Origin of the sequence: Paenarthrobacter sp. DKR-5 (assembly GCF_018531425.1) — a bacterium.
In the GTDB taxonomy this organism is placed as follows: domain Bacteria; phylum Actinomycetota; class Actinomycetes; order Actinomycetales; family Micrococcaceae; genus DKR-5.
Genome location: NZ_JAHBOI010000011.1, coordinates 1 through 53,930, shown reverse-complemented (window position 1 = coordinate 53,930; position 53,930 = coordinate 1). Strand labels below are relative to the sequence as shown.

58 protein-coding genes and 1 pseudogene (1 of these 59 running past the window's edge) are annotated in these 53,930 nt (G+C 69.2%); 31 read left to right on the top strand and 28 right to left on the bottom strand.

Annotation, left to right across the window (positions count from 1 at the left end; translation table 11 throughout):
• Positions 1–660, top strand: the final stretch of a protein-coding gene (locus KIH31_RS17820; RefSeq protein WP_307857699.1) for a GAF domain-containing serine/threonine-protein kinase. The gene continues 720 nt to the left of window position 1, outside the view; 660 of the gene's 1,380 nt are visible here — the last part of the coding sequence; its start codon lies off the left edge, out of view; it ends in the stop codon at positions 658–660.
• 24 nt (positions 661–684) lie between these two features.
• Here KIH31_RS17820 and KIH31_RS17815 read toward each other — a convergent pair whose 3' ends face one another.
• Positions 685–1,482 carry an IclR family transcriptional regulator gene (locus KIH31_RS17815; RefSeq protein WP_214428490.1) on the bottom strand — a complete coding sequence of 266 codons (798 nt, stop codon included), beginning with the start codon at positions 1,480–1,482 and terminating at the stop codon, positions 685–687.
• Between the two features lie 252 nt (positions 1,483–1,734).
• On the opposite strand from KIH31_RS17815, the gene KIH31_RS17810 reads away from it, so the two are divergent.
• The 3 genes from KIH31_RS17810 to KIH31_RS17800 all read left to right on the top strand — a co-directional run bounded on the left by KIH31_RS17810 (position 1,735) and on the right by KIH31_RS17800 (position 4,150).
• On the top strand, positions 1,735–3,084 hold the full coding sequence (locus tag KIH31_RS17810) for an MATE family efflux transporter (protein ID WP_307857698.1): 1,350 nt from the start codon (positions 1,735–1,737) through the stop codon (positions 3,082–3,084).
• Between the two features lie 51 nt (positions 3,085–3,135).
• Positions 3,136–3,720: a hypothetical protein gene (locus KIH31_RS17805; protein ID WP_214428489.1), complete on the top strand. Its 585-nt coding sequence runs from the start codon at positions 3,136–3,138 to the stop codon at positions 3,718–3,720.
• An 85-nt stretch (positions 3,721–3,805) separates the two neighbouring features.
• On the top strand, positions 3,806–4,150 hold the full coding sequence (locus KIH31_RS17800; protein WP_214428488.1) for a hypothetical protein: 345 nt from the start codon (positions 3,806–3,808) through the stop codon (positions 4,148–4,150).
• Here the strand turns inward: KIH31_RS17800 and KIH31_RS17795 are convergent.
• Positions 4,147–4,698 carry a CGNR zinc finger domain-containing protein gene (locus KIH31_RS17795; RefSeq protein WP_214428505.1) on the bottom strand — a complete coding sequence of 184 codons (552 nt, stop codon included), beginning with the start codon at positions 4,696–4,698 and terminating at the stop codon, positions 4,147–4,149. The two genes, KIH31_RS17800 and KIH31_RS17795, sit on opposite strands and share 4 nt — an antisense overlap.
• A 70-nt stretch (positions 4,699–4,768) precedes the next feature.
• Here KIH31_RS17795 and KIH31_RS17790 point away from each other — a divergent pair, with 70 nt between their 5' ends.
• Together KIH31_RS17790 and KIH31_RS17785 are read left to right on the top strand one after the other, a co-directional pair.
• Complete coding sequence (locus KIH31_RS17790) at positions 4,769–5,737, top strand: DMT family transporter (RefSeq protein ID WP_214428487.1); 969 nt, start codon at positions 4,769–4,771, stop codon at positions 5,735–5,737.
• 47 nt (positions 5,738–5,784) lie between these two features.
• On the top strand, positions 5,785–6,132 hold the full coding sequence (locus KIH31_RS17785) for a hypothetical protein (RefSeq protein ID WP_214428486.1): 348 nt from the start codon (positions 5,785–5,787) through the stop codon (positions 6,130–6,132).
• Between the two features lie 23 nt (positions 6,133–6,155).
• Here the strand turns inward: KIH31_RS17785 and KIH31_RS17780 are convergent, their stop codons facing one another.
• Complete coding sequence (locus tag KIH31_RS17780; RefSeq protein ID WP_214428485.1) at positions 6,156–6,365, bottom strand: dodecin; 210 nt, start codon at positions 6,363–6,365, stop codon at positions 6,156–6,158.
• A 196-nt stretch (positions 6,366–6,561) separates the two neighbouring features.
• Between KIH31_RS17780 and KIH31_RS17775 the strand changes: the two genes are divergently transcribed.
• The 5 genes from KIH31_RS17775 (at position 6,562) to KIH31_RS17755 (ending at position 11,027) form a co-directional block, all read left to right on the top strand.
• Positions 6,562–8,592, top strand: a complete 2,031-nt coding sequence (locus KIH31_RS17775) for a glycosyltransferase family 2 protein (RefSeq protein ID WP_214428484.1) — start codon at positions 6,562–6,564, stop codon at positions 8,590–8,592.
• Positions 8,589–8,918, top strand: a complete 330-nt coding sequence (locus KIH31_RS17770) for an STAS domain-containing protein (RefSeq protein ID WP_214428483.1) — start codon at positions 8,589–8,591, stop codon at positions 8,916–8,918. Before KIH31_RS17775 ends, KIH31_RS17770 begins: the two co-directional genes overlap by 4 nt.
• Entirely contained in the window at positions 8,918–9,346 is a 429-nt protein-coding gene (locus KIH31_RS17765; RefSeq protein ID WP_214428482.1) for an ATP-binding protein, read from the top strand. Before KIH31_RS17770 ends, KIH31_RS17765 begins: the two co-directional genes overlap by 1 nt.
• Entirely contained in the window at positions 9,343–10,536 is a 1,194-nt protein-coding gene (locus tag KIH31_RS17760; RefSeq protein ID WP_214428481.1) for a glycoside hydrolase family 26 protein, read from the top strand. Before KIH31_RS17765 ends, KIH31_RS17760 begins: the two co-directional genes overlap by 4 nt.
• A gap of 116 nt (positions 10,537–10,652) precedes the next feature.
• Positions 10,653–11,027, top strand: coding sequence for a VOC family protein (locus KIH31_RS17755; RefSeq protein WP_214428480.1), 375 nt, complete (start codon positions 10,653–10,655; stop codon positions 11,025–11,027).
• Positions 11,028–11,057: 30 nt separating this feature from the next.
• Here the strand turns inward: KIH31_RS17755 and purB are convergent, their stop codons facing one another.
• A complete protein-coding gene (purB, locus tag KIH31_RS17750; RefSeq protein ID WP_374224902.1) occupies positions 11,058–12,497 on the bottom strand; it encodes an adenylosuccinate lyase in 1,440 nt (479 codons plus the stop codon).
• A 149-nt stretch (positions 12,498–12,646) separates the two neighbouring features.
• On the opposite strand from purB, the gene KIH31_RS17745 reads away from it, so the two are divergent.
• Positions 12,647–12,964: a hypothetical protein gene (locus tag KIH31_RS17745; RefSeq protein WP_214428478.1), complete on the top strand. Its 318-nt coding sequence runs from the start codon at positions 12,647–12,649 to the stop codon at positions 12,962–12,964.
• Complete coding sequence (locus tag KIH31_RS17740) at positions 12,954–14,606, top strand: hypothetical protein (RefSeq protein WP_214428477.1); 1,653 nt, start codon at positions 12,954–12,956, stop codon at positions 14,604–14,606. The genes KIH31_RS17745 and KIH31_RS17740 overlap by 11 nt, the downstream gene beginning before the upstream one ends.
• Here KIH31_RS17740 and KIH31_RS17735 read toward each other — a convergent pair.
• The 4 genes from KIH31_RS17735 to KIH31_RS17720 all read right to left on the bottom strand — a co-directional run bounded on the left by KIH31_RS17735 (position 14,545) and on the right by KIH31_RS17720 (position 20,293).
• Positions 14,545–16,209, bottom strand: coding sequence for an FAD-dependent oxidoreductase (locus tag KIH31_RS17735; RefSeq protein WP_307857697.1), 1,665 nt, complete (start codon positions 16,207–16,209; stop codon positions 14,545–14,547). The two genes, KIH31_RS17740 and KIH31_RS17735, sit on opposite strands and share 62 nt — an antisense overlap.
• Positions 16,206–18,305, bottom strand: a complete 2,100-nt coding sequence (locus tag KIH31_RS17730; protein ID WP_214428476.1) for a molybdopterin oxidoreductase family protein — start codon at positions 18,303–18,305, stop codon at positions 16,206–16,208. The genes KIH31_RS17735 and KIH31_RS17730 overlap by 4 nt, the downstream gene beginning before the upstream one ends.
• 7 nt (positions 18,306–18,312) lie before the next feature.
• Complete coding sequence (locus KIH31_RS17725; RefSeq protein WP_214428475.1) at positions 18,313–19,749, bottom strand: MFS transporter; 1,437 nt, start codon at positions 19,747–19,749, stop codon at positions 18,313–18,315.
• A 133-nt stretch (positions 19,750–19,882) separates the two neighbouring features.
• Positions 19,883–20,293, bottom strand: coding sequence for a phage holin family protein (locus tag KIH31_RS17720; RefSeq protein WP_214428474.1), 411 nt, complete (start codon positions 20,291–20,293; stop codon positions 19,883–19,885).
• Positions 20,294–20,384: 91 nt separating this feature from the next.
• Here KIH31_RS17720 and KIH31_RS17715 point away from each other — a divergent pair, with 91 nt between their 5' ends.
• From KIH31_RS17715 to KIH31_RS17700, 4 genes are all read left to right on the top strand, one after another.
• Complete coding sequence (locus KIH31_RS17715; protein ID WP_214428473.1) at positions 20,385–21,509, top strand: histidinol-phosphate transaminase; 1,125 nt, start codon at positions 20,385–20,387, stop codon at positions 21,507–21,509.
• A 150-nt stretch (positions 21,510–21,659) separates the two neighbouring features.
• Positions 21,660–22,856: a pyruvate dehydrogenase (acetyl-transferring) E1 component subunit alpha gene (pdhA, locus tag KIH31_RS17710; RefSeq protein WP_214428472.1), complete on the top strand. Its 1,197-nt coding sequence runs from the start codon at positions 21,660–21,662 to the stop codon at positions 22,854–22,856.
• Positions 22,856–23,830: an alpha-ketoacid dehydrogenase subunit beta gene (locus KIH31_RS17705; RefSeq protein WP_214428471.1), complete on the top strand. Its 975-nt coding sequence runs from the start codon at positions 22,856–22,858 to the stop codon at positions 23,828–23,830. The genes pdhA and KIH31_RS17705 overlap by 1 nt, the downstream gene beginning before the upstream one ends.
• Positions 23,831–23,844: 14 nt before the next feature.
• Positions 23,845–25,308 carry a dihydrolipoamide acetyltransferase family protein gene (locus tag KIH31_RS17700; RefSeq protein ID WP_307857696.1) on the top strand — a complete coding sequence of 488 codons (1,464 nt, stop codon included), beginning with the start codon at positions 23,845–23,847 and terminating at the stop codon, positions 25,306–25,308.
• Positions 25,309–25,336: 28 nt separating this feature from the next.
• Here the strand turns inward: KIH31_RS17700 and KIH31_RS17695 are convergent, their stop codons facing one another.
• Genes KIH31_RS17695 through KIH31_RS17680 form a run of 4 tightly spaced genes read right to left on the bottom strand, consistent with a single transcriptional unit; the run spans position 25,337 to position 27,619 of the window.
• A complete protein-coding gene (locus tag KIH31_RS17695) occupies positions 25,337–25,996 on the bottom strand; it encodes an alpha-ketoglutarate-dependent dioxygenase AlkB (RefSeq protein WP_214428470.1) in 660 nt (219 codons plus the stop codon).
• Positions 25,993–26,637 (bottom strand): methylated-DNA--[protein]-cysteine S-methyltransferase, encoded by a 645-nt coding sequence (locus KIH31_RS17690; protein ID WP_214428469.1) that lies wholly within the window; start codon positions 26,635–26,637, stop codon positions 25,993–25,995. Before KIH31_RS17690 ends, KIH31_RS17695 begins: the two co-directional genes overlap by 4 nt.
• Entirely contained in the window at positions 26,634–27,110 is a 477-nt protein-coding gene (locus KIH31_RS17685; RefSeq protein ID WP_214428468.1) for an RNA polymerase sigma factor, read from the bottom strand. Before KIH31_RS17685 ends, KIH31_RS17690 begins: the two co-directional genes overlap by 4 nt.
• A 14-nt stretch (positions 27,111–27,124) precedes the next feature.
• On the bottom strand, positions 27,125–27,619 hold the full coding sequence (locus KIH31_RS17680; RefSeq protein ID WP_214428467.1) for a methylated-DNA--[protein]-cysteine S-methyltransferase: 495 nt from the start codon (positions 27,617–27,619) through the stop codon (positions 27,125–27,127).
• A 224-nt stretch (positions 27,620–27,843) separates the two neighbouring features.
• Between KIH31_RS17680 and KIH31_RS17675 the strand changes: the two genes are divergently transcribed.
• Positions 27,844–28,617: a GAF and ANTAR domain-containing protein gene (locus KIH31_RS17675; RefSeq protein ID WP_250546199.1), complete on the top strand. Its 774-nt coding sequence runs from the start codon at positions 27,844–27,846 to the stop codon at positions 28,615–28,617.
• Between the two features lie 48 nt (positions 28,618–28,665).
• On the opposite strand, the gene KIH31_RS17670 is transcribed toward KIH31_RS17675, so the two are convergent.
• A complete protein-coding gene (locus KIH31_RS17670; RefSeq protein WP_214428466.1) occupies positions 28,666–29,958 on the bottom strand; it encodes a PLP-dependent aminotransferase family protein in 1,293 nt (430 codons plus the stop codon).
• Positions 29,959–30,134: 176 nt separating this feature from the next.
• A complete protein-coding gene (locus KIH31_RS17665; RefSeq protein WP_214428465.1) occupies positions 30,135–30,701 on the bottom strand; it encodes an NAD(P)H-dependent oxidoreductase in 567 nt (188 codons plus the stop codon).
• Between the two features lie 103 nt (positions 30,702–30,804).
• Between KIH31_RS17665 and KIH31_RS17660 the strand changes: the two genes are divergently transcribed.
• Positions 30,805–31,413 (top strand): TetR/AcrR family transcriptional regulator, encoded by a 609-nt coding sequence (locus KIH31_RS17660; RefSeq protein WP_214428464.1) that lies wholly within the window; start codon positions 30,805–30,807, stop codon positions 31,411–31,413.
• Positions 31,414–31,506: 93 nt separating this feature from the next.
• Here KIH31_RS17660 and ald read toward each other — a convergent pair whose 3' ends face one another.
• Positions 31,507–32,625: an alanine dehydrogenase gene (ald, locus tag KIH31_RS17655; protein WP_214428463.1), complete on the bottom strand. Its 1,119-nt coding sequence runs from the start codon at positions 32,623–32,625 to the stop codon at positions 31,507–31,509.
• Between the two features lie 316 nt (positions 32,626–32,941).
• Between ald and KIH31_RS17650 the strand changes: the two genes are divergently transcribed.
• The 6 genes from KIH31_RS17650 to KIH31_RS17625 all read left to right on the top strand — a co-directional run bounded on the left by KIH31_RS17650 (position 32,942) and on the right by KIH31_RS17625 (position 37,063).
• The gene (locus KIH31_RS17650; protein WP_214428462.1) at positions 32,942–34,177 is read left to right on the top strand and encodes a CdaR family transcriptional regulator; all 1,236 of its coding nucleotides are present in this window, start codon (positions 32,942–32,944) and stop codon (positions 34,175–34,177) included.
• Positions 34,178–34,325: 148 nt separating this feature from the next.
• A complete protein-coding gene (locus tag KIH31_RS17645; protein ID WP_250546198.1) occupies positions 34,326–34,925 on the top strand; it encodes a TasA family protein in 600 nt (199 codons plus the stop codon).
• 106 nt (positions 34,926–35,031) lie between these two features.
• Positions 35,032–35,673: a signal peptidase I gene (locus KIH31_RS17640; protein ID WP_214428460.1), complete on the top strand. Its 642-nt coding sequence runs from the start codon at positions 35,032–35,034 to the stop codon at positions 35,671–35,673.
• Positions 35,670–36,125: a hypothetical protein gene (locus KIH31_RS17635; RefSeq protein WP_214428459.1), complete on the top strand. Its 456-nt coding sequence runs from the start codon at positions 35,670–35,672 to the stop codon at positions 36,123–36,125. The genes KIH31_RS17640 and KIH31_RS17635 overlap by 4 nt, the downstream gene beginning before the upstream one ends.
• Positions 36,126–36,239: 114 nt before the next feature.
• Complete coding sequence (locus tag KIH31_RS17630; protein WP_214428458.1) at positions 36,240–36,650, top strand: Hsp20/alpha crystallin family protein; 411 nt, start codon at positions 36,240–36,242, stop codon at positions 36,648–36,650.
• A gap of 110 nt (positions 36,651–36,760) precedes the next feature.
• Complete coding sequence (locus KIH31_RS17625) at positions 36,761–37,063, top strand: hypothetical protein (protein WP_214428457.1); 303 nt, start codon at positions 36,761–36,763, stop codon at positions 37,061–37,063.
• A gap of 13 nt (positions 37,064–37,076) precedes the next feature.
• Here KIH31_RS17625 and KIH31_RS17620 read toward each other — a convergent pair whose 3' ends face one another.
• The 5 genes from KIH31_RS17620 to KIH31_RS17600 all read right to left on the bottom strand — a co-directional run bounded on the left by KIH31_RS17620 (position 37,077) and on the right by KIH31_RS17600 (position 41,750).
• A complete protein-coding gene (locus KIH31_RS17620; RefSeq protein ID WP_214428456.1) occupies positions 37,077–37,862 on the bottom strand; it encodes an integrase core domain-containing protein in 786 nt (261 codons plus the stop codon).
• Positions 37,863–37,968: 106 nt separating this feature from the next.
• On the bottom strand, positions 37,969–39,456 hold the full coding sequence (locus KIH31_RS17615) for a DUF4389 domain-containing protein (protein ID WP_250546197.1): 1,488 nt from the start codon (positions 39,454–39,456) through the stop codon (positions 37,969–37,971).
• Between the two features lie 122 nt (positions 39,457–39,578).
• A complete protein-coding gene (locus tag KIH31_RS17610) occupies positions 39,579–40,751 on the bottom strand; it encodes a globin domain-containing protein (RefSeq protein WP_214428455.1) in 1,173 nt (390 codons plus the stop codon).
• Positions 40,752–40,860: 109 nt separating this feature from the next.
• Positions 40,861–41,310, bottom strand: coding sequence for an Rrf2 family transcriptional regulator (locus KIH31_RS17605; protein ID WP_214428454.1), 450 nt, complete (start codon positions 41,308–41,310; stop codon positions 40,861–40,863).
• A gap of 23 nt (positions 41,311–41,333) precedes the next feature.
• On the bottom strand, positions 41,334–41,750 hold the full coding sequence (locus tag KIH31_RS17600) for a DUF302 domain-containing protein (RefSeq protein WP_214428453.1): 417 nt from the start codon (positions 41,748–41,750) through the stop codon (positions 41,334–41,336).
• 189 nt (positions 41,751–41,939) lie between these two features.
• Here KIH31_RS17600 and KIH31_RS17595 point away from each other — a divergent pair, with 189 nt between their 5' ends.
• Both KIH31_RS17595 and KIH31_RS17590 read left to right on the top strand, forming a co-directional pair.
• Positions 41,940–43,310, top strand: a complete 1,371-nt coding sequence (locus KIH31_RS17595) for a rhodanese-like domain-containing protein (protein WP_214428452.1) — start codon at positions 41,940–41,942, stop codon at positions 43,308–43,310.
• 89 nt (positions 43,311–43,399) lie between these two features.
• On the top strand, positions 43,400–44,461 hold the full coding sequence (locus tag KIH31_RS17590; protein WP_214428451.1) for a HoxN/HupN/NixA family nickel/cobalt transporter: 1,062 nt from the start codon (positions 43,400–43,402) through the stop codon (positions 44,459–44,461).
• 9 nt (positions 44,462–44,470) lie between these two features.
• Here KIH31_RS17590 and KIH31_RS17585 read toward each other — a convergent pair whose 3' ends face one another.
• The gene (locus tag KIH31_RS17585) at positions 44,471–44,731 is read right to left on the bottom strand and encodes a metal-sensitive transcriptional regulator (protein WP_250546196.1); all 261 of its coding nucleotides are present in this window, start codon (positions 44,729–44,731) and stop codon (positions 44,471–44,473) included.
• A 232-nt stretch (positions 44,732–44,963) separates the two neighbouring features.
• Between KIH31_RS17585 and KIH31_RS17580 the strand changes: the two genes are divergently transcribed.
• Together KIH31_RS17580 and KIH31_RS17575 are read left to right on the top strand one after the other, a co-directional pair.
• A complete protein-coding gene (locus tag KIH31_RS17580; protein WP_214428450.1) occupies positions 44,964–45,557 on the top strand; it encodes a rhodanese-like domain-containing protein in 594 nt (197 codons plus the stop codon).
• Positions 45,554–46,318, top strand: a complete 765-nt coding sequence (locus tag KIH31_RS17575) for a sulfite exporter TauE/SafE family protein (RefSeq protein WP_214428449.1) — start codon at positions 45,554–45,556, stop codon at positions 46,316–46,318. Before KIH31_RS17580 ends, KIH31_RS17575 begins: the two co-directional genes overlap by 4 nt.
• A gap of 113 nt (positions 46,319–46,431) precedes the next feature.
• On the opposite strand, the gene KIH31_RS17570 is transcribed toward KIH31_RS17575, so the two are convergent.
• The 5 genes from KIH31_RS17570 to KIH31_RS17550 all read right to left on the bottom strand — a co-directional run bounded on the left by KIH31_RS17570 (position 46,432) and on the right by KIH31_RS17550 (position 51,771).
• Complete coding sequence (locus KIH31_RS17570) at positions 46,432–46,926, bottom strand: hypothetical protein (RefSeq protein ID WP_214428448.1); 495 nt, start codon at positions 46,924–46,926, stop codon at positions 46,432–46,434.
• Positions 46,923–47,792: a cytochrome c biogenesis CcdA family protein gene (locus KIH31_RS17565; protein WP_214428447.1), complete on the bottom strand. Its 870-nt coding sequence runs from the start codon at positions 47,790–47,792 to the stop codon at positions 46,923–46,925. Before KIH31_RS17565 ends, KIH31_RS17570 begins: the two co-directional genes overlap by 4 nt.
• Positions 47,792–48,445 (bottom strand): DsbA family protein, encoded by a 654-nt coding sequence (locus KIH31_RS17560; protein ID WP_250546195.1) that lies wholly within the window; start codon positions 48,443–48,445, stop codon positions 47,792–47,794. Before KIH31_RS17560 ends, KIH31_RS17565 begins: the two co-directional genes overlap by 1 nt.
• A 430-nt stretch (positions 48,446–48,875) precedes the next feature.
• A complete protein-coding gene (locus KIH31_RS17555) occupies positions 48,876–51,197 on the bottom strand; it encodes an HAD-IC family P-type ATPase (RefSeq protein ID WP_214428445.1) in 2,322 nt (773 codons plus the stop codon).
• Positions 51,198–51,231: 34 nt separating this feature from the next.
• Positions 51,232–51,771 carry a hypothetical protein gene (locus tag KIH31_RS17550; RefSeq protein ID WP_214428444.1) on the bottom strand — a complete coding sequence of 180 codons (540 nt, stop codon included), beginning with the start codon at positions 51,769–51,771 and terminating at the stop codon, positions 51,232–51,234.
• Between the two features lie 252 nt (positions 51,772–52,023).
• Here KIH31_RS17550 and KIH31_RS18525 point away from each other — a divergent pair.
• Positions 52,024–52,083 (top strand): annotated as a pseudogene (locus KIH31_RS18525) (hypothetical protein); the annotation flags it as partial.
• Positions 52,084–52,296: 213 nt separating this feature from the next.
• Positions 52,297–52,836 (top strand): hypothetical protein, encoded by a 540-nt coding sequence (locus KIH31_RS17545; RefSeq protein ID WP_250546194.1) that lies wholly within the window; start codon positions 52,297–52,299, stop codon positions 52,834–52,836.
• Positions 52,837–52,860: 24 nt separating this feature from the next.
• Here the strand turns inward: KIH31_RS17545 and KIH31_RS17540 are convergent, their stop codons facing one another.
• Both KIH31_RS17540 and KIH31_RS17535 read right to left on the bottom strand, forming a co-directional pair.
• Positions 52,861–53,202 (bottom strand): DsrE family protein, encoded by a 342-nt coding sequence (locus KIH31_RS17540; RefSeq protein ID WP_214428443.1) that lies wholly within the window; start codon positions 53,200–53,202, stop codon positions 52,861–52,863.
• A gap of 70 nt (positions 53,203–53,272) precedes the next feature.
• Positions 53,273–53,806, bottom strand: a complete 534-nt coding sequence (locus KIH31_RS17535) for a hypothetical protein (protein WP_214428442.1) — start codon at positions 53,804–53,806, stop codon at positions 53,273–53,275.
• Between the last annotated feature and the right edge of the window lie 124 nt (positions 53,807–53,930).

Here is a 53,930-nt window from a genome sequence, read left to right as displayed (position 1 = left end):
CCCGACATCCCCGAAAGCCTGGGCCCGGACTGGTGCCGGCTGCTGACGGCCATGACCGCCACGGACCCGGCGGAACGTCCGCTCGCGCAGGAGATTGTGTCGGTGCTGTACGCGCTGGCGATGGAACCGGGTTCCGACCCGCGCACCGGCGCGGCAGTCATGCCGGCCGATGAGGAGGGCAGGCTGGAAGCGGTTCGGCGTTACGGGATCCTCGACACCCCGCCGGACGGCGCCTTCGACCGGATCACGGCACTCGCCGCACGGCTGTTCGATGTGCCGGTCGCGATTGTCAGCGTGGTGGACCACGACCGGATCTGGTTCAAGTCCCACCACGGGCTGGACATCCAGCAGATCGACCGGGACCCGGGTCTGTGTGCCTCGGCGATCCTGTCGGATGGGGCCTGGGTGGTGGGCAACGCCCCTGAAGACCCGCGCACGCTCACCAATCCGCTGGTGGCGGGGGAATTCGGGCTCAAGTTCTACGCGGGCGTGCCGCTGCGCACCCACGACGGCTTCAACCTCGGGACGCTGTGTGTGCTGGACTTCGCCCCGCGCGACGTCGACGCGGGACAGGTGGAGATCCTGGAGGACCTGGCGGCCGTCGTGATGGACCACCTGGAGCTCATGCTGGAGAGCCGGCAGTCCGCCGCGATGGCTTAGGTCCGCGTGCTGGCGTAGCGGGCACTAGCCGCCGGCGGCCGGGCGCGTCTGCAGCTTCACGGTGATCTTGTGGGCTTCCTCGAGCAGCAGCTTGCCTAACAGCTGCCCCCGTTCGCCCCGGAACCGCGGCTCGATGCCCGTCAGGGACAGCGCCCACAGCGGCCTGCCCGCGGAGTCGAACACGGCCGCCCCCATGCCCCAGCTGCCCTCGACGATCAGGCCGGGGTTGACCGCATAACCCGTCTCCCGGGTGAGCCGGATCCGCTCCCGGATGCCCTCGGCCGAGTGACCGGGGCCCCAGCCGGCGAGGTCCCCGGCGCTCTCGGCGAGGTAGGCCTCGATCTCCTCGTCGGAGTGGTAGGCGAGGATTGCCAGTCCCGCGGACGCGACGCCGAGCGGGAACCGGACGCCCTCATGCAGCACAAAGGACCGGATAGGGAAGCTGCCTTCCTCACGGAGCAGGCACACGGTCCCGTTTCCGCGCAGCACCGAGAGGAAGGCGCTTTCCTCGGTTTCGTCGGCGAGGCGGCGGACGTTGTCCCTGGCCAGATCCTCGATGTCGTAGCGGCGGGCGGAGAGCGAACCGAGGATGTACGCTTCCGGGCCGAGGTACCAGCGGCCCGAGCCGCCGTCGTGCTCAAGCAGGCCTTCGGCGGCGAGCGAGGCAAGCAGCCGGTATGCGGTGGGGCGGGTCAGACCCGACTCCTTGACGACGTCGGCAGTCGTGCGGCCCGTGCGCGGGCCGTGGCCGACGATGCGCAGCAGCTGGGCGACGCGGCCGACCACCTGTGCGCCCTGGACCGGGGTGCTGCCCACTTCCATCGCTTCCGTTCTTTTGTCCACAATATGACCGCCGGAAAGCGGTGAGTCCACTATAAAACGGCGCCCGGCGCCGCGGGGAACCGTTGTCAGGATGCGCTCGCCGCCGCACGGGCTGGTTAGCGTCAGGGGGCTGACGGCGCGCCTTCCCGGGCCGAACGGCCAGTTGCGGCGGCCTCCGCGCGCCGGAAGCCGCCACGACTGGCCTCTCGCGCCCACCTCACCTGACCGGAGGCGACTGGCTATGCTCGGAGGGTGCCATCCCCGCAGCCCGCCACCGCCAGAGGCTCGGAGGCGCGCGACATCCTGAGGCTGGCCGTGCCGGCCTTCGGCGCACTCGTGGCCGAACCGCTCTTCCTGCTGGCGGATTCGGCGATCGTGGGCCATCTCGGCGTCGACCAGCTCGCCGGCATGGGTCTGGCCACTACCCTGCTGCAGACGGCCGTGGGTTTGATGGTCTTCCTGGCCTACGCCACCACGCCGGCCGTGGCCCGGCTGCTGGGCGCGGGACGCCTTGAGGACGCCCTGCGGGCGGGCATCGACGGGCTGTGGCTGGCGCTGCTGCTCGGTGCAGCACTCGCGGCCGCCGGGCTTTGGCTGGTCGATCCGCTGCTGGGGGCGGCAGCAGCGGATCCTGCCGTGCGCGCCTTCGCCGGCGAGTACCTGCGCTGGTCCCTTGCCGGCCTGCCCGCCATGCTGCTGGTGCTCGCCGCCACCGGCGTGCTGCGCGGCCTGCAGGACACCCGGACGCCGCTGGTGGTCGCGGTGGCGGGTTTCACGCTCAACATCGCATTGAACTGGCTCCTGGTCTACGGAGCCGGGCTCTCCGTCGCCGGCTCAGCGATCGGCACCGACCTGGCACAGTGGTCGATGGCGGCCGTCTACCTCGTCATCGTGCTCAAGGCTGCCCGTCCGGCGCGTGTGCGCCTGGTGCCCGACTGGCGGGGCATCCGCGCGGCCGCAGCGGTCGGCAGCTGGCTGATGCTGCGCACCCTCAGCCTGCGGGTGGCCATCCTCGCCACGGTCCTGGTCGCGACCGGCCTCGGCGCCGTGAATCTCGCGGCCCACCAGCTGGCGATGACGGTCTTCACGTTCTTCGCGTTCGCACTGGACGCGCTCGCCATCGCCGCGCAGGCGCTGCTCGGCAAGGAACTGGGCGCGGGGGACCTGCCCCGTGCCCGCCTGCTGACCCGCACGATGGTTCGGTGGGGAGTCGGGTTCGGCGCGGCAACCGGGGTGCTCGCCGCGGCAGTGTCTCCGGTCCTGGGATACCTCTTCACGAACGACGACGCCGTCCGTTCCGCCCTTGCCGCCGCCCTGCTGGTGCTCGCGGCCGGCCAGCCGTTGGCGGGTTACGTGTTCGTGCTCGACGGCGTGCTCATCGGCGCCGGCGACGCGCGCTACCTGGCGCTCGCCGGCGTCGCCAACCTGGCGGTGTACCTGCCCTTGCTGGCACTCGTCGCGTTCTCTTCCGCCGCCGGGCCGGCCGCCGTCGCTCTGCTGTGGGCCGCCTTTGCCCTGGGCTACCTCGCCAGCCGCGGGGTGACGCTCGGCCTGCGGGCGCGCTCCGACCGCTGGCTCGTGGCCGGAGCCCGCAGGCTGTGAGGCGCAGTGAGGCGACAGTGAGGCGACCGCTGCGCCGCTAAGCTGGTAGTCGTGGACGCTGAATTGAAGGGCAAGCTGGAGCCGGCAACTGGCATGTGGAAGCCGCTGCTCTACCGGGCCCTTGTCGCCCTCGTCTTCGGGCTGGTCACCGTCTTCTGGCAAAACCCCTCCACCACGGTGATGTCCGTGGCCGGGGGACTCTATCTGGTGGGCACCGCCTTCGCCGTGCTGCTGCTGGACCTGAGCTTCTCCACTTCGGACGGCCGGATCAAGCGGACGCTCCGGGTGGAGCACCTGGGCCTGCTCGCGCTCTCGGTGTTCGCCCTGTCCGTGCACCAGACCTGGGCCTTCGTTGCGGCGGCCTCGGCCGGCCTGGGGATCGCGGGCCTGTGTGAGCTTTACCTGGGCTGGACGCACCGGCGCCGGCTCGTGCTCGCACGGGACTGGCTGCTCACCGGCGCCGTGAACACCGCCGCCGCCGTGATCCTGCCGTTCTTCGCCACCCTCGAGGCGCACGCACTCCTCGGGGTGATCGGCGGCTCCGCCATCATCATCGGAGTGATGCTGCTGCTGGCGGCCCTCACGTACCGGCATGAGGCATCCGCGCCGGCCGGCAGCGCCGAGGCCGTAAACTAGGGGAGGGCCGTCCCGGCGGCCATCCGCAAGGGCCCGGGTCCGCCCCGGGCCGCAATTGACCGGGGCAGCAACAGAAGGAGAACACGTGGCTGAGCAAACACCAGGATCCCCGCGGAAGCCGCGGACCTCGGTGAAAGGGCCGCTGATCTTCTCGGCGTTCTGGGCCGTCGTCGCCTTCGTGGGCGTGCTCGTCTTCTCCTCCGGCGGCTCCGCGAACCCGCCGCGCTTCGACCTGGCCTTCATTGCCGGCGGCAGCGCCTTCATCATCGTGCTTGTCGTGGCGGCCATGCTGGCCATGAGCCACAAGGAAAACCCGGATCACCTGGGCAAGGGCTCCGGGGTCAACCTGAGCTCCAGCAAGCCGCGCCGGAACCCGCCGCGCTACGGTGCGAACCCCGACGGTCAGGACAACGGCGAGCCGCGGAGCTAGTCTCCGGCCTTCTCCGCCAGGCGCGCCCGGTAGGCCGCGACATGCGCGCGGTTGGCGCAGTTCCCGGTATCGCAGTAGCGCTTTGAGCGGTTCTTCGACAGGTCGATGAGCACGGCGTCGCAGTCCTCCGCGGCACAGACCCGCAGCCGGTCCATCTGCTTGCCGCGGACGACGTCGACCAGGGCCATCGCAGCTTCCACACCCATCCGTGTCTGCAGCGGCGCCTCATGTGCGACCGCATGGATATGCCAATCCCACTGGTCATGCTTGACCAGCTGCGGAAGGGCTCCGGCCTCGCGCAGGAGGGCGTTGAGCTCTTCCGCCGCGGTGGCCTCGTCGGAGGTCCAGATGCCGCGCAGCCTGGGGCGCAGCTGCCGCACCGCGTCGAGTTCGGTCCGGTCGTGGGTGCGCGAGCCGGAAAACTGCTGCTCCGTCAGGAACCTGGTCAGCTCCGCGTCATCGGCGAGTTGCTCGCCGCCGTTGGCTGCGGTGTTGATGAGGGCGGCCGCCGTCACGAGCGCATCCTCCGTGTCATGCGCAAACAGCACTTTGACTCCTGACATCGTTGGACGATACTGTAATGAGCATAATCGATTTTACTCATGACAGGACTGTGCCATGCGTTCCGGTGCTCTCTCCGCCTCCGCAGCTTCCGGGCTCGGAATCGCACTTTTCTCCTCCGCGGCGTTCGGGGTGTCCGGTCCCTTTGCCAAGTCCATGCTGGAGTCCGGCTGGAGCCCGGGAGGCGCAGTCTCGCTGCGCCTCCTGGGCGGCGCCGTGGTCCTGGCTCTGCCGGCGTGGCTGGCGGCGCGCCGCCACCGGGCGGCAGTCCGCCGCCACTGGGGGCGGGTGGCTGGCTTCGGCCTGGTGGCCATGGCAGTCTGCCAGCTCTGCTACTTCAACGCCGTGGCGCATCTGTCGGTCGGCGTCGCCTTGCTGCTCGAGTATCTGGCGCCGGTGCTGCTCGTCGGCTGGATGTGGTTGCGCGGCGGCCGCCGCCCGCGCGTGCTGACGGTTGCCGGAACGGTCCTCGCCGTCGCGGGCCTGCTGCTGGTGCTGGACCTGGCCGGGGGTACCAGGGTCAGCCTCGAAGGAGTGCTCTGGGGAATCGGCGCGGCGCTGTGCCTCTCGTTCTATTTCGTCGTCTCCGCCAGCACCGACGACGGCGTTCCCCCGGTGCTGATGGCCGGCGGCGGCATGGCGGTGGGCGCCGTCGTGATGTTCGCCGCCGGAGCGGCCGGCCTGACGCCGATGCGCTATTCCACCGCGGACGCGACGGTGGCGGGCGCCACGGTGCCGTGGTTCGTCCCGCTGGCCGGACTGGTGCTGTTCGCGACCGCCCTCTCCTACGTCACCGGCGTGATGGCGGCGCGCAGCCTGGGGTCGAAGGTGGCCTCCTTTGTCTCACTGACCGAGGTCATGTTCGCCGTCGTCTTCGCCTGGCTGCTGCTTGGCGAACTCCCGGCCCCCGTGCAGCTGCTCGGCGGGCTGCTGATCATTGCGGGCGTCGTGCTCGTCAGGCTGGACGAGGTGCGCGCCGAACCGGTTCCGCTGGTTGCCCCGGCCGTGGCAGAGCCCGTCCCGTAGGCATAGGCTGGGGTTCCTGCCAGTCCCCGCTGACGAGAGGTGGCCCCATGTCCGTGAAACTCAACAAGAAGGCGCTGGATCACGCCAAGAGCCTGATCAAGAACGGGAAGCTTGTCCGCGACGAACGCGACGACTGGAGCGAACACGCCCCTTCGGCGCAGGACGAAAATGCATTCCTGGACCAGCACGGGTACGAGGATTACGCGCGGTGGCACCTGGGCGTCGACGACGAGGCCTCCGAGGAGACGAAGGGCCGCTACAAGTTCCCGTTCGGCGATTTCACCAAGGTGCACCGCTGCGCGGTGATCTCCGGCGAAAGCCGCGCCAGCCAGCACGACTATGACGACATCCGGAAGGCTCTGGGCGACCTGCTCAAGCGGATCGACGAAGCCTAAGCCGCGTCAGTCCTCGAGCCGCGTCAGTCCTCGATTCGGAACCCGAGCTTGATCGTCACCTGCCAGTCCGCAACCTTGCCGTCCGCGAGGTGTCCTCTGACTTCTTTGACCTCGAACCAGTCAAGATGGCGCAGCGTTTTGGAGGCCTGCGCTATGCCGTTGCGCACGGCGTCGTCGATTCCCTCCGGCGAGGTGCCGACAATCTCCGAGATCGAGTAGGTGTGACCGGACATCGTGCCTCCTTGGTGTCGGCGCCGGGCGGCCCGCGGCGCGTGGAAGCAGGTTAGCCCCGCTTCCGGGGGCCGCGCCAGAGCCGGGTGGCTGCGCTTCGCTTAGAGTAGGAGCACATTGGTGCCGGCGCTGGGGCGTGGACGGAGCCGATGGCACGCCGGGTTTCCCGGGCAGGTCTCACTTTCGGCAGGAAAACATATGGGGTTGGAAACGGCTGCGCCGGCTTCCGGACGCGTCGGCGTGCTGCGCCGGCAGGCGGTGACCCGGGCCGCTGCGCTGGTCACCGCGGTGCTGGGGCTGAACTACATCATTTGGCGGTGGTTCGCTTCGGTGAACTGGGACGCTTGGTGGATTGCCGCTCCGCTCGTCCTCGCCGAGACCTACTCACTGGTCGACTCGCTGCTGTTCGGCCTGACGGTGTGGCGCTACAAGGAGCGGCCGGCACCTGCGGATCCCGAGCGGGGCAGCACGGTGGACGTCTTCATCACCACCTACAACGAACCGCTGGAGCTGGTCCTGCGCACGGCCCGGGCGGCGAAGGCCATCGACTACCCGCACCAGACCTGGATCCTCGACGACGGCAACCGCCCCGATGTTCGCGCGGCGGCGGAATCCGAAGGCATCGGCTGGATTAGCCGCTCCGAGGACTGGTCCGGCATGCCCCGGCATGCCAAAGCCGGCAACCTGAACAACGCCTTGCTCGCCACTGACGGCGAGTTCATCCTGGTGCTCGACGCAGACCAGGTCCCCGACCGCCGCATCCTGGACCGCACCCTGGGCTATTTCCGCGACGACGCGGTGGCCCTGGTCCAGACGCCGCAGGTCTTTGTCAACGTCCCGGAGGCGGACCCGCTCGGCAGCCAGGCCCCGCTCTTCTACGGCCCGATCCAGCAGGGCAAGGACGGCTGGAACGCGGCTTTCTTCTGCGGGTCGAATGCCGTCATCCGCCGGGAGGCGCTGATGCAGCTCGGGGTGACCCGGTACGTCACGGAGACAGAGGTGGCCTTGCACAAGGCCCTCCGGACCGCCGGGCGCGTGATCGCCAAGGCCCGCCGGAACCTCGGGCCGGACCAGGCACGGCTTGCCGGGGCACTCGAGGACCTCGCGGCGGACGTCGCGCAGGTCAAGCACGAGCTGCGCCGCGGGGAAAGCATCGGTGAGGTCACCTACCGCTTCCAGGAGCGCGTCGCCGCCGTCTCCCGGGGACTGGTTTCAGCCGACATGGCGGCGCTGCATGCCGAGCTGGCCTCCATTGAGGGGTTGGCGGAGGCGGCCGGCGTCGACGGCGGGAGCAGTCTGGCCGCGGTCGACGACGCCGCGCTCGACAGGCTTTCCCAGCGGGACTGGTCCCCGCTGGGGGCCATTGAAACGGTGCGTGTCCTCATCGGGTCCGTCAATGCCGACCGCGGCGCCGAAGCGCAGGCCGTGATGCCGATGGCCACCATCTCGGTGACCGAGGACATGGCCACCTGCATGCGGCTACACGGCCTCGGCTGGAGGACCGTCTACCACCATGAACAGCTTGCCGACGGCCTGGCCCCGGAAGACCTGCAATCGGCGCTGACCCAGCGGTTGCGCTGGGCCCAGGGCACCATGCAGGTGTTCTTCCGTGAGAACCCGCTGGTCCAGAAGGGGCTCAGCATGGCGCAGCGGCTGATGTACCTGGCCACGATGTGGAGTTACCTGTCGGGGTTCGCCGCCGTCGTCTACCTCGCGGCCCCCGTCATCTACCTCACGCTGGGCATCCTCCCGGTGCGCTCCCTGAGTACCGAGTTCTTCGTCCGGCTGGTGCCGTTCCTGCTGGTGAACCAGCTGATGTTCTACGTCGTCGGCCGCGGGGTGCGGACCTGGCGCGGGCAGCAGTATTCGCTGGCCCTGTTCCCCACCTGGATCCGTGCCGTGACCTCGGCCTTCGGCAATGTGGTCTTCGGCCGCAGCCTGGATTTCGCGGTCACGCCCAAGACCCTGCAGGCGGGCGGCGGCAGGCCCTGGCACCTGGTGAAACCGCAGCTGGCCGCCATGGCCGTCCTGGTTTTCGCGGTCCTGGCCGGCGCCGCCCGGCTGCTCGCCGGCGCGGGGGACCTGCTCGGCACCGCCGTGAACGTGGTGTGGGTGGCCTTCGACCTGCTGATCTTCAGCGTGATCATCCACGCCGTCCGCTACCCGGGCTTCGCGGCCTGGTCCCAATCCAAGAAAGCCCGGTCCAAACCGAAAGAGGGAACCCTGTGATCGAATTCGTCATCGACAAGCTCAGCGACGGCATCGGCGTGATCCGGCCGGTGGGTCGCTTGAACATGGTCTCGGCACCGCAGCTCAACTCGGCTGTCGCCGGCCTGATCGACGAGGGGACCGTGCGGCTGGTGGTCGATCTGTCAGGCACGGACTTCATCGATTCTTCCGGCCTGGGCGCGCTGATTTCCGGCTTGAAGAAGACGCGGCAGTCCGGCGGGGACCTGAGGCTGGCCAGTCCCACCGCGCAGATCACCGCGGTCCTGGAACTGACCAGCCTCAACAAGGTGCTCAGACCCGCCTCCTCCGTCGCAGAAGCGTACTGATGGAAAGCCGCTTCGAGCTGGAGTCCGCTGCCGAGCCGCAGAGCCTCGACGCGATCCACCAACTGCTCCAGAAGGTCTGGGACAGCGCACCCGGGATCGACCTGATGGACCGGATCCGGTTCGAGACGGCGGTGATCGAGGTCGCCTCGAACATCATTGAGCATTCGACCCCCGCGGAGCACGGCACGGTGCGCTTCACCCTCGAGGTGCAGAACACGCCGGACCTGCTGCAGGCCGAATTCCAGGATGACGCCCGTGCGGCCGGCGTCGACCCTGGCGCAGCGGTAATGCCGGATGAGCTGGCCGAAAGCGGGCGCGGCCTGGCGCTGGCAAAGGTCGCGCTGGACCAGTTCGGCTATGCGCGGGACGCCGGCCGCAATCGGTGGACCCTGCTCTGCCGGTTGAAGCGCCGCAGCGGGGCGTCATGAAGCGCCGCACCGTCCTGGGCCTCCTGCTGGGGCTGGCCGCCGCGGGCCTGTCGCTGCCGGCCCCGGCAGCCGCCGCGCCGCTGCTTTCGCTCAGTCCCTCGTCCGGGCCCTCCGGGACCGTAGTGGCGGTCAGGGGCAGCGGATTCCCCAAGAAGGCCGCCGGCACCGTCACGGCCGGGACCGTGACGGTGCCGTTCCGCACGGGCGCCAACGGTGCCTTCAGCGTGTCGGTCACAGTGGCTGGCCCGGCCGGGAAGCTCGCGGTCACCGCGGCCGCCGGGACGGCGAGGTCGTCGTCGTCCTTCACCGTCACCTCGTCCGTGCCGGGCATCAGCGCTGCGGCACTGCGGTTCGGCGTCGCCAACCCCGGCGGCCCCGCCGCCACGCAGGAGCTGGACGGCATTGCCGTGCTGGCCGGCGAGGCCCCGTCGATCATCATGGACTACAAGGACTTTTCGCAGGCGCCGCCGATCTCCGACCTCGACGCCGTCCGTGCGCGCGGCGCGGTCACCATGCTGACCTGGGAACCGTGGATAGCCGGCCAAGGCGTGGACCAGCCGGCCTTCGCGCTTGGCCGCATAGCGGCCGGGGCGTACGACGGCTATCTGCACCAGTGGGGGAGCGCGCTCGCATCCTGGGGCCACCCGGTGTACCTCCGCTTCGGGCACGAAATGAACGGCAACTGGTACCCCTGGTCCGAGCAGGTGAACGGGAACCAGCCGGGCGACTACGCCCGGGCCTGGCGGCACGTGCACGACGTCCTGGCAGCGGACGGGGCGGCCAACGTGAACTGGGTGTGGAGCCCGAATGTGCCCTATCCGGGATCGACCCCGCTCAACGGACTCTATCCGGGGCCCGACGTGGTGGATACGGTCGCGCTTGACGGCTACAACTGGGGCACCTCACAGTCCTGGAGCGCGTGGCTGAATCCGTCGGACCTGTTCGGGGCCGGCCTGGCGGACCTGCGGGCTGCGGCGCCGGGCAAGCCGGTCCTCGTGGGAGAGACCGCCAGCGCGGAAGCCGGAGGGTCCAAACCGCAGTGGATCAGCGACGCGGTCGCGTACCTCGCCGCCCAGCCGGACATCACAGGCTTCCTGTGGTTCGACTACAACAAGGAGACCGACTGGCGGATCGACTCCACCTCGGCCTCCGCGGACGCCTTTGCCGCTGCGCTGAGGGCGCGCCGGTAGGCACCGGCCGGCGGGGAACTGCTGGTGGGGCCGAAGGGCCCGGGCCAGCAGCTCCGGCGGCGCCTAGCATGGGCACCGTCGGGGCCGCGCGCGTCCCGCGGAAGAAGGTGGTTCCCATGTCCGGAGTAGTGCACTTCGAGATACCGGCGGACGACGTCGCGCGGGCGTCCGAGTTCTACCGGACGGCCTTCGGCTGGGAGATGCAGCCCATGCCCGACATGGAATACACCCTGCTCATGACCACCCCGGTGGACGAGAAGGGCCAGCCGACGCGGGCCGGATCAATCAACGGCGGCATGTTCAAACGGACACCGGAGAACAGCCACCCGGTCGTCACTGTCGACGTCGAGGACATCGACGCCGCGCTGGAAAAGATCGAGGAACTGGGCGGTTCGACGGCGATGACGAAGCAGCCGGTGGGCGAAATGGGCTTCACCGCCTACTTCAAGGACAGCGAGGGGAACCTGATCGGCCTCTGGCAGAACGCCTGAACAGGTCCCCTCGCCGGCAGCACGGAGCGACTAGTCGGTGCCCAGATGCCGCACGAGCTCGGCGGCGATACCCGTGTACGTGCCGGGGGTCAGCCGGAGCAGGCGCTCTTCGGCGTCCGCCGGGAGGCCGAGACCGGAGACGAACTCCTTCATCCTGGCCGCATCGACACGGTGGCCGCGGGTCAGGTCCTTGAGCCGCTCGTACGGGTTGTCCATGCCGGCGACGCCGTTGATCGACTCGGCGCGCATCACCATCTGGATGGCCTCGCCCAGCACCTCCCAGTTCGTGTCGAGGTCCGCGGCGAGCACATCGGCGGCGACGTCGAGCCGGTCCAGGCCCTTGAGCACGTTGCTGATGGCGAGGAGCGAGTGGCCGAAGGCGACGCCGATGTTGCGCTGGCTCGAGGAGTCGGTGAGGTCGCGCTGCCAGCGGGAGGTCACCAGCGTCGCGCCCAGAGTGTCCAGCAGCGCGGACGAGATTTCCAGGTTCGCTTCGGCGTTCTCGAAGCGGATCGGATTGACCTTGTGCGGCATGGTCGAGGAGCCGGTTGCGCCGGCAACCGGGATCTGGGCGAAATAGCCGATCGAGATGTAGGACCAGATGTCCGTGCAGACGTTGTGCAGGATGCGGTTGAAGCGGGCCATGTCCGCGTACAGCTCGGCCTGCCAGTCGTGGGACTCGATCTGCGTGGTCAGCGGGTTCCAGGTCAGGCCCAGGCCTTCGACAAAGCCGCGCGAGACCGCCTGCCAGTCGGCCCCCGGGACGGAAGCATAGTGAGCCGCGTAGGTTCCGGTGGCACCGTTGATCTTGCCCAGATACTCGGTGGCCGCGATCCGCTCCAGCTGGCGCGTGAGGCGGTGGGCGATGACGGCGAGTTCCTTGCCCAGCGTGGTGGGAGTGGCCGGCTGCCCGTGCGTGCGCGAGAGCATCGGCACGTCCTTGTTCTCCTCGGCCATGGCTGCGATCTTGTGCACGAGCTCGCGGGCGGCGGGAAGCCAGACGTCCTCGACGGCCCCTTTCACCCCGAGGGCGTAGGAAAGGTTGTTGATGTCCTCGCTGGTACAGCCGAAGTGGACCAGCGGCGTCAGCCGGGCAATGCCGATGCCTTCCAGGCGCCGGCCAATGAAGTATTCGACGGCCTTCACATCATGGACGGTGACGGCCTCGATCTCGGCCAGCTCGGCCACCGAGGCGGCGCTGAATTCGGTGACGATCGAGCGCAGCGCGGCCTTCTGCTCCGCGCTGAGCGGGGAGGTGCCCGGAACCACGGAATTTTCCGTGAGGTGGATCAGCCACTCGACCTCCACCGCCACCCGGTCCCGATTCAGGGCCGCCTCGGAAAGATAGTCCACCAGCGGCGCTACGGCGGCCTGGTAACGGCCATCCAGCGGGCCGAGGGCCACAGAGGGGGAAGCGGCCGCCAGGGCGAGCCGGCCGGAGGGGGTGCGCGCAACAGCTGAGTCAGTCATGGCTCCCATTCTTTCACGGGCGGCTCCGGCGCTCCCGCGGATTACGGCGGCTGGCTTTTCCACATAGGTCTCAGCGCTGAGTGCCCGGCGCCGGAGCCTGGGCCTAGCATCGGTGTCACCGGCCGCGGGGCCGGGCGGAAGGCGGCATCATGCCTATTCTTTCAACCGGCACCTCAGCCGGCATGCCGGGTGCCCTGAGCGGCGACGCGGAACGGATAGCCCGCGAACTGGAGCAGATCGCAGCCGGACTCGAGGAGCTGCGGCAACGGGTGCACAGCGCGGGGATGTCGGACTGGAACTCCGCAGCTGCGGTGCGTTTCCGTGACCGGCTGCTCGAACGCGAGCGCAGCCTGCTCCGGACCGAGGGCCTGGTCCGGACCGCGGCAGCAGGAGTCGCGGCGTACGCACGCTCCCTGTCCCTCCGGGAATCGCTGGGGGCGGCGCAGGCAGCAGCCGATGCAGGCTGACGTTCGGCCCGACACCTGGCCGGCGGCGCCCGACGACGGTGTACCGGACCTGCCGCTTCCCGGCGGCTACAAGGTCACCGGAGGCGTCGGCGGCATCTCGTTCGGCCTGGACGAGCTGAGGCGGGCGGCGTCGCTGCTGCTGGCGGTCTCAGCGGACGCGTCCGCTCTGCACGGATCTGCGGGTGCCCTCCGGGCCGAGCTGGAGTGGATCGCGTTCCGCCCGGGCGGCTGCTATCCGGCCGAGGCAGCCGAGGACCTGCGGGCCGCCGGCTGCTCCATCGCGGCGGACGCCGACGAACTGCAGGCAACGGCGAGCCTGCTCCGGCTGGCGGCCGACCAGTATGACGCGATGGAGGCCGCCAGCCTTGCCGCGGTGCATGCTGCAGCATCGTCCCGAGCCTGGTTCGGCGGCTTCCTGCTCCGGGCGGCGCTGCTCTCCGGTGGTCTTCCGGCGGCGGTTCCCGCTGCGGCAGGCCAACTGGCGGCGTCGGAGCAGCGGGCGGACGCGAAGGGCCTGCGCAACGTCCTTGAGGAGACCATCGGCACGGCGCCGGAATACGCCGGAGCTCTGGCCGGCCTGCCTCCCGGCGTGGCCGGACTGCTGCTGCAGGACCAGTCCAGGGGCGGCCTGCAGGCAAGCCCGCTGGCACTGCGCCTCGCACTGTGGAGCAGGGGCTTCGCGGACGCAGTCCAGCTTTTCCATCCGGGCAGCCTCAGGATGGAAAGGCTCGACGCGGGCCCCGGCGGGGTCCGGCTGCAACCAGGCAGCATCGACAGCATGTTCGCGGGCGTCGCCGACGCCTACGGGCGCGCCGGACCCGGCCCCGACCCCGCGTCCGTGGTGGAGATCCGCACCGTGGACCGCGGCGACGGCACCCGCGCCGTCGTGGTGGACCTGCCCGGAACGGAAGTCTGGAACCCGCCCGACAGCGCCAACCTTTTCGACCTGGAGTCGGACCTGGAAGGGATGACCTCCCCGGCGGCGGCCTCCGCCGGCAAGACGGCCATGGTGCAGGAACTGGTCCGCCGCGCCCTCCGGGACGCCCATGTCGGCGCCCGCGACGCGGTCATCCTCAACGGGCACAGCGGGGGAGGGATCCACGCCCTGGCGCTGGCCTCGGACCCGGCGTTCCTCGCGGAGTTCAACGTCCGTATGGTCAACGTGGCCGGAGCACCGGGCGGATACTTCCCGGTCGGACAGGGCGTGAAGGTGCTGGCGCTGGAGAATGTCGATGATCCGGTCACGGCACTGGACGCGATGCCGAACCCGGACCGCAAGGACTTTGTCACGGTCACCTCGCCGCGTCGCTCCGCCGCGCCCGTCGTCAGCCTGGCCGGCCGCATCGCGGCGGCACACTCGTTCGACGCGTACCGCGAGGACGCACGGCTGCTGGACCGGAGCACGAACCTGTCCGTGCTGGCGCACCGCGCCGAGCTCGCCGCGTTGCTCGGGCCGTCAGCGGCGGCGGGGACGGCCGCTGTGCAGCGCTTCGTCTACCGCGGCACGGATGTGAACGACGCTCCGCTGCCCCCTGCCCGGTCCGCAGCCGCGCCAACCCGGTCCGCAGCCGTCCCGCCGCCTACGCGGACGGCAGCAGCTCCTCGAGGTCCGCGCCGTGCGAGGCCTGATGAGCCGCGATGACCGCGATCACCCTCTCGCGGCACCCCCCGCACCCGGTAGCCGCACGGGTTGCTTCGGCCACCTCCTCAAGGCTGCCGCACCCGTCGGACACCGCTTCCCGGATCCGCCCGGCGCTCACCCCGCTGCACCGGCAGACCGTGGCGCCGGGATCATCCAGCCTCGTGGCAGGCACGCCCGCATCCGCACCGTCCATCCGCAGCAGGCTGGAGCGGTCCGCGGGCAGTGCCCGCCCGCTCTCGAACAAGAGCACCAGTTCGGCTGCAGTGCGGGGCATCCCCACGGCCACGAGTCCCTCAAGGACGCCCCGGCGCGTGACCATCTTGACGTACTTGCCGTGCTCGGGGTCGGCCCAGACGGCGACCTGCCGGACAGCCGGCGTTGTGGGGTGCGCAGGGCAGGCCTCCTCCAGGCTGCCCGATTCGTTATCCCAGGGCTCGGCTTCATCCCAGGGCTCGGCGTCGACGGCGCCGGCCGTGGAGACATCGACGCCGCGCGCCTTCAGCAGGATCACGGCGGGCCGTTCGGCGGGCAGCCGTTCCATCGCGGGCGGCTGTTGTCCGGCGTCGGCGAGCAGCCGCGCGGCCAGCCATTCGGCCTGGCGCCAGCCCGGACCGATCAGTCCGGAGGGTCCCGCTCCGCCGGCACAGTCCGGGCATCCCGCTTCGCGGCAGCGCACCTCGGCGCAGTCACCGACCGCGAACACCTCGCCGTCGGCGTCCGCCTGCAGCCGGTGGTCAACGAGGATGCCGGACCCCACCGGCAAGCCGCAGCCGGCAGCCAGTTCGGTGCGCGGCCGCACGCCGCAGGAAAGCAGCAGCAGGTCCGCTTCGAGCCGCCGGCCGTCGTCAAGCTGCAGGGCCCGGAAACGCCGGCCGGCCAGGCCCGTACCGAGGTCGACACCGGTCGATCGGGCGTTGGAGACCATCCGGATGCCGCGGCGGCGCAGGGCTGCCGCCAGGACGGATCCGCCGCCGCGGTCGATGCTCCGTGCCAGCGGCCGGGGGCCGTGATGCACGACGGTGACCGACGCGCCTTCGTCCGCCGCCGCGAGGGCCGCCTCCAGGCCGAGGATGCCGCCGCCCAGGACCACGATGCGGCCGCCGCCGGAGACTGCCTCCAGGAGCCTCGCCGCGTCCGCCAGGTCGCGCAGGGCAGTGACGCCGTCGGGGAGCATGGCCACGGCCGCAGGATCCGGGTTCAGACCGGAGAGGTTCGGAATGGTGGCGCTCGCCCCGGTCGCGAACACGAGCCGGTCATAGGGCTCGGACGTCCCGTCGCCGAGCAGCACCAGACGGCGGGCCCTGTCGACGTGGGTGATGCGCTCGCCGAGGCGCACCCGGACTCCGCTGGCCCGCAGCTCCGCGGCGTCGGAAATCTCCAGGGCCTCGGCCGTGGTCCGCCCGACCGCGAGGTCGGCGACCAGCACCCGGTTATAGGCCGCAACCGGTTCCTCGCCCACCAGGAGGACCGACAGCGCCCCGGAGCGCACTCCCGGCAGGAGTTCCTCGACCAGCCGGGCCGCCACCGGGCCGTAACCGGCGACGACGACGCGCAGCGGCGCCGGGCGGTGAAGGCCGGCTGCTTCCGCAAATACGTTGCTCACGAGACTCGTGCCTCCTCCCACCGGCGAAGCTGCACGGTGCTGGTCTTGAACTCGGGCATGCCGGAAACCGGGTCGGTGGCGGCCGCTGTGAGCCGGTTGGCACTTTCCCCGGCCGGGAAGTGGAACGGCAGGAACACGGTGTCCTGGCGGATGCCCGTGGTGTGGCTGGCGCGGCCGTAGATGCGGCCGCGGCCGTTGGCGATCTCCACGAGGTCTCCGTCCGCCACGCCCAGGGCCGCGGCGGTGACCGGGTGGATCTCCAGCCGGGCCTCGGGCTGGGCCGCGGCGAGCTCCGGCACGCGGCGGGTCTGAGCCCCGGACTGGTAGTGCTCCAGCAGCCGGCCGGTCACCAGGGTGATCTCCTGCCCCGGCTTTGCCGCGGACGCCGCGACCGGCACCAGGACCGCCTTGCCGTCCGGGTGGGCAAAGCTGTCCCGGAAGAGCCGCGGCGTCCCGATCGAGCCCGCGGGATAGGGCCAGTAGGCCGCGTCGCCGGCCTCGAGCAGCGCATAGTCGATGCCGGAGTAGTCGGCGGCCCCTCCGGCGGAGGCGAGCCGCAGCTCCTCGAATACTTCGCGCGGATCGGAGCTGAAAGCGGACGGTGCGTTCAGGCGTGCGGCCAGTTCCGCCAGCACCCACAGTTCGTCCCGGGCCCCCGGCGGCGGAGAAACAGCGCGCCGGCGGCGCAGCACCCGTCCCTCCAGGTTGGTCATGGTGCCCTCCTCTTCGGCCCACTGCGCCACGGGAAGGACCAGGTCCGCCTCGGCGGCGGTTTCCGAGAAAAAGAAATCGCTCACGACCAGGAAGTCGAGCCGGCGCAGGCTCTCCAGCACGGCTCCTGCGTCGGGGGCCGAGACGGCGATGTTGGAGCCGTGCACCAGCAGGCAGCGCACGCCTCCCGGCTGCCCGAGCGCCTCGAGCATCTGCACCGCGGGCAACCCGGGCCCGGGGATGGAGCTTTCCGGGACGCCCCAGACAGCAGCCAGGTGGGCGCGCGCCGCCGGGTCGGTGATCTTGCGGTAGCCGGGAAGCTGGTCCGCCTTCTGGCCGTGCTCGCGGCCGCCCTGGCCGTTGCCCTGGCCGGTCAGCGTGCCGTAGCCGCCGTGCTCCGAACCTGGCAGCCCCAGCAGCAGGGCAAGGTTGATGGCCGCTGTCGCGGTGTCCGTCCCGTTGACGTGCTGCTCGACGCCGCGGCCGGTGAGGATGTAAATGCCGCGGGGAGCCCCCGGAGTCCCGGCACGGGCGCCCGCGGCGAGCCGGCGCGCGACGTGGCGGATGGTCCCGGCGGGGACCCCGGTGACGGATTGGACGCGCTCGGGCCACCAGGGGTTCACGCTGCGGGTGACGCCGCGCAGACCGCGGGTGCGCGCGGCGAGGTACGCCTCGTCAGCCAGTCCTTCGTGCAGCACCACGTGCGCCAGGCCCAGCAGCAGCACCAGATCCGTGCCGGGGGCCGGCTGCACGTGGATCCCGGCGCCGTCGGCCGTCAGCGCCGCCGTGGCAGAGGTGCGCGGGTCCACCACGATCAGGCCGCCGGCCTCCCGCGCCGCCTGCAGGTGCTGGACAAACGGCGGCATTGTGTCGGCCACATTCGAACCCAGCAGCAGCACCGTGTGCGCCTGCGCGAGGTCCGTGACCGGGAACGGAAGCCCGCGGTCCACCCCGAAGGCCCGGTTGCTGGCGGCGGCAGCGGAGGACATGCAGAACCTGCCGTTGTAATCGATCATCGAGGAGCCAAGGGCCACCCGCGCGAATTTGCCCAGCTGGTACGCCTTCTCGTTCGTCAACCCGCCGCTGCCGAAAACGCCCACGGCATCCTTCCCGTACCGCGCCTGGGTGCGGCGGACGGCGTACACGACCCGTTCGAGGGCTTCCTCCCAGGAGACGGCCGAGAACCTGCCGTCGTCGCCCCGCAGCATCGGCTCGGTGATGCGCTCGCCGGAAGCCAGCAGGGCGGCGGAGGTCCAGCCTTTGCGGCAGAGGCCCCCGCCGTTGGTCGGGAACTGCCGTCCGGACACCGTCACGCCCGGGCCGTCAGCCGTCAGGTTCATCGCGCACTGCAGCGCGCAGTAGGGGCAGTGGGTGGGGGTGGGCATGCCAGCCTCAGATCCGGGCCGCGCCGGCACGGCCGCCGGGCCGCAGGTAGCACAGCCATGCGACGACCAGCATGGCCAGGTACGCCGCGACGAACCCGTAGAAGGCGCCGTTGTAGGAACGGGTTGAGGTGTAGGACGCGCTCAGGACCTGCGGGATCACAAACCCGCCGTAGGCGCCGATGGCTGAAATCAGGCCGAGCGCGGAAGCCGCGAGCCGCTGGCGCTCTTCCGCAGGGGCGCCGGAGGCTGCAGCCCTGCCGGCCGTCGCGAAAACTGCCGGAATCATCCGGTAAGTAGCGCCGTTGCCGAAGCCGCTGGCCGTGAAGAGCAGCAGGAACAGGCCCAGGAAGAGCCAGAAGCTGCGCAGCGGCAGCGTGAACACGACGGCGAGAGTGATCACGGCCATCGCCGCAAAGGACGCGACCGTCATCCGGGCACCTCCGAAGCGGTCGGCCAGCCTGCCGCCGTAGGGCCGGGCAACGGACCCGACAAGCGGGCCGAGGAAGGCCAGCGACAGGGCCACGGCGCCGACGGCGATGGTGGAGAAGGCGGGAAAAAAGTCCTTGATCAGCTTGGGGAAGACACCGGAGAACCCGATGAAGGATCCGAAGGTGCCGATGTACAGGAACGCGAGCAGCCACAGGTGCGGCTCCTTCAGGGCCGCGATCGACCCGGCCAGATCCCCTTTCGCGTGCGAGAGGTTGTGCATGTAGCGGCGTGCTCCCCAGGCGGCGAGCAGGATCAACGGGACCCAGATCAGCCCGGCCAGCGGCAGGTTCACCGTCGCCGCGGCCCCCAGGGTGACCGCGACCGGCACCACGAGCTGCGCGACGGCGGCGCCCAGGTTGCCGCCGGCGGCGTTCAGGCCCAGCGCCCAGCCCTTTTCCCGGGCCGGGTAGAAGAAGGTGATGTTCGACATCGAACTCGCGAAGTTTCCGCCGCCGAATCCGGCCAGCGCCGCGACTGCGAGCATCACGGCGAACGGCGTGCCCGGGTTGGCCACGCACGCGGAGAGGGCCAGCGTGGGAATCAGCAGCAGCAGGGCCGAGACGACTGTCCAGTTCCGGCCGCCGAAGCGCGGCACCATGAAGGTGTACGGGATGCGGAGCGCGGCGCCGACCAGGCTCGGAATGGAGATCAGCCAGAAGATCTGGGAACTGTCGAATTTGAAGCCGGCGGCGGGCAGCGACACCACCGCGATGGACCACAGCTGCCACACCACGAAGCCGAGGAATTCGCAGAAGATGGACCACCGGAGGTTCGTGCCGGCGATGCGGCGGCCGGTGCTTTCCCAGAACCCCTGGTCCTCCGGGTTCCAGCCGTCAATCCAGCGGCCCGGCCGGAACGCGATCGCGCCGGTCGCGGGTGCGGGGGTGGTGTCGGCCGGCAGGCCGGAGCTGTTCTCTGCGGGCCGGTCTGTGCCGACTGCCTGGTCGATGCTCATTTATCCTCCAACGAGTGCGGGAATCGCTCGATGGAAGCAAATCTAGGAAGGCTGTGTTTCGCGGGCGGTGGCCTGGGGTAAAAGCCGCATGACGATGGACTCACACGTCCGCGCGGGCCGTGAGAGGCCGCAGTCAGCGCCTCCGGTCGCTGCGGATCAGGCGGCTGGCCACGACGGAGATCACGCTGATGATGACGGCGCCCGGCACGGCGGTCCAGAAGAAGCTGTCAATGCTCAGGTGCACCGGTGTGTGGGAGCTCAGCCAAGCGGTCAGCATGAGCATCAGGGCGTTGATCACCACGGTGAAAAGTCCGAGCGTGAGGATGGTCAGGGGCAGGGCCAGCAGTTTCACCACCGGCCGCACCAACGCGTTGACTACGCCGAAGATCAGGCCGAGGAAGAGATAGGCCAGCAGGAGCCCGCCAACGGTGTCTCCCTGGACGACGCCGCTGCCGGTGGTCGTGATGTCCATGCCGGGCAGGAGCCAGTTCGCGGCCCACAGGGCCACAGCGTTGACCGCGACGCGCGCGAGGAACGAACCCATGGCCCTATCGTGGCACACCGGTGGCGCGGATGCCTGCGGTGCCGGACCGCGGGCATCTGCGGCATGGAGCCGGGAGCATTAGGCTACCGACATGACTTCCATTGATCACCGTGGCGCCGGCGCCGTCGTCCGGCCGCGTGGCGTGCTGGGGCGTCTGCCGAGCTATGTCGCGGGCAAGCCGGCTGCCGCGGTCCAGGGCTTGACCAGCTTCAAACTGTCCTCGAACGAGAATCCGCTTCCGCCGCTGCCGGCGGTGCTTGAGAGCATCGCCTCCGCAGTGGACATCAACCGCTACCCGGATGCGACGGCGAGCCGTCTGCGCGCTGCGCTGGGGGACTTTCTCGGAGTGCCGGCGGAGGACATCGTCACCGGCGGGGGCAGCCTCGGCGCCCTGAACCAGATCCTGGCGGCGTTCGCAGGCCAGAACGAGGCGGGCCCGGCGGACGAGGTCATCTACGCGTGGCGTTCCTTCGAGGCGTACCCCATCTCGGTGGGGCTGGCCGGAGCGCTGAGCGTGCAGGTCCCGGTCAAAGCCGACGGCACCCACGACCTGGACGCGATGGCTGCCGCTGTAACGCCGAACACCCGCGTCATCCTGCTGTGCACCCCGAACAACCCGACCGGCCCGGTGCTTACGTTGGCCGAAACCGAGCGGTTCCTCGCCGCTGTCCCCAGCGACGTCGTCGTCGTCATCGACGAGGCATACCAGGAGTTCGTGCGCCGTCCGGACGCGGTGGACGGCATCGAGCTGTACCGCAACTACCCGAATGTGGTCGTGCTGCGCACGTTCTCCAAGGCTCACGGCCTGGCCGGACTCAGGGTGGGCTACTCGGTGTCCCGGCCGGAGCTCACCCGCTACCTGCGGGTCTCGGCCGTTCCGTTCGCGGTCTCGTCCCTGGCCGAGGAGGCTGCCCTGGTGTCGCTGGCCCACTTCGACGAGGTGGCCGAGCGGGTGCAGGGCCTGGTCGACGAGCGGGAACGGGTCGTGGCGGGGCTGCGCTCGCTGGGCTGGCAGGTACCCGATGCGCAGGGCAACTTTGTCTGGCTTGCCTTGGGCGCCGACAGCCCGGGCTTCGCGGCCCAGGCGGAACAGCGGGCTCTGTCCGTGCGCGCCTTCGGCGAGGAGGGGGTGCGGGTCAGCATCGGCGAGGTGGAAGCCAACGACCGCTTCCTGGAGCTCTGTGCTGCCTACACAAATGCTCCCGCAGGTTTCTAGCGGCTCGATGATTCGGGCGCATCGGAGGCTGCCGCTAGAGTAGGACCCGAAGACGCACAAGACATATGCCACACCCGGAATGCATGCCGGAGGCGGCATATATGACAATCGACATCTCGTCCGGAGAGACGAGGCAGGCGAGGAGACGGTATGGCTGCAGCGCACCTGCCCACCACCGAGTTTGACCAAACGGACCTGGACGGTTCGCTCGAGGCTGCCGCAGAGATGGCGCAGGGCGAGCCCGAAGCGCCGATGGTTCAGTTGCTGGACGCCGAGGGCCGCCGCCGGGAGGACCCGACCTTCGGCCCCTACGCCACTGACCTGGACGGTGAGGCCCTCAAGGCGTTCTACCGCGACATGGCCAGCGTGCGGCGGTTCGACCAGGAAGCCACGGCGCTGCAGCGTCAGGGCGAACTCGCCCTCTGGGTCCAGCTGACCGGCCAGGAGGCCGCGCAGATCGGCTCGGGCCGGGCGACGGCGCCGCAGGACTACATTTTCCCGACCTACCGCGAGCACGGCGTCGCCCTGACCCGCGGCGTCGACATGTCCGAGCTGCTCAAACTCTTCCGCGGCGTCGCCAACGGCGGCTGGGACCCAACCGCGACCAACTTCCACCTGTACACGCTCGTCCTCGCCGCCCAGGTCCCGCACGCCGTCGGCTACGCAATGGGCATCCAGCGCGACCAGAAGATGGACGCCGCGCTGGCCCCTGCCGCGACCGTGGCCTACTTCGGCGACGGCGCCAGCTCCGAGGGCGACGTCCACGAATCGATGGTCTTCGCCGCGTCCTACAAGGCACCGGTCGTGTTCTTCTGCCAGAACAACCACTGGGCAATCTCGGTCCCGTTCGAGGTGCAGTCCCGCATCCCGCTCTCCAACCGCGCCCAGGGCTACGGCTTCCCCGGCATCCGGGTCGACGGCAACGATGTCATCGCCGTGCACGCCGTGACAAAGTGGGCCCTCGAGCGCGCCCGCGCCGGGGAAGGGCCGGTGCTGATCGAGGCCTTCACCTATCGCCTCGGAGCCCACACGACCGCGGACGACCCGACGAAATACCGCCACTCGGCGGAGGAGGACGCGTGGCGGGCCAAGGACCCGCTGCTGCGCCTGGAGAAGTACCTGCGCTCGGAGGGCCTCGCGGACGACGCGTTCTTTGCCGAAGTGGCCGAGGAAGGCAAGCAGCTGGCAGCCTATGTCCGCAAGGCCACGCTTGAGATGGCGAACCCGGACATCCGCAGCGCGTTCGCGAACGTCTACGCGCAGGCGCACCCCCTGGTCGAAGAGGAAACGGCCTGGTTCGAAAAATACGAGGCCGGCTTCACCGACGCCGAAGGGGAGAACGCCTGATGCCCACCATGACCATCGCGAAGGCGATCAACGAGGGCCTGCGCGCAGCCTTGGGATCGGAACCGAAGTCGCTGCTCATGGGCGAGGACATCGGGGACCTCGGCGGCGTCTACCGCGTCACCGAAGGTCTGAAGAAGGAATTCGGCGCCGACCGGGTCGTCGACTCGCCACTGGCCGAGTCCGGGATCATCGGCACCTGCATCGGGCTGGCGCTGCGCGGCTACCGGCCGATCGCTGAGATCCAGTTCGACGGTTTCGTCTTCCCCGGTTTCAACCAGATCACCACGCAGCTGGCCAAGATGCATGCGCGCAGCGACGGCCAGCTCACCGTCCCCGTCGTCATCCGCATCCCGTACGGCGGCGGCATCGGCTCGGTTGAGCACCACTCCGAATCGCCGGAGGCGCTTTTCGCGCACACGGCCGGTCTGCGCATCATCACTCCGTCCAACCCGCAGGACGCCTACTGGATGATCCAGCAAGCCGTCGAATGCCAGGATCCGGTGATCGTCTTCGAGCCCAAGCGCCGGTACTGGCTTAAGGGAGAGGTGGACCTGGAGAAGCCGACGTCGGATCCGTTCAGCGCCCACGTGCTGCGCGAGGGCACGGACGCCACGGTGGTGGCCTACGGGCCGCTCGTGCCCGTCGCCCTGGCCGCCGCGAAGGCCGCCGAGGAGGACGGCCGCAGCGTCGAGGTGATCGACCTGCGCTCCATCTCCCCGCTGGATTTCGACACCGTTACCGCTTCGGTCGAGAAGACCGGCCGGCTCGTCGTCGCCCATGAGGCGCCGACCTTCGGCGGGATCGGCGGCGAGATTGCCGCGCGCATCAGCGAACGCGCCTTTTACGCCCTGGAAGCCCCGGTCATCCGGGTCGGCGGGTTCCACATGCCCTACCCGGTGGCCCGCGTGGAGGAACACTACCTGCCGGACATTGACCGGATCCTGGACGCGCTGGACCGCGCCATGGCGTACTGACCAACGGAGGAACCGTGTCTGATTTGAACACCTTCAACCTGCCCGACGTCGGGGAGGGCCTGACCGAGGCCGAAATCCTGGCCTGGAAGGTCAAGCTGGGCGACGTTGTCGCGATCAACGACGTGCTCGTGGAGATCGAAACGGCGAAGTCCGTGGTCGAACTGCCGTCCCCCTACGCCGGTGTGGTCGCGCAGATGCTGGTGAACGAAGGCGAGACCGTTGAGGTCGGCACCCCGATCATCAAGATCGGGTCCGACCGCGGTGCCGTCGCCGCCCCCGGCCTGGAAGCCAAGCCTGCCGGGGGCGCCGCGCCCGCGCCGTCGGAGGCTCCGGCCGCGCCGCCGGAAACCCCGCTGTACGGCAAACTGCCCGAAGACGACGCCGCGGCAGGGCCGTTGGTGGGCTCCGGGCCCAAGGCGGACCCGGTCAAGCGCCGGCCGCGGCGCACGGCGGCTCCCGCAGCCGCCGCTCCCGCGGTTAAGGCCGCCGCGGCCAAGGACGCGGCCCCGGCCCGGCCCGCCGCACCCGTGCCCGCCGTCCCGCAGCTCACCGCGGCACCTGCCGCCCCGCCGGCCCTGACCGCCGGGCTGCAGAACCGAGTGGGCCAGCTCATTACCCGGGTGCTGGCGAAGCCGCCGGTGCGTAAAGCCGCCAAGGACCTCGGCATCGACCTCGCCGATGTGTCCCCCTCGGGGGCCAGCGGCGAGGTCACGAAAAAGGACCTGCTCAGCTACCAGGCGCAGCGCGAGGCTGAGGTCGCCGGTGCCTCCGAGTTCTGGCACAAGCCCCAGCGCGAGGAGCGGATCCGGGTCAAGGGCGTGCGCAAGGCGACGGCCAAGGCCATGGTCGAATCGGCGTTCAGTGCTCCGCACGTGAGCATCTTCGTTGACGTCGACGCCTCCCGCACGATGGAGTTCGTCAAGCGGCTCAAGGCTTCCCGTGACTTCGAGGGCATCAAGGTGTCCCCGCTGCTCATTCTCGCGAAGGCCGTCATCTGGGCCGCCGCGCGGAACCCCAGCGTAAACGCCACATGGACGGACGAGGAAATCATCGTCAAGCACTACATGAACCTGGGGATCGCGGCCGCGACGCCCAGGGGCCTGCTCGTGCCCAACATCAAGGACGCGCAGGACCTGTCCCTGAAGGAACTGGCCATTGCGCTCAACGAGCTGGCTGCCACGGCCCGCGCCGGCAAGACGCCGCCGTCGGCCATGCAGGGCGGCACCCTGACGGTCACCAACATCGGTGCCCTCGGCATCGACACCGGCACGCCGATCATCAACCCGGGCGAGGTCGCGATCGTTGCGTTCGGCACGATCAAGCAGAAGCCGTGGGTGCTCGACGGCGAAGTGATTCCGCGCTGGATCACCACCCTGGGCGGTTCGTTCGATCACCGCGTGGTGGACGGGGACCTCTCAGCACGCTTCATGGCCGACGTGGCCGCCATCCTGGAAGAGCCGGCCCTGCTGCTGGACTGACTCTCCGGGTTGGCAGGACCGGAGGCGGTCAGCCGTCGAGGCCGGTGACCCGCATCGTAATGTTGATGCGCCCGCCCCGGAGGCCGGTGGCCGGGTCCCCGGTGCCGGGAAGGGTCTTCACCACGCCGTGGTAGGCGAACCGGGAGGGTCCGCCGAAGACGAACAGGTCGCCGGAACCGAGCTCGATGTCGGTGTACGGCTTGTTGCGCGACACCGGGTTGCCAAAACGGAAGACGCAGGCGTCGCCGATGCTCAGCGAGACGATGGGCATCGAACTGCGCTCGTCCTTGTCCTGGTGCATGCCCATGTGGGCGTGATCATCGTAGAAGTTGATCAGCGCCGTATCCGGGGTGTACCGCGCGGCCAGGTCCTCGTCCCCGTAGGCCTCCAGCACGGCTCTGCGGCCCAGGCCGATCAGCCAGTCCGGGACCTCGGCCACCCGGTTCCCACCGGCGTCGCCCGCGGTGCGGGTGTACTTATACGGCTGCCAGTGCCAGCCAAGGCACACCGTCTGCACCGACATCCGGTGGCCGCCGGGCAGCACCGCCGCCCGCATCGGCACCGGGCCGGCCGCCCAGCGGCGGCAGGCGGCAACCAGGTGCTGCTGTTCTGCCAGCCCGAGCCAGTCCGGCACATGCACTGCGCCGTCGGAGGGTTCGCTGCGGAGCCGGGGGAGGAGGGTGTTCATGCCGCGGCCTCCAGCTCCAGCAGTGCCCGCTTGGCGTCGGGGCCGCCGACGTAGCCGCCCGCCGTGCCGTCCGAACGGACCACCCGGTGGCAGGGGAGCACCACGGGAAGCGGATTGGTCGCACAGGCCGTGCCGACGGCCCGGACCGCGCGGGGACTGCCGGCCGCTGCCGCGACCGCCGCATAGCTGGCCTTCTGCCCGTAGCCGATGTCCGGCAGGTGGTTGAGCACTTCGCGGCGGAACCCCTTTGCCAGCCGGAAATCAAGCGGCAGGTCGAAGTGTGTGCGTCTGCGTGCGAAGTACTCCTCGAGCTCGGACGCCGCCCGGTCAAGGCGAGCCGGGGCGAGCAGAATCCGCGGGCTGATCCGGGCGGCCAGCTTTTCCAGCACCGCATCATGGCCTTCCCGCGCGTACGCCACCCGCAGCAGGCCCTGCTCGGAAGCAGCGAGCAGCAGCGGCCCGATCGGGGTGTCGACGATCCGGTAGGCGATATCCAGCAGATGCTCCTGCGCGGCGGCGTTGACCAGCCGCGCGTGCAAGCGCTCCAGCACGGCAGGCTCCGCTGCTCCGCCGGCGTCGAGGGGGGTGTGCGGAGCGGGGTGCCGCCCCGCGTTCCAGGACCCGCCGAGGGGTTCGTTCATGGGAGGTCTCCTGCCTGATGGAGGGCGCGCAGAGTCTTCATGCCGTCGGCTGCCGCGCGGCGGGCTGCCGCTTCGCTGTTGCCGAGGATGACGGCGACCTCCGCGTACGGCAGGCCGGCCAGATGGTGGTAGGCGATGGCCCTGCGCTGCTTGTCCGGCAACGTCTTCAGGGCCTCGCGCAGGCTGCGGCCGTCGTCCTCCGTGCCTGAAGCCGGCGGCAGCGGCAGTTCCTCCACCGGCAGCGGGGCGCGTGAGCGGGCGCGGTGCACGTCGATGGCCTTGCGGCGGGCGATGGTGACCAGCCATGCCTCGACGTTGCTGCCGGGCTCCAGCCGTGGGTAGGCGCGCAGCGCCGCCAGGAACGTCTCGGACCAGGCGTCCTCGGCGTCGACCGGCCCGACCACCGCCGTGCATACCCGCAGCACTGCGGGACCGTACCGGGCGACGACGCGTTCGAATGGTTCCAGGGGCACGGTGCTCTCCGGGCTCAGAAGAGCCGGCCGTCCGGCGTGTGGGCGGATTCCAGTGCCAGCAGGAACCGCTTCCGGTCCAGGCCGCCTGCGTAACCGGTGAGGGAGCCGGTGCTTCCCACCACACGGTGGCAGGGCACGATGATCCCGAGCGGATTGCGTCCGTTCGCGGTGCCGACAGCGCGGGCGACGGCGCTGCCGCCCAGACCCGCGGCGATCTGTCCGTAGGTGCGCGTCTCGCCGTAGGGGATCAGGCTCAACTGGGACCAGACGAGCTGCTGGAAGGGGGTTCCCTGGGCCGCCGTGGGCACGGTGAAGGAAGTGCGTTCGCCGGCAAAGTATTCGCCGAGCTGCTCTTCGACGGGTTCGAAACCCGCGTGCACGGCATGCCCCAGGCTCTCCGCCGCCGGCCGGTGTGCCTGGTCGTCCATGTAGAGGGCGTCGAGCACGCCGTCCGTGGCCGCCAGCGTGAGCGGACCGACCGGCGAGTCGATGACCTTGTGGGTTCTCATGGTGCTGCCTCCGCAATCGTTGTCCTGCCCGGCGAAGAGGCCGGCGAGGTGGCTTCACCCACGTAAACGCTGACGGCTGCCGGTTCGTGAGATGAGCCCGGCGCTGCGTCTCCAGCCTAGGCCATTTCCGCGGGCGGGGACCGGGCTGTGCCGGCCCGCGGGATCCGCCTCGGGCCGCCCCGGAATCCGGCTCTTCAAATGCCAGAATGCTATTCTGGAGCCCAATGAACACCAACAGCAACGAGGCGGTTGCCATGCAAGTCAGCTCCGACGTTGAGAGCCTCGTCTCAAGCCTCCAGGACCTGCTCCTGGAATCCGTGGATATCCACACGTTCCTCGACCAGCTCGCCGTCCTGGCTTCCCGTTCGCTCGCTGCGAGAGGGGGCCTGAACGTGCTGTGCGGCGTCACCCTCGAACTGCGCTCCGGGCGCCAGCTCACGGTCGCCAGCAGCGACGAGCAGGCCCGCAAGCTGGACGAGGTGCAGTACGACTACGACGAGGGCCCCTGCCTCGAAGCTCTCCGCACCGGCAGGATCGTCATGGTCGACGACGTCACTTCCGACACCCGGTGGCCCGCCTACCTGCGCGCCATCGAGCACCTCGGCGTCCACTCAGCCCTGGCGTTGCCGCTCGCGCTCGATGCGGACGCGCACGCCGCTTTGAACATCTACGGCGAGCAAGCCCATGCCTTCGACGACGGTTCTGTTGAACGTGCCCGGTTGTTCGCTGAACAGGCCTCCAAGGCATTGCGGATTTCCGTGCGCGGCTGGGCCAGCGTGAGCGCCGCTGAGAACCTGCAGGCCGCCATGCAGTCGCGAACCGGCATCGACCTGGCCGTGGGGATCATCATGGGCCAGAACCGGTGCACCCAGGAGGAAGCGTTCGACATCCTGCGGCGGGCGTCCAATGCCCGCAACGTGAAGGTGCGCCAGATCGCGGAGGAACTGGTGGCCAGCCTGAACCGGGCCGCCCCTGCGGAAACGCACTTCGAGGACTGAGCTCCGTAACCTCCGCGCCTGCGGCGGTTACGCTTCCGCCCCCGGCGGTTAGGCCAGGGCCTGCCGGATCACGGGTGCGAGCCGGCGCACTCCTTCCCGGATGTTCTCCGGCGTCGCTGAGCTGAAGGCCAGCCGCAGCGTGTTGCTGTGCCCGGACTGAGTTGTGAAAGCCGCCCCCGGGACGAACACCACCCCGGCGTCGATGCCTTCGTGCAGCAGCGGGTAGGTGTCGACGTGCTCCGGCAGTGTGAGCCACACGAAGAAGCCGCCCTCCGGCCGGGTCCACTGCACACCCGCCGGCATCTCGTCCTCGAGCGCCGCGAGCATGACCCGGCAGCGCTCGGCGTACAGGCTGCGGTAGGTGCGGATCTGGCCCAGCCAGTCGAAATCGCGCAGGTAGGCGGAGACGAGCATCTGGTTGAAGGTGGGCGGGCAGAGCGTCCCCGCCTCGCTGGCCAGATAGAAGCGCTGTTTCAAGTGGGCCGGCAGCAGCGCCCAGCCGATGCGCAGCCCGGGCGCCATGATCTTGGAGAAGGAGCCGAGATAGATGACGTCGTCGGGGTGGTCGGCACGCAGCGGCCGCAGGGGCTCCCCGTCGAACCTGAGCAATCCGTAGGGGTTGTCCTCAATGATCAGGACGTTGGCGCGGCGGCAGATTTCCACGATTTGCGGGCGCCTGTCGGCCGAGAGGCTCACCCCGGACGGGTTGTTGAAGCTCGGGATCGTGTACAGGAACTTGACTGTCCTGCCCTCGGCGCGGAGTTCGGCGATGCGGCGCTCGAGGTCCTCCGGCACCAGTCCCGACCCGTCCACGGCGACGGGCCGCGCGTCGACCTCGTACGCTTCGAAGGTGTTCAGCGCACCGACGTAGGTGGGGTCCTCCACCAGGACGACGTCGCCAGGGTTGCAGAAGACCTTGGTGGCGACGTCGAGCGCCGCCTGCGACCCCGCCGTCACCACGATGTTCCCGGGCAGCGCGCTGGTGATCCCTTCGGCGGCCATGACGTCGCAGATCCGGCCGCGGAGGTCAGGGGTGCCTTGTCCGCCCCCGTACTGGAGAGCTTCCAGTCCGTGGTCGGCGATGATGGCCGCCGCGCTGGCCGCGAGCCGGTCCAGCGGCAGGGACTGCAGGTACGGGTTGCCGCCCGCGAGCGAGACCAGCCCGGGCCGCAGGGAGATTTCGAAGACGTCCCGGACCGCTGACTGCTTGATCTTTGCGGCCCGCTCGGAGAACAGCGATTCGTGCGGGTGCCTGCCGCCCTCGGCGGCGAGGCGTGCGCGCGCGAGGGCGTCCTCGGTTTCAGTCGGCAGCGTCGTCGGGCTAACTGTCTGTTGCGTCACGTCACCAGAATAGCGCGCCAGGTTGCCAAGAAGGCAACAGCTGTTTCATTTTATACGCACGTGGTCCGGCCCCGACGCGCGAACGGCCCCGACGCGCGAACGGCCAGGTACGGCGGGCTCCTGTCGGAAAAGGTCGCCGTACCCGGCCGTTCGCGGGAGTCCGCGGGTGCGGGTCTTTAGGCGGCGGACTCGGCGGGGGCGGCCTCCGCGAGGGTGCGCAGCACGCGGGTGACGTCAGCGGCCACCTCGGCGTCGTCGGTCGGGTGGATCTCGGCGAAGCGGACCAGCGAGCCGCCGACGGAGAGCTTCGCCTCCTCCACAACCTGCGCGCCGGCAATGCCGAGGGACTTGCGGGCGTCGTCGTGCGCCCACACTCCGCCGTACTGCCCGAAGGCGGTGCCGATGACGGCGGCGGGCTTGCCGCTGACGGCGCCGGCGCCGAAGGGGCGGGAGAGCCAGTCGATGGCGTTCTTGAGCACGGCAGGCATGGTGCCGTTGTACTCGGGGGAGATCAGCAGCAGGGAATCCGCGTCGGCGGCAGCCTCGCGCAGCTTCGCGGCGGCGGCGGGAACCTGGCCCTCGACGTCGATGTCCTCGTTGTAGAACGGGATTTCCGCCAGGCCTTCGAAGATCTCAACCTGAACGTCGGACGGAGCGACGGCTTCGGCGGTCTCGGCCAGTTTCTGGTTGATGGAGCCGGAGCGGAGGCTGCCGACCAGGGTGAGGACTGTGGTTTCTGACATGAGGTCTCCTTGCAGGAACGGTCTCGGGGTGCGCACTCGTTCGCGCACCCTACTGAATAAACGGACCGTGGTCCGGTTCTATTCCCGTGCCTAGAATGCTTCCATGAGCGGCCCGATCCTCCCTGCGAACGGCCCGGCGGAGCCGGAGCGCGGCGATGCAGCGCGCAACCGGGCTGCGATCCTCGTGGCGGCGCGGGAGCTGGTGGCCCAGTGCGGCGCCGCTGCCCTGACGATGGACGCCGTCGCCTTCCGGGCCGGCCTGGGCAAGGGAACCGTGTTCCGCCGCTTCGGCAGCCGGGCCGGCCTCATGCTCGCGTTGCTGGATCAGTCCGAGCGGGAGTTCCAGCAGGCCTTCATGTTCGGGCCGCCGCCGCTGGGACCAGGGGCGCCCGCACGCGAACGGCTGATGGCCTTCGGACGGGCGCGCCTGGCCTTCATGGACGTCCACGGCGAGGTGGAGAGGGCGCGCGACCTGTCCGCAGCAATCCACTTCGGGTCGGCGGCCGCCCGGCTGCAGCACACGCACCTCGAGATGCTCCTGCGCGACGGCGGGGTGCCCGGGGACGCGCGGGCGCTCGCCTATTACCTCGCGGCGGGATTCGACGCCGGCCGGGTCGCCTTCCTGCTCGAGACCGGCGAGTTCACGCATGAGCAGCTCGCCGCCGGCTGGGAGCAGCTGGTGGACAATGTGCTCCCCCCGCTCTCGGAATAGGCCCGAGGACCCCGGGCTAGCCTCGGCCGAGCGGCCAGTTGCGGCGGCTTCGCGTCGTGAAAGGCCGCCGCAACTGGCCACTCGGCCGAAGGGTCAGGCCGCCATCAGCTCCTCCCAGCCGGAAAGCTCCAGGCCCAGGGCTTCGCTGACGGAGCGGTTGGTCACGCGGCCCGCAGCCACGTTCAGCCCGGCAGCCAAAGCGGGATCGCGTTCAAGCGCCGCCTTCACGCCGAGGTCCGCCAGGGCGATGCCGTAGCGCAGGGTGACGTTGGTCAGCGCATTGGTGGACGTGCTCGGAACGGCGCCCGGCATGTTGGCGACGCAGTAGAACACCGACTTGTGGACAGTGAACGTGGGCTGCTCGTGGGTGGTCGGCCGGCTGTCGGCGAAGCAGCCGCCCTGGTCCACGGCGATGTCGACCAGCACGCTGCCGGCCTTCATCCGTGCCACCAGCTCGTTGCTGACCAGTTTCGGGGCCTTCGCTCCGGGGATGAGGACCGAGCCGATGACCAGGTCGGCCTCGATGACCGACCGCTCTACTTCGTAGGCATTCGAGGCGACCGTCTTCAGGCGCCCCTGGTACTGCGCGTCGAGTTCGCGCAGCCGCCCGATGTTGATGTCCAGGATGGTGACGTCGGCGCCGAGGCCCATGGCCATGGCCGCCGCGTTGGTGCCGGCGACGCCGGCGCCGAGCACCGTGACCTTCGCCGGGCGGACCCCGGGGACGCCGCCGAGGAGCACGCCGCGGCCGCCGGCCGCCGCCATCAGCGAGCAGGCGCCGACCTGGACGGACAGGCGTCCGGCCACTTCGCTCATCGGGGCGAGCAGCGGCAGGGAACGGTTTGGCAGCTGCACCGTCTCGTAGGCGATCGCCGTCACGCCGGCCTTGAGCAGCGCGCGGGTCAGCTCGGGTTCGGCCGCCAGGTGCAGGTAGGTGAAGAGGACCAGCCCTTCGCGGAAGCGGTGGAACTCGGCGGCTACCGGCTCCTTGACCTTCATCACCATGTCGGCCCGGGCCCAGAGCTCGTCGGCGTCCGCCACGATCTCCGCCCCGGCGACGGCGTACTCGTCGTCGCTGATGCCGGACCCCAGTCCGGCTCCCGCTTCGACCAGTACGGTGTGCCCGTGGCCGCGGAATTCGTGCACGCCGGAGGCGGTGATGGCGACGCGGAACTCGTTGTTCTTGATCTCCTTGGGAACGGCGATGATCATGGGGAACTCCAATGGGTGAGGGGCTCGGTAGGGGCGCCGGGTTCGGCGATGCCACCACGATAAGCCCGCATTTTCGGGCCGGTTCCGGGCCGTGCGGCACCTGCAACGGGGTGCGGGGGGCCTGGAGCGCAGGATGTTTCGGTACCGGCGCCGGGGACGCCGCCACGGGCCCGGAACGGCGCGGATTCCGCCGCGGGTCACCCGGAGTGGCGGTGTGGTGTGTATCACAGAACGGAACGTTCCGGGGTGGACAAATGTCGAGGCCTCCGGGGGCAGATGTCGCCCGTTGTCCGCGCTGAAACCCTAAGCTGGGAAGGTGCAGACGGCAGACGTGGAGCAGTTGGTGGAGCGGATGGCCGCCTCCCTTGGCCGGGCGCTGTCCCTGGAAGACCTCGACGGCGTCCTGCTGGCCTACAGCAGCAACCAACCCACCACCGACCGCGTGCGCGTCAACTTCCTGCTCAGCAAGAAGGTTCCGGCGGATGTCAGCAGCTGGCAGCTCAGCCACGGAATCGCCTCGGCCGTCCGTCCGGTGATCGTGCCCGCCAACGAGGAACTCGGCATGCTGGGACGGGTCTGCGTGCCCCTGCTCGCGCGGGGCTACCGCGTGGGGTACCTGTGGGTGCTGCAGGAGGCGGAGGAGGACGCTGCCGCCATCCTTCCGGCCCTGAAGAAGATCCGCCGGGAGCAGGACGAGCTCGCGGAAATGCTGCTGGACACCAACACCGCCGAGTCCGAGCACCGTCGGCGGCGGGAAGCGCAGTTCCTCCTGGCCTGCAGCGGCAACGAACAGGCCACCGAAGCCGTGGCCGGCTGGAGCGAGGTCCGGGGCCGCGGGCCGTGGCAGACGGCGACTGTCCTGCGCGTCCCGGATCCGGCGGAACGGCACACCCGGCCCCGGGACCCGGAGGAAAGGGTGTTGCTGCAGCGCATCTCGGCGCTCCAGGCCACCGTCGGGATCCAGGCAGCCCTCTTCAGCGCGGGCACCGAAACCCACGCCGTCATCCTGTTCAGCGGCTCGCCGGGCCGTGCCGCGAGTGCCGAGGTGCTGGACCGGTACCGGCACGAAATCGCCCGGCGCAGCGGCCGGCCGCTTCGGGAGGATGTGCTCGGCATGAGCGAGCCGTTCACTGATCTGCGCCAGCTGCCGGCCGCCTACCGGCAGAGCCGGCATGCGGCCCAGGCCGCGGCAGTGGACGCACCGCTGGGGCCGGTGGCGGACTACCGGGCCATCGGCATCTACCAGTTCCTGGGCGGGGCCAGCCGCGAACTGGCCCCGGTGGAATCCGTCCACTTCGGCGAGCTCAAGGACCAGGACCGCGCCGGTGAGCTGCTGCCGCTGCTGGAGATGCTCTATGACAGCGACGGCTCCATCCAGGAGGTGGCGAGGGAGCTGCACCTGCACCGCAGCAGCCTCTACAACAGGCTGGCGAGGATCCGCGCCGTCGTCGGCTCCGATCCGCTCAAGGGACGTCTGCGCCTGGAACTGCACGCCGCGCTCAAGGCGAACCGGTGGGCCGGCCGTCCCCGGCTCGAGGACGGCGGGGCTTGACTGAATCTTTGGGCATTTTTCGGTCCCGCTGGGAATGTGCTTGAGCGTTCTTGGGCATGGTGGGACGAAGCCGGCCGCTGGGGCCGGCGGTCTCATGCAGCCGGCCCAGCGGGGCACCGAACAGCCGGCTCGGAAACGGAACATGCACATGGCTCTGAAGCTCAGCTCCACCTCCGGGAAGATCGTCGCATCCCTCGCGCTGGTCGGCGCCGCAGCCAGCGTGGCCGGCCTTGGCACCTACGGCTCGTTTACGTCGACGACGTCGGCGGACGCCAAGGTGGACGCCGGTACGGTGAAGATCGACCTGAACTCCGGCGGCGGCTTCTCGATCAATGCCAGCGGCATCGTCCCGGGCGACAGCATCCAACGTCAGGCGACGCTTTCGAACACGGGCACCGCCGACCTCGGTTCCATCAGCCTGACGACGGTGGCCTCGACGTCGTCCGTGCTCGACACTGACACGACCAACGGGCTGAAGCTGCAGATCACCAGCTGCCCGTCCGGATGGACGACATCCGCGACCGGCGCCAACACCTGCAGCACCGCTCCGGTCACCGTTCTCGCCGCCTCACCGATCATCGGCTCGAACGTGCCGCTGCCGAACCTCGCGGCACTGAAGGCCGGCGGTAAGGACAACCTGCTTGTCACGGCGTCGCTGCCGGACACGGCAGGGGATGTGTTCCAGGGCCAGACGAGCGCGATCAGGTTCGACTTCGTCGTGACCCAGCGGGCCGCCGGGGTCCGCTAACCAGCTTCCGGCGCCCCGCCCCGCCCCCAAAAGAGCCGGGGCGCCGGAACCCATCGAGCTCAGCGCAGCGGCTCATCGAGCCGGGCGCAGCGGAACGGAGCAGCCCATGTCGACGACCGCGGAACCGGTTCGGACGCCTATCCCGGCGACCCGGGGCGTGCGCCTGCGCGCTTTCCGGCGTCGGCGGCGTGTCCGCAGGGCCGCCACGGCGGCCGCCAGCCTGGTCCTGGCCGTCGCTGTGGCGGCCTTCGGTTTCCTCGCCGTCGGCCCGCGCCTGTTCGGGTACCAGACTGCGACGATGCTCACCGGCTCCATGTCCCCGGGAATCAATCCCGGCGACGTCGTCGTCACCGTGGCGAAGCCGGCCGCCGAGGTGAAAACGGGGGACATCATTACCTACTACATTCCTGTGGAGGACCATCGGATGGAGACCCACCGGGTTGTCGAAGTGCTCAGGAACGCGGACGGATCGGTTGCGGTCCGCACCAAGGGCGACCATAACAACGCGGCCGATCCGTGGACGGCTACAGTCCAGGGGTCCAGCGTGGACGAGGTGGTCCTCGTCGTGCCTTTTCTGGGCCAGGCGATCAGGACGCTGCGCGAGCCGCTGGTCCGTGATCTCCTGCTTTTCGGAGCGCCGCTGCTGCTGGTGTCAGGCGGCCTGGCCATGATCTGGCGCCGCCCCGCCCGCGGCGGCCCCGATGACGGCGGCAGCACCGGCGACATCGCGGCAGGAACCCCGGCATGAGACGCGTTCTTCCCGCCGGGTGCCGGGCGGTGCTGCGGGCCCTGAGCACGGCGGCGTGCCTGACGGGCGCGGCCGCGACCCTGCTGGCCGGCGTGGCACTGCACCCCGCCGCGGCCGATGCCGCCTTCAGCACAACTGTCACCGCGCAGTCGTCGGTCGTGACGCTGCAGCTCGCCGCTCCCGCCAGCGTGGGGGCCGTCGTGAGCTGCCCCGGGACCGACGGGCACCAGGGCAGCTTCGCGGTGACGCTGAACGCCATTGCCCCCGTTCCGCGGGCTACCGGCTACCTGCTGACAGTGACGGACCCGGCGGGCCGCAGTCGCACGTTGGCCGTTTCCGCGCTGCCGGCCACGCTGAAAGTCACCGGCCAGAAGGGCATCTGGACCTACAAGGTCCAGGCCACGGTACAGGGCTGGGTAGGCCTGCCCTGGACGGCCTCCGCCTGCCAGTAGTGCCACGGCGGCGGCGGGTCGGGACCTTCTTCCCTATGCCCCTCCGCCGCGCCGGACGTGTACTTAAAGGGTTTTTCCGGCCGTCCGCGCCGGGCCCAGTGAGGAGAGGCAGCCATGGCTGATTTGATGAGACGCGCCCCGGAGATGTTCGATCCGATCCGCCGGTTCCTTGACGGGGACTGGGAGGCGGCGTCGATCCGGGTGGAGGAATTCGTTGACGGCCAGTCGCTCGTGGTCCGCGCGGAGCTCCCCGGCATCGACCCGGAGAAAGACGTGGACGTCTCCGTTGCTGACGGTGTCCTGCACATCAAGGCCGAACGCCAGGAGAAGTCGGAGCACAAGTCCAAGGACAGCTACCGGTCCGAGTTCCGCTACGGTTCGTTCACGCGCAGCCTTCCCTTGCCGCAGAACGTCAAGGAGGACGACGTTACGGCTACCTACAAGGACGGCGTGCTCGAAGTCCGCGCCCCGCTGCCGGCCGAAAGCGCCGCCGCATCACGCAAGGTGCAGATCAACCGCAGCTGACGCATTAAAGAATCCGGCGCCGGACGGCACGCCGCAGCGTCTCCGTCCGGCGCCGGTGCCCCGTGCAGGCGCGTGTCCGGCCGGCGCCCCCTGCGGCAACCTCCTCGGAGATGGACCTGGACGTGCATCACAAGCTGAGAGTGCAGGTTTACCTGGGCAGCGACATGGCCGCCGCCCGCATCGAGGTGCGCGGCTCGGTCACGCCCCGCAACGTCGTGGCGCTCTATGTCATCACCAGACGCACCAACGCCTTCGCGCCGGGAATGGAAGTGCTGCTCGATCTCAGCCGCGCCCGCGTGGACGCCTCGGTGCTCGACGAACTCTTCCGGGCCGCGCGCAACCAGCAGCTTCCGGCCGGCGTCGACCCTTCGCCTGCGCCCTGCTGCCTGCGGATCCTCGAGCCGGCGTCCTAGGTGTACTGAGCCGTTAGGTTGGTGACACTCGGGTGATGGGTGTGGTTCCGATGCCGGTGTGGATGCGTTCAGTGTTGTAGTGCTCGAGCCAGGGTGCAAGGGCTGTCTGGCGGTGGCTGCTGCTGGTGAAGACCTGCCGGTAGGCCCATTCGGTTTGCAGGGTGCGGTTGAAGCGTTCAGCTTTGCCGTTGGTCCAGGGGCAGTGGGGCTTGATGAAGCGCTGAACGGCTCCGAGGTCCGCGACGGCGGCGCGGCCGAGGAAACCCGCGGCAGTGACGCCCTTTTCGTCGGGGAGCACCTCTGCGTAGCCGATACGGGTGTGGTCATCGATAGCGACGTGGACGTAGTCGTAGCCGATCCCGCGGCCCTTGACCTTTTCGGAGCGGCCGTGTGCCCGCCAGCCGCCGCCGTCGGGGATGCGGCCGAGCTTCTTCACATCCAGGTGGACCAGTTCCCCGGGCCGTGAGCGCTCATACCGGTTCGCCGTGGCCCTGGCCGCGCGGATCGGGGCGCCGGTGAGCGCCGCGATCCGCAGCGGCCCGAACCGTAAGGTCCGTCGTGCGTGCAGAACGGCCTGCTCGCGTTCAGGTCCTGTGCGTCCGGGTGAGGTCCTGGGCCGGCTTGAGCGGTCCGATAAACCTGCGGCTCCTTCAGCCCGGAAACGGTTCACCCACCGGTAAGCGGTTTGCCGCGACACCCCCAGCTCCGCGGCGATGTGAGCGACCGGGCGGCCCGCAGCCACCCGGTCGATGATCAGCTGCCTTCCGTGAACCGTCAAACGGGCATTAGCGTGGGACATGAGGACCTCCGCGTGCAAAGTGTGTGAACTAGACAGCTCCACTTAGCCCGGAGGTCCTCCTCCTTTTCAAGCCCCCAAATGTCAACAACGTCCCGGCTCAGTACACCTAGGCGCCCGGATGCGGCGGTTCCGTCGGATTTTCGATCGGACCTTGGTCCAGACGGAACGGCGGATACTCGTCCCGCATCAGCGCGGTGTAGGCCGCGACCCGGTAGACCCAGCGGTTGAGCCCGATGACGAGCGCGAACAACGGACGCGGATACCTGGACGTGAAGAGCAGGCTCACGCCTGCAACCAGCACCAGCAGCCCAAGCAGCGACGGACCGGTGGAGCGGAGGTAGTCTCCTTCGCGTCCCCACCAGTAGGTCGAGCCGCTGGTCAGAATGCCGACGATGAGCAGATGGGGGATCGCCAGCAGCCAGGACTTGACCAGCACCAGCCCGCGGGAGAGCCGCTCGGGGTAGGGCACGTCGAAATCAGCCGGATAGTCGGTGCGGGCCAGCGTGAAGGGCGGGTAACGGTCGGTCCCCAAGGCCGAATAGGCATAGAAACCCACCCGCCAGGACCAGCGCAGCACTCCCACGTTGAAAGCAAACAGCCGGCGCGGATACCGGCCGGTGAAGAGGATCGCGAAGCCGGCGACGATGGTCGTGACGACCAATGCGAACCACAGGAAGAACAGCACGACCACATGCGGAATGGCCAGGAACCATTTGACCAGCCAAAGCCAGCGCGACAAGACCGGGTCCAGATGGCCGGTGAGCTCGGCAGGGTAGGGCCGCGCGTCGTGGCCGGGTACCCCAGGTGGCAGCGGCCGGACGTCGTAGCCGGGCAGCGGGCCCGGCCGGGAGCCGGGCGGCGGGCCCAGGGGTGCTCCGGTGTGGCTGCCCAGGCCCATTGCGCCCGCCACAAGCAGAGGCACGCCGATCAGGAGCATCACCGCAGCGGCCGCCAGGAGCCCTGCCGCCACCGGTCCGAGGAGGTCGGTGTGGAAGCCTGCCTGCAGGTCCACGGTCACACCCGGCCGGGCATTCGCATTCATCACGACCACCGCCCAGCTGCCCGGCTGCAGGCTGACGGTGATTTCCTGGGTGCCCGTGCCGGAGCTGGAGGCGGTCCAGAAGCTCTGCCCGGCCGGCGGAGCCGGGACGGTTGTCCCGGGCAGGTCGCGGTACTGCACCCGGAACGGGTTGAAGCGCAGTTCCGTGACTTCGGTATGGGCGACCCCGGAAAGATAGCGGTCGACGTCGGCTTGCGGCGCTATGCCGATGAAGACGGCGGCGCCCGGCGCCGGCGTGACGCGCAGGCGGATCCGCCCGACGTCGACCGGCGGACGCGCCGCGGCACCGCCCTCCATGATGTTCAGGCCCGGCGAGGTCAGCGCGTAGGAAGTGCTTGAAATCCGCTCGGTCGAGGTGCTGAAGTAGCCTGTGCTTCCCTGCACCGCAGCCGCGACTGCCGCGAAGGCGCCGCCCACGGCGAGGGCGAACCCGCCCATCGCCAACAGGATGCCCAGGACCAGCATGACCACCGATCCGGTGCGGCCGCCCCTGGCAGCGGGCGGACCTGGCTGGACGGTGCTCGTGGCGCTCATCTGAACCTGCCTTGTCGGCGTCCGGTGCGGCGGCCCAAAAAAGGGCCGCGGAACCCTTGCTTCTAAAGGTTCCGCGGCCCTGAAAAGCCCGTTAGAGGCGGAAGTCCCGCCGCGCGGGCGGCTTAGCTGGCCGCCGCCAGCCAGACATCGGGGCCGAAGACCTCGTAGTGGATGCGGCTGGCAGGGATGCCGGCGTCGAGAGCCTCGGAGCGGATCTTCTTCATGAAGGGCAGCGGCCCGCAGAGGTAGACGGACGCATCGGCGGGGATTTCGAGGCCTTCGAGCGACATGTACCCGGTTCGCGCGCCGGGCGCGGGGGTCTTGAGCCAGAGTTCGAGTTCGGCAGAGTCGAGCCGTGCCACGTCTTCGCGCATCTGCTCGCGCAGCGCCCAGTCCTCGAGCGACCCTTCGGCGTGCAGGACCATCACTTCGCGGCGGGAACTGGTGTCGGCCAGATGGCTGAGGATCGACGCGGTCGGAGTGCAACCGATTCCTGCCGAGGCCAGCACGAGGGGGGTGTCGCCGTCAGTGAGCGTGACGTCCCCGTAAGGATTGGACAGTTCAATGAGGTCGCCGACCTCGATGTCGCGGTGCAGCACGGGGGAGACCTCGCCGTGTTCATCCAGCTTGGTGGTGAACATCCTGCGCGATGTGGAGGAGAGCTCGCCCGAGAGCGAGTACTGGCGCACCTGGCGCACGCCGTCGGGCAGCTGGACCCGTACGCTCACGAACTGGCCCGGGGCGGCGAGGGTGACGGGTGTCTCGTCCGCAGGCTCCAGAATGAAGGTGATGGCGCTGGTGCCGGCAGCCTCCTTGACCACCACGCGCCACGGCGCCCACATGCGGTCGTTCGCCTGGCGGGCGTAGAGGCCTTTCTCCAGCTTGATCAGGGCATGGGCCATCAGCCAGTAGACCTCGCTCCAGGCGGCGGCGATCTCGTCAGTGATGACGTCCGCGAGTTCTTCGGCGATGGCATCGAAAAGGTGCTTGTACACGACGTCGTACTGCTCCGGAAGGATGCCCAGGGAGGCATGCTTGTGGGCAATGCGGGAGAGGATGGCCTCCGGCACCGTGCCCGGGTTCCGGACGAGGTGGGTGGCAAAGCCGGCAATGCTCCCCGCCAGGGCCTGCTGCTGGGCGCCGTCACGCTGGTTCGAGCGGCTGAAGAGGCCGTCGAGAAGTTCCGGATGGGCGCCGAAAAGACGCCGGTAGAAGTTCGGGGTAATGACCTGGATGCGGGCGCCCACGAGCGGCAGAGTGGCTTCGATGATGGCGTGCGACTTGTCCGACAGCACTGGGTTCTCCTAGCTGGAAGGGATGCAACACGCCAAAACTAGCACCGGAAATGCTGGATTAAATCCACAGTTCTACGGTTCGTAGAAGAGTTCCCTGAGTTGGCGCGGATCAGGCCGGCCGGCGGGTGAGCAAGTTCACAAACACCGGCCCCATCTGCTTCGGGTTCGGCAGCTCCGAGATGACCACATCGTCCAGCTCGCGGTAGAACGCTTCGCGGGCGCGCCGGAGAGCGGAGCGCAGCCCGCAGTCGTGGTTGAGCGGGCAGTCCCCGTGCGGGAACTCGCAGTCGACGAGGTCCTCGCGGCCGTCCAGCTGCCGGAGCAGCCAGCCTACGGTGGCGGTGCGTCCGGCGGGGCTGATTGCCGCACCGCCGGCCCGCCCCCTGGTCACAGCCACCAGGTCAAGGCTGCGCAGCTTCATGACAGCCTTGCTCACGTGGTTGTAGGGAACCCCCACGCCGTCGGTGATGGCCTGCGTGGTGAGCAGCTCGCCCTCCGGCGCAGCCGCCAGCAGCATCATGGCACGCAGGCAGACGTCCGAGAAGGCGTTGATTCGCATCCCCTAAGCCTAGGGGACGGCTCTCAGCGGGAGGTTTCCCCTAGCGTGGACAGGGCCGCCTGCAGGCGTCGGTCGGCCTCAGCGGCCACCTCCTGGATCGCGGGCTGGCCGCTGAGCTGGACCATGGTCATCGGGTCGATTGCCTGGACCGTGGTTGCGGTGTCACCTGCAGCGCGGCGGATGACGACGTTGCAGGGCAGGAGGGCGCCGATGCCGGAATCGGCAGCGATCGCGCGCTGCGCGAGCGGCGGGTTGCAGGCACCCAGAATGAGGTAGCTCCCGACGGCGTCTCCGGCCTCGGCTCCCAGTTTGGCGGTGAACGTGGCGTTGACATCGATCTCCGTCAGGACTCCGAAGCCTTGCGTCGCCAGGGCCTCCCTGGTCCTGGTGACGGTCTCCTCGAATCCGGCGGGAACCGTGATGGTGTGGGCGTATTCCATGGGACTTCCTTTCCTTGGGCTCTGGGTGTCCATGTCCAGATTCTTCCCGTCCGCGGTGGTTTGAGCCAGCCCCGCTGCGTGTCTGGCAGCGGGCCGCGGCGTTGTCCGGGACTTGAGCCTGGCATACCCCCTAGGGTATCTTGGAAGAGCGGTGTTACGGCACCGCCTGAGACTTTTGGAGGACACATCATGGACGTTATCGTCATCGACACCCCCCAGCTCGGGGACCGCAGCTACCTTGTGCATGACGGCGCAGTGGCGCTCGTCATCGACCCGCAGCGGGACTTCGACCGGGTCGAAGCGGTCGCCGCTGAAGCAGGCGTGAAGATCACCCACGTGGCGGAAACCCATCTCCACAACGACTATGTCACCGGCGGCTTGGAGCTGGCCAAGGCGCACGGCGCGGTCTACTTGGTCAACGCCGCGGACCCGGTGCAGTTCGAGCGCGAACCGATTGCCGACGGCCAGACCGTCCAGGTCGGCAGCTTCTCGGTCAAGGCCGTCGCTACGCCCGGGCACACCCACACGCATCTGTCCTACATCGCCTCCGACGGTGAGAAGGAAGCGGTGTTCTCCGGTGGAAGCCTGCTCTACGGCTCCGTCGGGCGCACCGACCTCGTCGCCGACGCGGACACGGTGGGTCTGACGCACGACCAGTACGCCTCGGTCCGCCGGCTGGTGGAGGAGGCAACCCATGACGCCTCGCTGTTCCCGACCCACGGCTTCGGCTCGTTCTGCTCGTCGGGTCCGGCCACCGGCGCGGGATCGTCGACCATCGGCGAGCAGCTAACCACCAACCATGCGCTGACGGACACGGACGAGGAACACTTTGTCCGCGAACTCATCGCCAATCTCACCGCGTACCCCTCCTATTACGCCCACATGGGGCCGGCCAACGCCGAGGGCCCCGGCCCTGCCGATCTTTCGGTCCCGGAGTCCCTGGACCCCGAGGAACTGACCCGCCGCCTGGACGAAGGCGAATGGGTTGTGGACCTGCGCCATCGCGTCGCTTTCGCCAGCAACCACCTGCAGGGCAGCGTGAGCTTCGAATACGGCAATGGCTCAAGCTTCACCACCTTCCTGGGTTGGGTCCTGCCATGGGACCAGAAGCTGACCTTGGTCGGCTCCCGCGAGGACGTCGAAAACGCCATCCGTGACCTGTCCCGCATCGGCATCGACTCCCCGGATGCGGCCGTTGGAACCGAGCCGCATGCACTGGCTCCGAACGCGCCCGTTGCCTCCTACCCGCGGGTGGGCTGGGAGTCCGTGCTGAAGGACCGTCCCGCGAATGAGGTGATCCTCGACGTGCGCCGCCGCGACGAATTCGCCGAATCCCGGATTCCTGGCGCCGTCAACATTCCCTTGCACGAACTGCTCAACCGCATGGACGAAGTGCCGGCCGGCAAGCTGTGGGTCCATTGCGCCTCGGGCTACCGGGCAGGCGTGGGAGCCAGCTTGCTTCAGCGCGCCGGTAAAGAGGTCGTGCACATCGATGCGGCCTTCGGTGACGCGGAAGCCACCGGGCTGCCCGTGGATAAGACCGCGCTGCAGGAAGCCTAGGCAGCGCAAGGGTGCAGGCTCCAGTCAGGAGCCTGCGCCGCGCCTCCCGCACGCTGCCCCGCTCGACCCTCATGGAAAGGATGACCGCGATGTCCCGCACCGGCTTGCACCCCGAGGAGAAGCGCTCCTTGGTCGGCATGGGCGCCGCGGTCCTGGCGCTGCACCTGGCCGGCTGGGGTTTGCTCTTCGGGTTCGTCTTGCCAGCTGTCAGTGCCGCCGGAGGCCACCCCGCGCTGCTGGCCGGACTTGCCGTCAGCGCCTACGCATTGGGGATACGGCACGCCTTCGATGCTGACCACATTGCGGCCATCGACAATGCGACCCGCCGCCTGATCGCGGCGGGCCGCCGCCCGATGACCGCCGGCTTCTGGTTCGCGCTCGGGCACTCGACAGTGGTCCTCTCTGCCGTCGTGCTGCTGTTGGCCGGGCTGGACGCCTTCGCGGGCAGCCTGGCGGACGAAGGGTCCGGCCTGCGGCAGACAACTTCGATCTGGGGCGGCACGGTCTCCGGACTGTTCCTCCTGTTGACGGGCGTGCTGAACCTTTCCTCGCTCAGGGGGATGGGATCGGCGCTAAGCAGTGCGCGCAGCGGACAGCTGTCCGAGTCCGAGATGGCTGGCCACCTGGACAGGAGGGGAGTGCTGGCCAGGGTCTTCCGCCCGCTCGCCCGGTTGGTTGACCGTGCGTGGAAGATGTACCCCACCGGCTTTCTGTTCGGGCTGGGACTCGACACGGCGGCTTCCATCAGCCTCTTCGTCGCCGGGGCTCTGACGCCGGGGCTTCCCCGGTACGCGGTCCTCGTGCTGCCCCTGCTGTTCACGGCTGGAATGGCGCTCTTTGACAGTGCCGACGGCGTGTTCATGAACCGCGTGTACCGCTGGGCTGCCATGGACCAGCGCCGGAAGATCTACTACAACCTGGTCGTCACGGCCGTATCGGTGCTCGTGGCCTTCTTCGTCGGGGCGACGGGACTGGCCTCGGTGGCAGCCGAGATGCTCGGCGTCAGAACGGGACCGCTGGACGTCATCGCCGCCGTGGACATCAGGTTCCTCGGAGTGGCCCTGGTGGTCTTCTTCGCCGCGGTCTGGCTCTTCGCCGCTGCAAGGGCACGCAACCGTGCCCTGCCGGTTTCGGCGCGGGCGGGTCGGTGAGCAGGTGGCTCAGGCCAGGGAGAGGAAGAGCTTCTCGAGGCGCTGCCGGTCAACTTCGCTGTTCTCCGAGCGGAAGCACTGCTCAAGCCCGGAGGAGATGATCGCGAAGCCTGCCCGGTCCACGGCTTTGGAGACAGCCGACAGCTGGGTGACTACATCGGCGCAGTCGCGACCTTCCTCAATCATCCGGGTAACTGCCGCCAGCTGGCCCTGGGCCCGCCGAAGACGGTTCAGGACCGGGCTCATCTGTGCTGCATCCAGTTCCACCATTTTGTTCTCCTCACATCGATAACCGACCAATAATACCCCCTTCCGTATCCGATTCGTTACCCCCGGGGGTATATGAAATACTTGGTGGCAAGCATCAGGCCTGCTTTCCGCCGCCAGGGCGAGTGCCCTGACCGACGGCCCGGGTCGCGCGGTTCCCTTGTTCCGCGCCGGGCCAGTATGGGTTCATCGCCCGTACACCAGCAGTAAACCCTCTGATATACCGAAAGTAGCTATGACGAACACCACCGCAACCGCCCCCTCTACCATCGACGCCGCCACCTTGAAGACCTGGACGGCAAACCACGATGACCTGATGGTGATCGACGTGCGCAGCGGCGCTGAATTCGACTCCCGCCATATCAAGGGCTCCTACCACGTTCCGCTGCCACTGCTGAGCGAGCATACCGAGGAATTCGCCTCCAAGCTGGGGACCCGCGTCGTCCTTGTCTGCCAGTCCGGAGCACGCGCGGAGCAGGCGCGCAAGCGACTCTCGGCGGCCGGACTGTCCGCCGCCGCCGTTCTTGAAGGGGGAGTGCCCGCGTACGCGGCAGCCGGGGGCGACGTGGTGCACGGCCGCAAGACCTGGGCCCTCGAGCGCCAGGTGCGGATGACCGCCGGCTCGATCGTCCTGGCGAGCATCCTGGCCGGGCGTTTCATCTCTCCGAAACTGCGGCTGATCGCAGGCGGGATCGGCGCAGGTCTTACCTACTCCGCGGCGACGGACAGCTGCGCGATGGGCAAGGCCCTGTCCTGGATGCCGTGGAACCGTTCTTCCAACGAGCCCACCGCCCACCAGGCGCTGCAGAACCTCGAGTCGCGCGCATGATCGTTCCTGCGCTTGCGTTCGGCGTCATCGTCGGTGGACTGCTCGGCCTCGTCGGCGGCGGCGGCTCCATTCTTGCCGTACCCGCACTGGTGTACGGGGTCGGGGTGTCGCTGGGCGCAGCGATCCCCAGCTCGCTCGTCGTCGTCGGGGCTTCCTCCGCGGTCGCGGTCCTGCCGCGCCTGCGGAAGGGAGTGAACTGGCGGCTGGCGCTCATCATCGGCGCCGCCGGCACCGCCACCGCCTACCTTGGAGCGGCGGTCAACCGAATGCTGGACCAGAAGGTCCTGTTGCTCGCCTTTGCTGCCATCATGATCTTCGCCGGGCTTCGGATGCTGCGCACCACCGAGGCCGTGGGCGGGTCCTGTGCGCTGCCCGGCGGCGGCGTGAACTGGCGCAGCTGCCTTCCCAAGGCCATCGTGACCGGCGCGGTGGTGGGCTTCCTCACCGGTTTGCTCGGCGTCGGCGGCGGGTTCCTGATCGTTCCGGCGCTCGCGCTGGTGCTGGGGCTGCCGATGTCCATGACGGTGGGTACCTCGCTGGTGATCATCGTGATCAACTCGATCGCCGGCTTCGCTGCCCATCTGGGTGACATGCACATCAACTGGGCGGTCACGCTGGCCTTCGCGGCTTCGGCCATGGTCGCCTCGCTGGTTGCGGGCAGGCTCGGGCAGCGCCTGTCGGACAAGGTCCTCAAGCGGGGCTTTGCCGGACTGGTCCTGCTCGTCGCTGTCTACGTGGCGGCGCAGGCGCTGCTGTCCTAAGCCGTGCCTCCCGCGGACGCCAGGAAAACAAAAGGCGCCGGCCGGAAGGAGGGTCACCCTCCAGCCGGCCGGCGCCTTTGGCGTCCGGTTCGGGCCGATCCCCTTTACACGCCTTACACGCTGTCACTCCCACCTCGGGCGGGCACCGCGCAGGCGTTTTCTGTGGTGGCCCGCTTCACGAAGGCCCAAGCGAGGAGCCCGATTGAGATGGCACCCAGAGCCGGCTGCAACGGAGCGAAGTACTGGACGGCGCCCGTGGCGCCCAGTGCCAGCAGGACGAGCTTGTTGCAGACAGGACAGCCGACGGCGAAAAAGGCAGCCAGTGCGCCCGCACTTCCGAACCTCGTCGATTTGTCCTTTTCGGTGCGCGGTGCACCGTCGACATAGGTCGCCGTCAAGAGCCCGCTGAGCAGTGCCGTCAGGCCTAGGACCGGGTAGGACCACCATGTCGGGGGGATCTCCCGGGAAAAGAACGGGGTGTCGATCAGGTCGGTGGGTACGGCAACTATCAGGAACGTTGCCGCAGCGGCCCCGGCCGCGGTGACCCATCGCCGTGCCGGCCACCGGGCCATCGACGCTGCCAACGGTTCGCTCACACTGCGGCTCATGGATCCTCCTCGATTGCTTCGGGCGCATTGTTTATGACGGGCGGGTTGCCGGCGGACGGCCGCGTGCTTCGCCCGCGCAGGCGGAAAGCAAAGATGGTGACGGCGAGCACCAGGCCGGCGGCCAAAGCGAACAGGGGATCCGAGAGACCGGATGCGGTCCGGCGTGCGCTGATTTCGAGCGCAAACTGCTGGTCCGCACTCAGAATCCCGGCAGCGCCGGCGGTGCCGTCGGTCAGCAGCAGGAGGGCGCCGATGCCGACGGAGAGCAGGCCGGCAGCGAGAGTTGCCCAGGAGTTTGACCAGCGCCCGATTTTCAGGCGCCGTGGCTTCAGGTAGCTTCGCCGCGTCGGCCCGAGGCGGTCCCAGACGGCGGCCAGAACGAGCAGCGGCACCACCATGCCCAAAGCATAGAGGGCCAGAAGAATGGCGCCGTAGAGTGCTGTTCCGCCTGCCGCGGCGATCATCAGGATGGACCCTAGTATCGGCCCTGTGCAGGCTCCTGCCACTCCGTACGAGGCCCCGAGAACGAGAACCGCCAGCCACGATGTGCCGCCACTCTGCGTGCCGGGCAGCCGCGGCCAGGACACCCCCGCGAGCTGCAGTACCCCGAGCAGGATGACTGCCGCGGCAGCGGCCGCAATCAGCAGTTCCCGGTGGGCGGTCAGGAGCCCTCCCACGATGCCGGCGAAGACTCCCAAGGGAACCAAGGTGGCCAGCAGCCCACCATAAAAGACCAGGGTGCGGGCGAGCAGAAGCCGGGTGGCAGAAAACGCATACGCGAAAAAGGCCGGGAGAAGCATCGCGGCGCAAGGACTCAGCAGGGTGAGGAGGCCGCCAAGGAACGCGCCGGCATAGCCGATCAGCATCAGTGTGTCCCGGCAGCCTTCAGCGCGGCGTCAATCTCCTGCTCGAAGAGGTCCAAAGGCTGGGCTCCCAGGATCGGGTGGCCGTTGACCAGGAAGGTCGGCGTGGCGTCTGCGCCGATGGAGGCCGCCTCCTCGGCGTCGCGCTGGACGGCGGAGGCAAGTTCGGACGAACTTAGATCCCTGGTGAATCTCGCCAGGTCGGGCACGCCAGCCTCGGTCGCCAGTCGCTTCAGGGTGTCCTGTGTCAGCGAGGCGTGTCCCCGCTCCGGAGCGATGGCGTAGACCTTTTCGTGGAACTGCCAGTAACGGCCCTGGTTCCCGGCAGCCCGTGCCGCCACTGCCGCCTGCACCGACTGGTCCCCGAAAACGGGCAGGTCACGCCGTTCAAACCGCAGCTTTCCGGTGTCCACGTACTTGTGCACAAGAGCCGGCAGCGTCTGCCGGGCGAACACGCCGCAGAAGGGGCAGCGAAAGTCCGAGTATTCAATCAGCACCACTGGAGCGTTGGTCCGGCCGAGCCCAGTGGGGTCCCCTGCCTTGCGGCGTGCGAAGTCCGGGAGCACGGGACCGGAGTTGGACGGTTGGGGAGCGGCGGCGCCCGCGGTGGCAGCGGGCTGCGGCCCGGCGGCCGAACCGCGTGGCAGGGAAGACAAGATCCCTGCTAAAAGAATCAGTACCACCGCGATGGAGCCACCCAGGGCGGCCGCATAGCCGCGGGGACGGGCGCGCTTCCCTGCGGGCGCTTGCGGGTCTGTTTTGGGTCTTGTCATAGTGGCCTCCCCAGCCAGGTCCGGATGACGGGTGCGGCACGCCACGAGGCACCGCACCCGTCATCTCCGCTCAGCGTCCGAAGAGACGGGCGAAAAAGCCGGTCTTGGTCGAGGCTTCGCCCTCGTGGCCGCGGCAGCGGTCCGAGCTCGGAACCCCGCGCATTACCTGGTCGACGTGCTGGCCGCACCCGGCCCACGTCGTCTTTCCGCACTTCTTACACGTCACTGCACGGCACATCCTGTTTCTCCTTCACGTAGGAATGATGACATCAGTATACCCCATGGGGTATTGCATGTCAGGGGTGCGGCTAGGTCAGCCCACGGCCCCGTGCAACCCGAGTGTCCTGAACACCGGGACCTTGACGAGGTCGGCGGCCACGGCTCCCGACGTGATGACCGCGGCTGCGGTTGCCACAACATGCAGGCCAACCGCTGTCATCAGCGTGCCCGTCCCGGCCAGGATGAACGCCCCCGCCACGTCCGCGGCGGAGGCCGTCAGCAGCCACCGCGCGGGGCGCCCGGCCCAGCAGCGGCCGCCGGTGCGGACGAGGTAGATCGTGAGCTGGCTGCTGAGCACGAGTATGAGAAAGCTGAGCGTCCTCAGCTGGTCAAGCCCGAAGCGCGGCCATACGTCCCGCGCCGTCCACAGGATGCCGATGGAGACCGCGAGCAGGGGAAGGGCAACTGCGAAGGCGCCGCTGATCAGCCGCCCGACGTCCCAGCGGTCAGGCGACGGTGCAGGTTCGGCCCGGTCCGTCGCGATGGCCATGCTGATGACGTCGTTGCCCAAAAGCAGGAGCGCCATCAGCAACGGGGTGAACAGGAATTCCCGCCACGCGAACACGCCGAAGGTGAGCAGCAGGGGCACCTCGATCTTCTTGACACTGACGTTCAGCGCATAGGTGAGCGACCGTTGGTGGATCCGGCGGCTTTCGCGCACCAGCTCGATGATTCCGGTCAGGCCGGAACGCGTGAGCACCACGCCTGCCGCGGACTTTGCCACGTCGGTGGCTCCTTCAACGGCAACCCCGACGTCGGCCTGCCGGAGTGCCGGGGCGTCGTTGACGCCGTCTCCCGTCATCCCGACCACGTGCCCGGCGGCTTGAAGCTGCTTGATCAGCTGGTATTTATGCTCGGGGAGGACCTGGGCGATGACTGCGATGTCGCTGGCGGTCCAGTCGTCGCTGTTCGTCGCCCCGGCTGTGACGGTCCGGCCGGTCAGCCCGATTTGCGCCGCGATGGCTCCCGCGGTCGCAGCCGTGTCTCCCGTGACCATGATGGTGCGGACGCCCAGGCCCTGGATCAGCCGCAGCAGTTCGGCAGCATCGGCACGCGGACGGTCTGTCAGCGCCAGGAGCCCGGCCTCCTTCCAGTGCCCACCGGGTTCCATGGCAGCCACGGCAAGCACTCGGCTGCCCTCGGTGGCCAGCTGGCCCACACGCGGGTCCGGGTCGGCGGCTCCGGTCAGCACCGCGATGGCGGCAGGGGCTCCTTTGGCAGCGCCGGCCAGCCCGGCCCTGGTGCGCAGGAACGCTTCCGAACGCTTGGTGGCCGGGTCGAAAGGCACAAACTTTTCCCGCGTCGCCGGCAGCCGGGCGCCCGTCCGTGCTGCGGAGAGAATGGCCAGATCGATTGGGTCCTGGGTTGCATCATCCGAAGCCGCCGCTGCCCACTGCAGGACCTGCGCCGCAGTCATCCCTGGTGCCGCCATGACGTGCTCGACAGAGAGGACATTGCCGGTGAGCGTCCCGGTCTTGTCCACGCACAACACGTCCATGGTCGAGGCTTCCTGCAGCACTGCGGGCCGTGACGTCAGGATGCCCACCCCGGCCAGGTGGCGGGCACCGAGGGCGGCCGCCACTGCGAACGCTGCCGGGAGGGCAACAGGAACCGAGGCCAGCAGAAGGACCACCGCGAAGGCGGCAATCTCGCCAGGGGCGGCCCCCGCCAGCACCAGGCGGACCGTACCGGCCGCGGCCAGCAGGACGTCCGCGACGATGAAGACCCGCACCATTCTCAGGACCACCCGCTCCAGGTGTGCCTGTGGGGCTGCCTCGCCGACCAGCTGCACCGTGCGGCCGAAGAAGGTGTTCACCCCCGTTCCGGTCACCGTGCCGGTCGCCTCGCCGCGCGCGACGACGGATCCGCTGTAGACGACGCCGCCGGGCCCCCGTTCGACCGGCGCGGACTCTCCGGTGAGGGAAGACTGGTCAATCAGCATGAACCCGTTCTCGACGTGAACGTCTGCCGGTGCAAAGTCACCGACCCGCAGGTGCAGCACGTCGCCGGGGACGAGGTGAACGGATGGAACGGTCGTCCACGCGCCGTCCCGCAGCACCCTGGCATCGATTCTCAGCCGTGAGCGCAGCATCTCGAGTACGGCTTCGGCCCGGTTCTCCTGGACCAGGCCCAGGACCGTGTTGAGCCCCAGAACCGACAAAATGATCAAGGCATCGGGATACTTGCCGAGCAGCAGTTCGAGCGCTGCGGTGAGCTCGAGCATCCAGGGGATGGGTGCCCACAGTTTTCCGGCGACCCTCGCGGCTGCCGGGACGCGCGCCGCCGGCACTTCGTTTGGCCCGATTTCGGACAGTGCCAAGGCGGCCTCGGCGGATGAGAGTCCGGCGGGTGTCACCGCGTCCCCAGGCAGCCGGGCGCCGGCAAAACCGTCACGGCTGAGTATCCGACGGCTGCGTATACCGGTCCCAGCGGGACAGCAGGCTCACGAGCGCTGCGGAAGACTCCTGGATGTTCTCGACCGCCTCGTAGCAAATGCCGCTGCCCTTGTCCTGGCACGCTGAAAGGACGGGCGAATTGCGCCATGGACCAAGTGCCGCGATGGTTTGGGCAACCAGCGGGCCGATGGCGGGCGGTGGTGGCGCCAAAGCGCGCAGCTTGGCGGTTGCGCCTTGGGCGCTCCGGGCGATTGAGCGGGCATCGCGGATGCACTCGGTGGACCGGGAGAAGTCGTCGGGGCTTACCCCCTCGGCCGCTTGGCTGCACTGTTCAACGCTTGCTTGGAAGCGCCTCCATGAGTCCTCATTGTCGGCGATGACCGCGGCGAATTCGTCGACGGCGGCGGTGGCCTGCGGCGACGCCGTCGACGCCGGCAGAGAGGCCGCCGGCGGCCCGGAAGCGTGGGAGGCCGCGGTGGAGCACCCCGACAGGAGCAGGACGGCGCAGGCAGCAAGCGGCAGCAATGGCTTCATGTGATCCCTCCGGTGAGGCGGACCCCGCGGCGGACGATGGACGACGCGGTCCATGATGACAGAGAGCTGTCCGGGCGAAAAGAGTAGCAGGGCCCGGCTTCTGATGCGCCCCGGTTCTCTTTCGCCCGGGCAGAAACGGTCATATGATGCACGGACTTCACCTTCGACCGGCGCGGGCACGCCCACCGCAGCCCGGGCGGGAAGTTCCTGATTTCGAGGATGGACCCATGAGCACACCCCCCCGGCTGGTACCGGTCACCGGATGATCCCGCAAAGCAGCAGTGGTGGGACGGCAGCCATTGGACGGATGCGACGCGGCAGGCGTCCGGACTGTCACGGCCGCGGCACAGCAAGCGGTGGCGGCTTGCCGTGGCGGCTTTCGCGTTGCTCCTGTTGGGGGTGGCCGGATATGCCGCCAGACCTCCCGGCGGCCCCGCTGCGCAAGCGGACGCCCTGCCGTCGTCCGTGCCGGAGCCGGCAGCGAGGGGCGCGGCGGCGCCCACCCCGGTGCCGATGAGCGCGCCAATGACGGGTGCCGCCGCATCCTCCTCGGCCGCGCTACCCACCCAGGTGCTGACGGGGACCGGTGACGCGGTCAAGCACCTCAGTCTTCAGGGCAACAAGGCCCTGATCACTTTTGAGTGCGGCACGTGTACCGGGAACACCATCCTGCGGACCAACGGCTTCGATACCCTGCTGGTCAATGTCATTGGCCCCTACAGCGGCACACACCTTGTCGACACGGACGGGACCAGTTCGACCTCGGTGCTGACCGTCACTGCGGATTCGCCTTGGAAGATTACTGTTTCGGACCCGGCCCTGCTCCCGCCGTCAGCCGGGCCCGTATCCGGCCGCGGTGACCAGGTGATCCACCTGACCGGCACCAGCACGGAAGCGTTCGTCACCAACAAGGGGCGAGCAGCATTCGCCGTCGTCGGAATCGGCGGCCCGATGAAGGATCTCGCGGTGGACGACGTCGGCAGCTACAAGGGTGTCGTTCCTCTTCAGGCGCCGGAGTACGTCCAAATTGAGTCTGACGGGACATGGACGCTCTCGCCCCAGTAGGGACCGCCTGCGTCGAAGCCCGGCCTAGAAGCTGAGGACGGTGAAGCCTTCCCGGGCGTATGCCTCGACCTCAGCGCCTGCCGCGAGGAGTTCGATGGGGCGCGAGGCGAATTCCTCGGCCAGGCCGAATTGCTCGACCTGACCGGAACAAGCGGTCGGTTTGACCCCGGAGTCGATGAGGTCTGCGAGCTGTTGGTCTGCCGCTCCACTGCCCGCGAGCTTCACTCCCGGGCCGAAAAAGAGCACGCGAACGTCGGCGCCGCGGTTCATTTTGAGACGGCTCGCCATAACGAGTCCGGGAATGCCGCGGTCCGGGGAATCGGTCAGGATCAGGAATGCAACTTTGGCGGGGATGGTGGATGTCATCAGTCGGGGCTCCTCGAATTGGTATTTCCCGCAGGGCTGCGGGCAACATGTCACACCTTACGCTCGGCTTTTACTGCTCAGGCGGTGGCCCTGATCTGCCGGGCCGTTGCCTCCGGACCGCCGGCCGCAGCGGCGTGCAGCTGGTACACGCGGCGGCGCCCTCCGGGTCGGAGAGCGCCCGGCCCTCCAGGTTTAGGCGTCCCGCGAGGGTTCCGGCCATGAGCGCCACGGACAGGGCCCCGAGAGCCGGCTGCACTGCCGAATGAAGGACCGCCGGACCCAGCCCGGAAAACATCTGCATGAGCAAAGAGTTCGGGTTTCCGGTGGTAGCCAGGGAGAGCCCGGCGAACCCGAAGAGCGGCCACCGGATGTCGCAGACAGTCGGCTCGGCACCTTCCGGCGCACCAATGTAGCTGCCCATCAAAAGACCTCCGACGGCCGCGCCTGCCGCCGTCAGCAGCAGGGCGGCTGCGTGGCCGGTTATGCCAGCGAGACCGAAGAGGTCGTTAGCGCCTCCGATGACGACGGCTGCCACAACGGCCACGGCTGCGGCGGCACCCCACCGGCCCCGGCTCCAGGCCCGCAGCACCGCCAGGCGTGTCATTCGCGACCGCTTGGCCGGAAGCACGGGAACGGACCCAACTGCGGCAAAGGGCCGGCTGTCCGGCGTCCGGTTCCCGGGGCCGGCTGACACGGCGCTACGCCCGCCCGGCCGGGACGACCGCCGG

Excerpts from the sequence above, each read along its gene's own strand:
- KIH31_RS17635 (WP_214428459.1), top strand. The coding sequence starts at position 35,670 with ATGAGACGCGTTCTTCCCGCCGGGTGCCGGGCGGTGCTGCGGGCCCTG.
- ald (WP_214428463.1), bottom strand. The coding sequence starts at position 32,625 with ATGATCATCGCCGTTCCCAAGGAGATCAAGAACAACGAGTTCCGCGTC.
- KIH31_RS17580 (WP_214428450.1), top strand. The coding sequence starts at position 44,964 with ATGACGAACACCACCGCAACCGCCCCCTCTACCATCGACGCCGCCACC.
- KIH31_RS17815 (WP_214428490.1), bottom strand. The coding sequence starts at position 1,482 with ATGGAAGTGGGCAGCACCCCGGTCCAGGGCGCACAGGTGGTCGGCCGC.
- KIH31_RS17765 (WP_214428482.1), top strand. The coding sequence starts at position 8,918 with ATGGAAAGCCGCTTCGAGCTGGAGTCCGCTGCCGAGCCGCAGAGCCTC.
- pdhA (WP_214428472.1), top strand. The coding sequence starts at position 21,660 with ATGGCTGCAGCGCACCTGCCCACCACCGAGTTTGACCAAACGGACCTG.
- KIH31_RS17660 (WP_214428464.1), top strand. The coding sequence starts at position 30,805 with ATGAGCGGCCCGATCCTCCCTGCGAACGGCCCGGCGGAGCCGGAGCGC.
- KIH31_RS17665 (WP_214428465.1), bottom strand. The coding sequence starts at position 30,701 with ATGTCAGAAACCACAGTCCTCACCCTGGTCGGCAGCCTCCGCTCCGGC.
- KIH31_RS17785 (WP_214428486.1), top strand. The coding sequence starts at position 5,785 with ATGTCCGTGAAACTCAACAAGAAGGCGCTGGATCACGCCAAGAGCCTG.
- KIH31_RS17725 (WP_214428475.1), bottom strand. The coding sequence starts at position 19,749 with ATGAGCATCGACCAGGCAGTCGGCACAGACCGGCCCGCAGAGAACAGC.
- KIH31_RS17720 (WP_214428474.1), bottom strand. The coding sequence starts at position 20,293 with ATGGGTTCGTTCCTCGCGCGCGTCGCGGTCAACGCTGTGGCCCTGTGG.
- KIH31_RS17780 (WP_214428485.1), bottom strand. The coding sequence starts at position 6,365 with ATGTCCGGTCACACCTACTCGATCTCGGAGATTGTCGGCACCTCGCCG.
- KIH31_RS17550 (WP_214428444.1), bottom strand. The coding sequence starts at position 51,771 with ATGAAGCCATTGCTGCCGCTTGCTGCCTGCGCCGTCCTGCTCCTGTCG.
- KIH31_RS17570 (WP_214428448.1), bottom strand. The coding sequence starts at position 46,926 with ATGAGCCGCAGTGTGAGCGAACCGTTGGCAGCGTCGATGGCCCGGTGG.
- KIH31_RS17565 (WP_214428447.1), bottom strand. The coding sequence starts at position 47,792 with ATGCTGATCGGCTATGCCGGCGCGTTCCTTGGCGGCCTCCTCACCCTG.
- KIH31_RS17645 (WP_250546198.1), top strand. The coding sequence starts at position 34,326 with ATGGCTCTGAAGCTCAGCTCCACCTCCGGGAAGATCGTCGCATCCCTC.
- KIH31_RS17600 (WP_214428453.1), bottom strand. The coding sequence starts at position 41,750 with ATGGAATACGCCCACACCATCACGGTTCCCGCCGGATTCGAGGAGACC.
- KIH31_RS17620 (WP_214428456.1), bottom strand. The coding sequence starts at position 37,862 with ATGTCCCACGCTAATGCCCGTTTGACGGTTCACGGAAGGCAGCTGATC.
- KIH31_RS17625 (WP_214428457.1), top strand. The coding sequence starts at position 36,761 with ATGGACCTGGACGTGCATCACAAGCTGAGAGTGCAGGTTTACCTGGGC.
- KIH31_RS17630 (WP_214428458.1), top strand. The coding sequence starts at position 36,240 with ATGGCTGATTTGATGAGACGCGCCCCGGAGATGTTCGATCCGATCCGC.
- KIH31_RS17715 (WP_214428473.1), top strand. The coding sequence starts at position 20,385 with ATGACTTCCATTGATCACCGTGGCGCCGGCGCCGTCGTCCGGCCGCGT.
- KIH31_RS17585 (WP_250546196.1), bottom strand. The coding sequence starts at position 44,731 with ATGGTGGAACTGGATGCAGCACAGATGAGCCCGGTCCTGAACCGTCTT.
- KIH31_RS17695 (WP_214428470.1), bottom strand. The coding sequence starts at position 25,996 with ATGAACACCCTCCTCCCCCGGCTCCGCAGCGAACCCTCCGACGGCGCA.
- KIH31_RS17540 (WP_214428443.1), bottom strand. The coding sequence starts at position 53,202 with ATGACATCCACCATCCCCGCCAAAGTTGCATTCCTGATCCTGACCGAT.
- KIH31_RS17675 (WP_250546199.1), top strand. The coding sequence starts at position 27,844 with ATGAACACCAACAGCAACGAGGCGGTTGCCATGCAAGTCAGCTCCGAC.
- KIH31_RS17615 (WP_250546197.1), bottom strand. The coding sequence starts at position 39,456 with ATGAGCGCCACGAGCACCGTCCAGCCAGGTCCGCCCGCTGCCAGGGGC.
- KIH31_RS17590 (WP_214428451.1), top strand. The coding sequence starts at position 43,400 with ATGTCCCGCACCGGCTTGCACCCCGAGGAGAAGCGCTCCTTGGTCGGC.
- KIH31_RS17755 (WP_214428480.1), top strand. The coding sequence starts at position 10,653 with ATGTCCGGAGTAGTGCACTTCGAGATACCGGCGGACGACGTCGCGCGG.
- KIH31_RS17535 (WP_214428442.1), bottom strand. The coding sequence starts at position 53,806 with ATGACACGCCTGGCGGTGCTGCGGGCCTGGAGCCGGGGCCGGTGGGGT.
- KIH31_RS17595 (WP_214428452.1), top strand. The coding sequence starts at position 41,940 with ATGGACGTTATCGTCATCGACACCCCCCAGCTCGGGGACCGCAGCTAC.
- KIH31_RS17760 (WP_214428481.1), top strand. The coding sequence starts at position 9,343 with ATGAAGCGCCGCACCGTCCTGGGCCTCCTGCTGGGGCTGGCCGCCGCG.
- KIH31_RS17690 (WP_214428469.1), bottom strand. The coding sequence starts at position 26,637 with ATGAACGAACCCCTCGGCGGGTCCTGGAACGCGGGGCGGCACCCCGCT.
- KIH31_RS17575 (WP_214428449.1), top strand. The coding sequence starts at position 45,554 with ATGATCGTTCCTGCGCTTGCGTTCGGCGTCATCGTCGGTGGACTGCTC.
- KIH31_RS17545 (WP_250546194.1), top strand. The coding sequence starts at position 52,297 with ATGACGGGTGCCGCCGCATCCTCCTCGGCCGCGCTACCCACCCAGGTG.
- KIH31_RS17640 (WP_214428460.1), top strand. The coding sequence starts at position 35,032 with ATGTCGACGACCGCGGAACCGGTTCGGACGCCTATCCCGGCGACCCGG.
- KIH31_RS17605 (WP_214428454.1), bottom strand. The coding sequence starts at position 41,310 with ATGCGAATCAACGCCTTCTCGGACGTCTGCCTGCGTGCCATGATGCTG.
- KIH31_RS17705 (WP_214428471.1), top strand. The coding sequence starts at position 22,856 with ATGCCCACCATGACCATCGCGAAGGCGATCAACGAGGGCCTGCGCGCA.
- KIH31_RS17730 (WP_214428476.1), bottom strand. The coding sequence starts at position 18,305 with ATGCCCACCCCCACCCACTGCCCCTACTGCGCGCTGCAGTGCGCGATG.
- purB (WP_374224902.1), bottom strand. The coding sequence starts at position 12,497 with ATGACTGACTCAGCTGTTGCGCGCACCCCCTCCGGCCGGCTCGCCCTG.
- KIH31_RS17680 (WP_214428467.1), bottom strand. The coding sequence starts at position 27,619 with ATGAGAACCCACAAGGTCATCGACTCGCCGGTCGGTCCGCTCACGCTG.
- KIH31_RS17790 (WP_214428487.1), top strand. The coding sequence starts at position 4,769 with ATGCGTTCCGGTGCTCTCTCCGCCTCCGCAGCTTCCGGGCTCGGAATC.
- KIH31_RS17775 (WP_214428484.1), top strand. The coding sequence starts at position 6,562 with ATGGGGTTGGAAACGGCTGCGCCGGCTTCCGGACGCGTCGGCGTGCTG.
- KIH31_RS17745 (WP_214428478.1), top strand. The coding sequence starts at position 12,647 with ATGCCTATTCTTTCAACCGGCACCTCAGCCGGCATGCCGGGTGCCCTG.
- KIH31_RS17740 (WP_214428477.1), top strand. The coding sequence starts at position 12,954 with ATGCAGGCTGACGTTCGGCCCGACACCTGGCCGGCGGCGCCCGACGAC.